General features: G+C 36.7%; 61 protein-coding genes and 2 riboswitches (2 of these 63 running past the window's edge). Of the genes, 6 read left to right on the top strand and 55 right to left on the bottom strand.

Annotated elements, in window-relative coordinates; all coding sequences use genetic code 11:
* The 4 genes from gatA to pcrA all read right to left on the bottom strand — a co-directional run.
* Positions 1-585, bottom strand: partial view of an Asp-tRNA(Asn)/Glu-tRNA(Gln) amidotransferase subunit GatA gene (gatA, locus tag BUB48_RS00895; protein WP_073024026.1) — the start only. Its footprint begins 873 nt before the window's first position; only the first 585 of its 1,458 coding nucleotides appear in the window; its start codon is at positions 583-585; its stop codon lies beyond the left edge, outside the window.
* Between the two features lie 15 nt (positions 586-600).
* Positions 601-885, bottom strand: coding sequence for an Asp-tRNA(Asn)/Glu-tRNA(Gln) amidotransferase subunit GatC (gene gatC / locus BUB48_RS00890; RefSeq protein WP_073023544.1), 285 nt, complete (start codon positions 883-885; stop codon positions 601-603).
* 1 nt (position 886) lies between these two features.
* Positions 887-2,890, bottom strand: coding sequence for an NAD-dependent DNA ligase LigA (ligA, locus tag BUB48_RS00885; protein WP_073023542.1), 2,004 nt, complete (start codon positions 2,888-2,890; stop codon positions 887-889).
* A gap of 210 nt (positions 2,891-3,100) precedes the next feature.
* On the bottom strand, positions 3,101-5,026 hold the full coding sequence (gene pcrA / locus BUB48_RS00880) for a DNA helicase PcrA (RefSeq protein ID WP_073023540.1): 1,926 nt from the start codon (positions 5,024-5,026) through the stop codon (positions 3,101-3,103).
* Positions 5,027-5,321: 295 nt separating this feature from the next.
* Here pcrA and BUB48_RS00875 point away from each other — a divergent pair, with 295 nt between their 5' ends.
* Positions 5,322-5,546, top strand: a complete 225-nt coding sequence (locus BUB48_RS00875) for a hypothetical protein (protein ID WP_073023538.1) — start codon at positions 5,322-5,324, stop codon at positions 5,544-5,546.
* A gap of 14 nt (positions 5,547-5,560) precedes the next feature.
* On the opposite strand, the gene BUB48_RS00870 is transcribed toward BUB48_RS00875, so the two are convergent.
* The 16 genes from BUB48_RS00870 to BUB48_RS00795 all read right to left on the bottom strand — a co-directional run bounded on the left by BUB48_RS00870 (position 5,561) and on the right by BUB48_RS00795 (position 26,702).
* Positions 5,561-6,439, bottom strand: a complete 879-nt coding sequence (locus tag BUB48_RS00870; RefSeq protein WP_073023536.1) for a DMT family transporter — start codon at positions 6,437-6,439, stop codon at positions 5,561-5,563.
* A gap of 58 nt (positions 6,440-6,497) precedes the next feature.
* Entirely contained in the window at positions 6,498-7,790 is a 1,293-nt protein-coding gene (locus tag BUB48_RS00865; RefSeq protein ID WP_073023534.1) for a homoserine dehydrogenase, read from the bottom strand.
* 133 nt (positions 7,791-7,923) lie between these two features.
* A complete protein-coding gene (locus tag BUB48_RS00860) occupies positions 7,924-9,069 on the bottom strand; it encodes a homoserine dehydrogenase (protein ID WP_333782531.1) in 1,146 nt (381 codons plus the stop codon).
* Positions 9,026-9,877, bottom strand: coding sequence for a 3-hydroxybutyryl-CoA dehydrogenase (locus BUB48_RS00855; RefSeq protein WP_175548318.1), 852 nt, complete (start codon positions 9,875-9,877; stop codon positions 9,026-9,028). Before BUB48_RS00855 ends, BUB48_RS00860 begins: the two co-directional genes overlap by 44 nt.
* Positions 9,877-10,653: a short-chain-enoyl-CoA hydratase gene (locus tag BUB48_RS00850; RefSeq protein WP_073023530.1), complete on the bottom strand. Its 777-nt coding sequence runs from the start codon at positions 10,651-10,653 to the stop codon at positions 9,877-9,879. The genes BUB48_RS00855 and BUB48_RS00850 overlap by 1 nt, the downstream gene beginning before the upstream one ends.
* A gap of 14 nt (positions 10,654-10,667) precedes the next feature.
* Positions 10,668-11,870, bottom strand: coding sequence for an electron transfer flavoprotein subunit alpha (locus tag BUB48_RS00845; RefSeq protein WP_073023528.1), 1,203 nt, complete (start codon positions 11,868-11,870; stop codon positions 10,668-10,670).
* A gap of 15 nt (positions 11,871-11,885) precedes the next feature.
* Positions 11,886-12,674 (bottom strand): electron transfer flavoprotein subunit beta/FixA family protein, encoded by a 789-nt coding sequence (locus BUB48_RS00840; protein WP_073023526.1) that lies wholly within the window; start codon positions 12,672-12,674, stop codon positions 11,886-11,888.
* Positions 12,675-12,690: 16 nt separating this feature from the next.
* Positions 12,691-13,830: an acyl-CoA dehydrogenase gene (locus BUB48_RS00835; protein ID WP_073023524.1), complete on the bottom strand. Its 1,140-nt coding sequence runs from the start codon at positions 13,828-13,830 to the stop codon at positions 12,691-12,693.
* 371 nt (positions 13,831-14,201) lie between these two features.
* Positions 14,202-15,080, bottom strand: a complete 879-nt coding sequence (locus tag BUB48_RS00830; protein ID WP_073023522.1) for a DMT family transporter — start codon at positions 15,078-15,080, stop codon at positions 14,202-14,204.
* A gap of 687 nt (positions 15,081-15,767) precedes the next feature.
* A complete protein-coding gene (purD, locus tag BUB48_RS00825) occupies positions 15,768-17,021 on the bottom strand; it encodes a phosphoribosylamine--glycine ligase (protein ID WP_073023520.1) in 1,254 nt (417 codons plus the stop codon).
* A 12-nt stretch (positions 17,022-17,033) separates the two neighbouring features.
* Positions 17,034-18,575 carry a bifunctional phosphoribosylaminoimidazolecarboxamide formyltransferase/IMP cyclohydrolase gene (gene purH, locus BUB48_RS00820; RefSeq protein WP_073023518.1) on the bottom strand — a complete coding sequence of 514 codons (1,542 nt, stop codon included), beginning with the start codon at positions 18,573-18,575 and terminating at the stop codon, positions 17,034-17,036.
* A 114-nt stretch (positions 18,576-18,689) separates the two neighbouring features.
* Positions 18,690-19,322, bottom strand: a complete 633-nt coding sequence (gene purN / locus BUB48_RS00815; RefSeq protein WP_073023516.1) for a phosphoribosylglycinamide formyltransferase — start codon at positions 19,320-19,322, stop codon at positions 18,690-18,692.
* Positions 19,310-20,350 carry a phosphoribosylformylglycinamidine cyclo-ligase gene (gene purM / locus BUB48_RS00810; RefSeq protein ID WP_073023514.1) on the bottom strand — a complete coding sequence of 347 codons (1,041 nt, stop codon included), beginning with the start codon at positions 20,348-20,350 and terminating at the stop codon, positions 19,310-19,312. The genes purN and purM overlap by 13 nt, the downstream gene beginning before the upstream one ends.
* Before the next feature lie 324 nt (positions 20,351-20,674).
* Positions 20,675-22,012: an amidophosphoribosyltransferase gene (gene purF / locus BUB48_RS00805; RefSeq protein WP_073023513.1), complete on the bottom strand. Its 1,338-nt coding sequence runs from the start codon at positions 22,010-22,012 to the stop codon at positions 20,675-20,677.
* A 23-nt stretch (positions 22,013-22,035) separates the two neighbouring features.
* Positions 22,036-22,536, bottom strand: a complete 501-nt coding sequence (purE, locus tag BUB48_RS00800) for a 5-(carboxyamino)imidazole ribonucleotide mutase (protein ID WP_073023511.1) — start codon at positions 22,534-22,536, stop codon at positions 22,036-22,038.
* A 162-nt stretch (positions 22,537-22,698) separates the two neighbouring features.
* Positions 22,699-22,800, bottom strand: a riboswitch (purine riboswitch).
* Positions 22,801-22,931: 131 nt separating this feature from the next.
* Complete coding sequence (locus tag BUB48_RS00795; RefSeq protein ID WP_278308932.1) at positions 22,932-26,702, bottom strand: phosphoribosylformylglycinamidine synthase; 3,771 nt, start codon at positions 26,700-26,702, stop codon at positions 22,932-22,934.
* 172 nt (positions 26,703-26,874) lie between these two features.
* Between BUB48_RS00795 and BUB48_RS00790 the strand changes: the two genes are divergently transcribed.
* Both BUB48_RS00790 and BUB48_RS00785 read left to right on the top strand, forming a co-directional pair.
* Entirely contained in the window at positions 26,875-27,780 is a 906-nt protein-coding gene (locus BUB48_RS00790; protein ID WP_073023507.1) for a LysR family transcriptional regulator, read from the top strand.
* A gap of 499 nt (positions 27,781-28,279) precedes the next feature.
* Positions 28,280-28,513: an IS3 family transposase gene (locus BUB48_RS00785; protein WP_073023505.1), complete on the top strand. Its 234-nt coding sequence runs from the start codon at positions 28,280-28,282 to the stop codon at positions 28,511-28,513.
* A gap of 189 nt (positions 28,514-28,702) precedes the next feature.
* Here BUB48_RS00785 and BUB48_RS00780 read toward each other — a convergent pair whose 3' ends face one another.
* The 24 genes from BUB48_RS00780 to BUB48_RS00670 all read right to left on the bottom strand — a co-directional run bounded on the left by BUB48_RS00780 (position 28,703) and on the right by BUB48_RS00670 (position 42,463).
* On the bottom strand, positions 28,703-29,194 hold the full coding sequence (locus BUB48_RS00780) for a MarR family transcriptional regulator (RefSeq protein WP_073023503.1): 492 nt from the start codon (positions 29,192-29,194) through the stop codon (positions 28,703-28,705).
* Between the two features lie 332 nt (positions 29,195-29,526).
* Positions 29,527-30,108 (bottom strand): cyclase family protein, encoded by a 582-nt coding sequence (locus BUB48_RS00775; protein ID WP_073023501.1) that lies wholly within the window; start codon positions 30,106-30,108, stop codon positions 29,527-29,529.
* A 673-nt stretch (positions 30,109-30,781) separates the two neighbouring features.
* Positions 30,782-31,090 (bottom strand): type II toxin-antitoxin system RelE/ParE family toxin, encoded by a 309-nt coding sequence (locus BUB48_RS00770; RefSeq protein ID WP_073023499.1) that lies wholly within the window; start codon positions 31,088-31,090, stop codon positions 30,782-30,784.
* On the bottom strand, positions 31,080-31,367 hold the full coding sequence (locus BUB48_RS00765) for a type II toxin-antitoxin system Phd/YefM family antitoxin (RefSeq protein ID WP_073023497.1): 288 nt from the start codon (positions 31,365-31,367) through the stop codon (positions 31,080-31,082). Before BUB48_RS00765 ends, BUB48_RS00770 begins: the two co-directional genes overlap by 11 nt.
* Positions 31,368-31,441: 74 nt before the next feature.
* Positions 31,442-31,777: a helix-turn-helix domain-containing protein gene (locus BUB48_RS00760; protein ID WP_084524286.1), complete on the bottom strand. Its 336-nt coding sequence runs from the start codon at positions 31,775-31,777 to the stop codon at positions 31,442-31,444.
* Positions 31,778-31,906: 129 nt separating this feature from the next.
* Positions 31,907-32,110, bottom strand: coding sequence for a hypothetical protein (locus BUB48_RS00755; protein WP_073023495.1), 204 nt, complete (start codon positions 32,108-32,110; stop codon positions 31,907-31,909).
* 13 nt (positions 32,111-32,123) lie between these two features.
* Positions 32,124-32,429 (bottom strand): hypothetical protein, encoded by a 306-nt coding sequence (locus tag BUB48_RS00750; protein WP_073023493.1) that lies wholly within the window; start codon positions 32,427-32,429, stop codon positions 32,124-32,126.
* Positions 32,417-32,602 carry a hypothetical protein gene (locus BUB48_RS00745; protein WP_073023492.1) on the bottom strand — a complete coding sequence of 62 codons (186 nt, stop codon included), beginning with the start codon at positions 32,600-32,602 and terminating at the stop codon, positions 32,417-32,419. Before BUB48_RS00745 ends, BUB48_RS00750 begins: the two co-directional genes overlap by 13 nt.
* 109 nt (positions 32,603-32,711) lie before the next feature.
* Positions 32,712-34,820 (bottom strand): tape measure protein, encoded by a 2,109-nt coding sequence (locus BUB48_RS00740; RefSeq protein WP_073023490.1) that lies wholly within the window; start codon positions 34,818-34,820, stop codon positions 32,712-32,714.
* On the bottom strand, positions 34,820-35,164 hold the full coding sequence (locus BUB48_RS00735) for a hypothetical protein (RefSeq protein ID WP_065820991.1): 345 nt from the start codon (positions 35,162-35,164) through the stop codon (positions 34,820-34,822). Before BUB48_RS00735 ends, BUB48_RS00740 begins: the two co-directional genes overlap by 1 nt.
* Positions 35,165-35,184: 20 nt before the next feature.
* On the bottom strand, positions 35,185-35,988 hold the full coding sequence (locus BUB48_RS00730; RefSeq protein WP_073023489.1) for a sigma-70 family RNA polymerase sigma factor: 804 nt from the start codon (positions 35,986-35,988) through the stop codon (positions 35,185-35,187).
* A 15-nt stretch (positions 35,989-36,003) separates the two neighbouring features.
* Positions 36,004-36,432, bottom strand: coding sequence for a hypothetical protein (locus tag BUB48_RS00725; protein ID WP_139249862.1), 429 nt, complete (start codon positions 36,430-36,432; stop codon positions 36,004-36,006).
* A 70-nt stretch (positions 36,433-36,502) separates the two neighbouring features.
* A complete protein-coding gene (locus BUB48_RS00720) occupies positions 36,503-37,249 on the bottom strand; it encodes a hypothetical protein (protein ID WP_073023485.1) in 747 nt (248 codons plus the stop codon).
* Positions 37,250-37,273: 24 nt separating this feature from the next.
* On the bottom strand, positions 37,274-37,477 hold the full coding sequence (locus BUB48_RS00715) for a hypothetical protein (RefSeq protein WP_073023483.1): 204 nt from the start codon (positions 37,475-37,477) through the stop codon (positions 37,274-37,276).
* Positions 37,478-37,507: 30 nt separating this feature from the next.
* Positions 37,508-37,831 (bottom strand): hypothetical protein, encoded by a 324-nt coding sequence (locus BUB48_RS00710; protein ID WP_073023481.1) that lies wholly within the window; start codon positions 37,829-37,831, stop codon positions 37,508-37,510.
* Positions 37,824-38,186, bottom strand: coding sequence for a helix-turn-helix transcriptional regulator (locus tag BUB48_RS00705; RefSeq protein ID WP_073023479.1), 363 nt, complete (start codon positions 38,184-38,186; stop codon positions 37,824-37,826). Before BUB48_RS00705 ends, BUB48_RS00710 begins: the two co-directional genes overlap by 8 nt.
* 80 nt (positions 38,187-38,266) lie before the next feature.
* Positions 38,267-38,437: a phosphatase gene (locus BUB48_RS17705; RefSeq protein ID WP_139249860.1), complete on the bottom strand. Its 171-nt coding sequence runs from the start codon at positions 38,435-38,437 to the stop codon at positions 38,267-38,269.
* Positions 38,438-38,558: 121 nt separating this feature from the next.
* Positions 38,559-38,810, bottom strand: coding sequence for a Mor transcription activator family protein (locus BUB48_RS00700; RefSeq protein WP_073023477.1), 252 nt, complete (start codon positions 38,808-38,810; stop codon positions 38,559-38,561).
* A gap of 103 nt (positions 38,811-38,913) precedes the next feature.
* On the bottom strand, positions 38,914-39,291 hold the full coding sequence (locus BUB48_RS00695; protein WP_073023475.1) for a hypothetical protein: 378 nt from the start codon (positions 39,289-39,291) through the stop codon (positions 38,914-38,916).
* Positions 39,292-39,310: 19 nt separating this feature from the next.
* Positions 39,311-39,529: a hypothetical protein gene (locus BUB48_RS00690; protein ID WP_073023473.1), complete on the bottom strand. Its 219-nt coding sequence runs from the start codon at positions 39,527-39,529 to the stop codon at positions 39,311-39,313.
* Positions 39,526-39,909 carry a hypothetical protein gene (locus tag BUB48_RS00685; protein WP_073023471.1) on the bottom strand — a complete coding sequence of 128 codons (384 nt, stop codon included), beginning with the start codon at positions 39,907-39,909 and terminating at the stop codon, positions 39,526-39,528. Before BUB48_RS00685 ends, BUB48_RS00690 begins: the two co-directional genes overlap by 4 nt.
* 213 nt (positions 39,910-40,122) lie before the next feature.
* Positions 40,123-42,027 carry a DNA primase family protein gene (locus BUB48_RS00680; RefSeq protein WP_242944133.1) on the bottom strand — a complete coding sequence of 635 codons (1,905 nt, stop codon included), beginning with the start codon at positions 42,025-42,027 and terminating at the stop codon, positions 40,123-40,125.
* A 32-nt stretch (positions 42,028-42,059) separates the two neighbouring features.
* A complete protein-coding gene (locus tag BUB48_RS00675) occupies positions 42,060-42,248 on the bottom strand; it encodes a helix-turn-helix domain-containing protein (protein ID WP_073023467.1) in 189 nt (62 codons plus the stop codon).
* A 17-nt stretch (positions 42,249-42,265) separates the two neighbouring features.
* On the bottom strand, positions 42,266-42,463 hold the full coding sequence (locus tag BUB48_RS00670) for a helix-turn-helix domain-containing protein (RefSeq protein ID WP_073023465.1): 198 nt from the start codon (positions 42,461-42,463) through the stop codon (positions 42,266-42,268).
* A gap of 151 nt (positions 42,464-42,614) precedes the next feature.
* On the opposite strand from BUB48_RS00670, the gene BUB48_RS00665 reads away from it, so the two are divergent.
* Both BUB48_RS00665 and BUB48_RS00660 read left to right on the top strand, forming a co-directional pair.
* Positions 42,615-43,145: a helix-turn-helix domain-containing protein gene (locus tag BUB48_RS00665; RefSeq protein WP_073023463.1), complete on the top strand. Its 531-nt coding sequence runs from the start codon at positions 42,615-42,617 to the stop codon at positions 43,143-43,145.
* Positions 43,146-43,311: 166 nt separating this feature from the next.
* Positions 43,312-44,394, top strand: coding sequence for a site-specific integrase (locus BUB48_RS00660; protein WP_073023461.1), 1,083 nt, complete (start codon positions 43,312-43,314; stop codon positions 44,392-44,394).
* 100 nt (positions 44,395-44,494) lie between these two features.
* Here BUB48_RS00660 and guaA read toward each other — a convergent pair whose 3' ends face one another.
* From guaA to BUB48_RS00640, 4 genes are all read right to left on the bottom strand, one after another.
* Positions 44,495-46,024 carry a glutamine-hydrolyzing GMP synthase gene (guaA, locus tag BUB48_RS00655; protein ID WP_073023459.1) on the bottom strand — a complete coding sequence of 510 codons (1,530 nt, stop codon included), beginning with the start codon at positions 46,022-46,024 and terminating at the stop codon, positions 44,495-44,497.
* 17 nt (positions 46,025-46,041) lie between these two features.
* Positions 46,042-47,496 carry an IMP dehydrogenase gene (gene guaB, locus BUB48_RS00650; protein WP_073023457.1) on the bottom strand — a complete coding sequence of 485 codons (1,455 nt, stop codon included), beginning with the start codon at positions 47,494-47,496 and terminating at the stop codon, positions 46,042-46,044.
* Positions 47,497-47,683: 187 nt separating this feature from the next.
* Positions 47,684-48,166, bottom strand: a complete 483-nt coding sequence (locus tag BUB48_RS00645) for a DUF456 domain-containing protein (RefSeq protein WP_073023455.1) — start codon at positions 48,164-48,166, stop codon at positions 47,684-47,686.
* A gap of 102 nt (positions 48,167-48,268) precedes the next feature.
* On the bottom strand, positions 48,269-49,309 hold the full coding sequence (locus BUB48_RS00640; protein WP_073023453.1) for a peptidoglycan-binding domain-containing protein: 1,041 nt from the start codon (positions 49,307-49,309) through the stop codon (positions 48,269-48,271).
* A 2-nt stretch (positions 49,310-49,311) separates the two neighbouring features.
* Positions 49,312-49,437: riboswitch (cyclic di-AMP (ydaO/yuaA leader) on the bottom strand.
* A gap of 722 nt (positions 49,438-50,159) precedes the next feature.
* On the opposite strand from BUB48_RS00640, the gene BUB48_RS00635 reads away from it, so the two are divergent.
* Positions 50,160-50,564, top strand: coding sequence for a cytidine/deoxycytidylate deaminase family protein (locus tag BUB48_RS00635; protein ID WP_073023451.1), 405 nt, complete (start codon positions 50,160-50,162; stop codon positions 50,562-50,564).
* 197 nt (positions 50,565-50,761) lie between these two features.
* Here BUB48_RS00635 and BUB48_RS00630 read toward each other — a convergent pair whose 3' ends face one another.
* From BUB48_RS00630 to groES, 7 genes are all read right to left on the bottom strand, one after another.
* A complete protein-coding gene (locus BUB48_RS00630; RefSeq protein WP_073023449.1) occupies positions 50,762-51,574 on the bottom strand; it encodes a formate/nitrite transporter family protein in 813 nt (270 codons plus the stop codon).
* A 103-nt stretch (positions 51,575-51,677) separates the two neighbouring features.
* Positions 51,678-52,211, bottom strand: coding sequence for a beta-class carbonic anhydrase (locus BUB48_RS00625; protein WP_073023447.1), 534 nt, complete (start codon positions 52,209-52,211; stop codon positions 51,678-51,680).
* A gap of 220 nt (positions 52,212-52,431) precedes the next feature.
* A complete protein-coding gene (locus tag BUB48_RS00620; protein WP_073023445.1) occupies positions 52,432-52,917 on the bottom strand; it encodes an ECF transporter S component in 486 nt (161 codons plus the stop codon).
* A gap of 6 nt (positions 52,918-52,923) precedes the next feature.
* Positions 52,924-54,660, bottom strand: coding sequence for an NADH-dependent [FeFe] hydrogenase, group A6 (locus BUB48_RS00615; protein ID WP_073023443.1), 1,737 nt, complete (start codon positions 54,658-54,660; stop codon positions 52,924-52,926).
* Positions 54,661-55,168: 508 nt separating this feature from the next.
* Complete coding sequence (moaC, locus tag BUB48_RS00610) at positions 55,169-55,672, bottom strand: cyclic pyranopterin monophosphate synthase MoaC (RefSeq protein ID WP_073023441.1); 504 nt, start codon at positions 55,670-55,672, stop codon at positions 55,169-55,171.
* A 111-nt stretch (positions 55,673-55,783) separates the two neighbouring features.
* Positions 55,784-57,412: a chaperonin GroEL gene (groL, locus tag BUB48_RS00605; protein ID WP_073023439.1), complete on the bottom strand. Its 1,629-nt coding sequence runs from the start codon at positions 57,410-57,412 to the stop codon at positions 55,784-55,786.
* 14 nt (positions 57,413-57,426) lie between these two features.
* Positions 57,427-57,671, bottom strand: the 3' portion of a protein-coding gene (gene groES, locus BUB48_RS00600) for a co-chaperone GroES (protein WP_073023437.1). The gene runs 43 nt beyond the window's last position; the window shows 245 of its 288 coding nt (coding positions 44-288); its start codon lies off the right edge, out of view — the gene reads right to left on this strand; the stop codon is at positions 57,427-57,429.

The raw sequence follows: 57,671 nt of genomic DNA, 5'->3' as shown, positions 1-57,671 counted from the left end.
ATAGGTAGGCTTGAATCCAACTACTCCGCATAAAGATGCAGGTTGTCTTATGGAACCTCCTGTATCAGAACCCAATGCAAAATAGGCTTCATCTGATGCAACAGCTGCTGCAGAACCTCCGCTGGAACCTCCGGGAACCCTCTCCAAATCCCAGGGATTCCTGGTGATTTTAAATGCGGAATTCTCAGTAGAACTTCCCATGGCAAACTCGTCAAGGTTTGTCTTACCTATTAGAATTGCTCCTGCTTCTTTTAACTTTTCATAGGCATGGGCATCAAAGGGAGGCACATAGTTTTCCAACATTTTTGAAGCACATGTGGTTTTTACTCCTTTTGTGGATATATTGTCTTTAATGGCCATAGGAATTCCGGCCAAATCTCCTAACTTTTCTCCCTCTGCTATTTTTTTGTCTATGATTGCTGCAGCTTCATATGCTTCCTCTTTGGTCAATGTCAAATAAGCACCTATCTTATCATCTAAAGCTTCGATACGACTATAGACACTGTCCAATATATCCTTTGAACAAATCTGGCCTGCTCTCAACATATCTCTTATTTCATGAATAGTGAGACTATGCAATTCCAACATTTTCACCTCTCCTTACTCTATTACCTTGCTTACCTTTATGCAACCATACATCTTCTCAGGCGCATTGGCAAGCAAAGTCTCTCTGTCCATAGATTCTTTGATTTCATCTTCCCTCATGACATTTGACATGCCGTTGACATTTATCAAAGGCTCCACATCTTCTATATCCAATTCATTGAGCATACCCACATAATCCAAAACCATGCTGAATTTTTCTCTTACCTTTTCTTCATCTTCTTCCTTGAGTTTAAGCCTGGCAAGAGATGCTACATAATGCAAATCTTTTTTATCTATCATATCATTCCCGCCTTTCTATCCATTTTTTAAAGGTTTCTTCATCTATCACTTTGACACCAAGTTCATTGGCTTTTTGGAGTTTGGAGCCGGCATCCTCTCCTGCCAGCACATAATCAGTCTTTTTGCTGACGCTTCCGGAAACCTTTCCTCCGAAACCTTCTATTATGGCCTTGGCCTTATCCCTTGTGAAATCGGTCAAGGCTCCTGTAAGAACAAAAGTTTTACCTTTGAAATACTCGTTTTCTATAATCTCTTTTTTCTCTGCCTCCATGTTGAGTCCAAGTTTCTTCAATTTATCTATCAAACTCAAATTCTCTTCTACCCTGAAAAATGCCAGAATACTCTCTGCCATCTTGTCACCGATTTCTTCAATGGATACAAGTTCCTCATAAGTGGCTTTCATTACTCTATCCATAGTACCAAAAGCTTCTGCAAGAATCTTAGAAGCTTTTTGACCAATCATCCTTATTCCAAGGGCAAATAAAAGTCTGTCAAGGTTGTTCTTTTTAGATTTTTCTATAGCGCTCAACATATTATCCACAGATTTTTCGCCCATTCTTTCAATCTGTATGAGTTCCTCTCTCCTGTCTTTCAAAAGATACAAATCACCAGCATCCTTTACAAAGCCTCTATCCATCAGCATAGAAATTATCTGAGGGCCTAAACCCTCAATATTCATGGCATCCCTGGAAACAAAATGAAATAAGGCTCGCCTCAATTGAGCAGGACATGATGCATTTGTACACCTTATGACGGCTTCCCCTTCTATTCTCACAGCTTCCGAACCGCATGCAGGGCATGTTCTTGGCATCTCAAAGGGCTTCTGGGTTCCATCTCTATCTTCTTTAACTACTTCAACTATTTCAGGTATTACATCTCCTGCCTTCTGGAGAATCACCATATCTCCAATCATAATGCCTCTTTCTTTTATAAAATCTTCATTATGTAATGTAGCCCTGCTTACGGTAGAACCGGCTATCCTTACAGGCTCCAGCACTGCTGTAGGTGTTATGGCTCCGGTACGCCCTACCTGAACTATTATATCCTTAAGCCTTGTTTTTTTCTTTTCTGGAGGGAACTTGTAGGCTGCTGCCCATCTGGGTGTTTTGGTAGTACTGCCTAATATGTCTCTATACTCCAGATTGTTTACCTTGATTACCAAACCATCTATTTCAAAGCTTAGATTTCCTCTCTTATCTGCCCATTCCATACATTGCTCATATATATCCTGCCAACCTTTACATATTATTAGGTAGGGACTTGTTTTGAATCCAAGATACTTGAGATATTCCAATGCTTCCACATGGGTTTTGAACTCCTTGCCTTTTATGGACTCGAGATTGAACACAAAAATATCTAAAGGTCTCTTTGCAGTTATTGAAGTATCAAGCTGCCTAAGGGAGCCGGCAGCAGCATTTCTTGGATTTGCAAACAGAGGTTCCTCCATTTCTTCCCTTAATGCATTCAACTTCTCAAAGTCCTTTTTGGATATGAATACCTCTCCCCTGACTTCCAGATCCACAGGCTCCTTAAGCTTCAGAGGTATGGACTTAATAGTCTTAAGATTGGCAGTTATATCTTCGCCTCTTATACCGTCACCTCTTGTGGCTCCTCTGACAAAAATACCATTCTCATAGTTCAGCACCACTGTAAGACCATCTATTTTCATTTCCAGCACATATTCTACATCGTCTGTTCCAAGGCTTCGCTTCACTCTGTTGTCAAAATCCCTTATATCACCTTCATTAAACACATTGCCCAAGCTAAGCTTCTGGGTGCTGTGAATGACCTCGTTAAATCCTTTTAATACCTCTCCTCCAACTCTTTGGGATGGCGAATCAGGCCTTAAATACTCAGGATGCTTTTTTTCCAAGTTCATAAGCTCTCTCATGAGAAGATCATATTCGTAGTCGCTTATCTCCGGACTATCAAGAACATAGTACCTGTAATTATGATGATTTATTATCTCAATGAGCTCTTCTATCCTCTTTTTGGCATCATCCATATTATTCCTCCCTTCTATTAGTCACTAGTCGCAAGCCTAAGGTATTCCTTTCGGGTCAGTCGCTGGTCGCTGGCTTCTAATCTCTGGAACCTGTATTAAAGTATTCTTGTGAGATTAACAGTCCTGCACTATTACTCACACTTTCAGAACTTACTCTAATGCTCCAAAGTGCTACCCTAATACCAGTGGCTAGCGACTAGGGACCAGCGACTAAACTTTCATTATCAAATCCTTCGGTATCTCTCGCAAAAATCTTGATTCCATGGTGTAGGATGTACTTCCATAGAGAGTCCTTTCAAAGGCTGATGTAAGATAGAGCTTCTCCTTAGCTCTGGTTACAGCCACATACATGAGCCTTCTCTCCTCTTCCAACTGATGCTCTTCGAAGAAAGCTCTTTGAGTCGGGAAAAGTCCTTCCTCCAGGCCACATATGAATACTACAGGGAATTCCAAGCCTTTGGCACTGTGGATTGTCATCATTGTTATACCTTCCCTGTCCTCCTTCAAGCCATCTATATCTGACATCAGTGCCATATTCTCCAAGAAACCCGTCAGAGAGTTGTCTTCATTTTTTTCCTCATACTCAAGAGCTGCAGAGATCAATTCCTTTATGTTTCTAGCTCTCTCTTGGGCTTCATCATCACCCTTTTCCAACTCTTCAAGATACCCGCTTTTTAAGATAACTTGGTTTATCACTTCAGAAGCGCTTTCATTTTCTGCTATATCCATCAGTTCAGCTATAAGCCTCACAAAATCCTTAATGCTGTTTCTGGCTTTTTTACTTATACCATCTATATTATCAGCAAAAAGTAGCGCCTCATAAAAAGAAACGCCGTTTTGCCTTGCATAGTCCTCCAACTGGTCAATGGTGGCCTTGCCTATGCCTCTTTTTGGAACATTTATTATTCTTTTTATGCTTAAATCTCCTTCCGGATCCTGTATCACCCTTAGATAAGCTATGATATCCTTGACTTCCATCCTATCGTAAAAGCGATGTCCTCCGACAATTTTATAGGGTACTCCTCTTGCCATGCACATTTCTTCAAGAGCACGAGATTGAGCATTGGTTCTATAAAGTATGGCGAAACTGTTAAGGCTTATTTGCTCTTGGAAAGCCAATCTGTCTATTTCTCCTATTATGAAGTCCGCTTCATCTCTTTCATCCATAGCTTTATAATAAATTATGGCCTTACCTTCTCCATTGTCTGTCCAGAGCCTTTTGCTCTTCCTGCCGAAGTTTTTGCTTATGACGCTATTTGCTGCATCCAGTATGGTTTGGGTAGAACGATAATTCTGCTCCAACTTGATTACCTTTGCATCAGGAAAATCCTTCTCAAAGTTCAGTATATTGCCTATATCTGCGCCTCTCCAGCTATAAATGCTCTGGTCATCGTCTCCAACAACACATAGGTTTCTGTGGCTTTTAGCCAACAAGTTTATCAGCATATACTGGCAGTAGTTAGTATCCTGATACTCATCTACCATTATATATTTAAACTTCTGTTGGTAGCGTTGAAGTGCATCCGGGTTATTCTGAAACAACTCTACAGTCTTAAACAATATATCATCAAAATCCAGAGCATTATTTTCCATTAGCTTTTTCTGGTAAAGAGAGTATATATCCGCTACTTTTTTCAATCTGAAATCTCTACCATACCTATCCATAAACTTTCCAGGAGTCATCAACTGATCCTTGGCTTTAGATATGGAAGATATCATTTCTTTGGGAGGAAAATTCTTTTCATTATAATTAAGTTCCTTCAGGCATTCCTTAATAATTTTTGCCTGATCATCTGTATCAAATATAATGAAGTTTTTCTTATATCCCTGAAGCTTTTCTATCTCCATTCGTAAAATTCTTACACAGGCAGAATGGAATGTAGAAATCCACATATCATATGAACCTTCCAAAAGATTTTCCACTCTCTCCTTCATCTCCCTTGCAGCCTTATTGGTAAAGGTAATGGCAAGGATATTGGAAGGATATACATTTTTCTCGTTTATAAGATATGCGATCCTATAAGTTAGAACCCTTGTCTTGCCTGAGCCAGCGCCGGCCAATACGAGCAAAGGTCCTTCAGTATGGACTACCGCTTCCCTCTGCTGCTTATTCAAACTATCCAAAAGATTATTCATCTTAACCTCCAGAAATGTTATCCTTTTTGTTTCATTCTTTTATTTTATAACAACTGAATTAATTGCACAAGCAATTACAGGCGATGGATACTTCCAAGCCTTAAACTCCCCATGAATTACAGTGATAGTTTTTCTTCCTTATTATACAAGAAAGCATACGCTAATAATATATAATTTCCATCAATATTGAAAATAATTCCAATTTCGTTTCAGCATAATGAAATTCTTTTGGATAAGAATATTAATATATCTTTCACGTTGCACAAATGGGCTACTTTTATGCAGGAGGTATACAATGGATAAGAATAAATTCGACAACATAACAAATGCCATAGAACACAACATAATTGACGAGACATACAATGGAATTAACTATCCTATTATTGAAAGAGAGTACAATGCTTACTATTTCCCAGAAAACTATAACCCTGACAATATGGAAGACCAAAGCAAATCAATTGAAAACTGCTTCAAGGAACATTGCAAAGTAAAGGTTTGGAAGAATATCAAAACAAAATAGGAGGGATATCCCTCCTATATCTTCTTCAATACCGCTATAACCAAAGATGATAGTATTAGAAGCGCTCCTATCAATCCACTAAATAGAATTGTCTCATTGAGAATAAAATATGACATTATCAGTGTAAAAAGTGGTTCTCCTAAAAATAGTATTCCTGCACTCTCAGGGCTTGCTATCTTTTGTGCTCTGGTTTGAAGCAAAGTAGTCATCCCTGTACAAAGTATACCTATAATAAGTATAGGAATGAGACCATTCTTTATATACTGCATGCTGAAACCTTCAAAAAATACAACTATAAATATACAACACACAGCTACTACTGCCAACTGAATCAATGTCAGCAATGTATCCTCCATATCCTTGCCATACTTATCCAGAGCCAAAATATACAAAGTATATACAACAGAGGAAGCTATTGCCAGCATATCCCCGAAGTTGAACTTCCCTCCATTGATTCCTGAAATCAGAACCATTCCTACCAATGACATGGCAACACTTATTACAATCCATTTGGAAGGTGGCGTTTTCTTTCTTATGCTTTCAACTAATGGTATAAACAAAACAGATAATGACACCAGAAATCCAGACTTAGAAGCACTTGTATATTTGAGACAAATAACTCCAAATGCATAAGCTCCGAATATCAAAATCCCCAAAGGTATTCCTACCTTAATATGTTGCTTCTTTATCCTGGCCACATTATGAGGTTGCAACGCGAAAATAAAAATGGTGCCTACCACAAACCTTCCCATCAATAAATGATAGGATGGAATTTCACCTATGTACTTTTTGATGATAATAGTTGCAAGGGCCCATGAAAAGGATGCAAAAAGCAACTCTGCATAGGCCCTAAATCTTTTTAACTCTAACTCATTAGAATTAATATCTGTCATATTATTTTATCTCCCGTTCATGTAATAATACCTTATTAATTATAACATAAAAATATAATTAACAATATCCATTAGCCTCAACCCTTATAATGCTTGAAACATCATTCACAACATCTAAAGACTTTATCAATTCAATAGCCTTTCTAAAGCTGCTCTCTTCAACCTTAGAAGTAATCCATACAACTTCAGCTCTTTCTGCTTCCGTCTTTTTTTGAAACACAGACTCTATACTTACTCCATAGTTTCCAAAAACAGAAGCTATCTGCGCCAAAACCCCGGGCCTGTTTACCACATTGATTCTTGTATAATAGCTCGACCTTGAATCTTCAACATAAGTCTTATCAGCAAAACAGCTGCAATTTGGCTTCATATTGTTTCCCAATGCAATCTGCCTTCCTATATCCATGATATCTGCCGCCACGGAATTTCCTGTTGCCATTTGTCCAGCTCCTGGGCCATAAAACATAAGCTCTCCTATGGCTTCAGAATTTATAAACACAGCGTTATTGACACCCTTTACCAGAGCCAGAGGGTGATCCTTTGGAAGCATAACAGGACCTACGCTAATTTCCAGCTTCCCTTCAATATCTTTGGCAATACCAAGAAGCTTTATTGTCCATCCCAGCTCATTAGCATATTCAATATCAATTTTAGTTATCTTAGATATACCTTCTCTTTTTACTTTATTTATATCCACCTTGGTATGAAATCCAATTGATGATAGGATTGCCATTTTGTATGCCGCATCGAAACCTTCCACATCTGACGTAGGATCAGCTTCTGCAAATCCCATGCTCTTGGCTTGTCCCAAAGCTTCTTCATATTCGCTGCCTTCTTGGGACATCTTCGTAAGAATATAATTGGTAGTCCCGTTTACAATACCCATAATCCTGTTAACCTTATCTGTTGACAAAGAAGTTTTTAAGGCTCTAATTATTGGTATACCTCCACAGACACTGGCCTCAAATCCCACACTGAGACCTCTTTCATCTGCTTTCGTGAGAATTTCTCTTCCTCTTTTAGCCATAAGTTCCTTATTGGCAGTTACTACATGCTTGTCCCTGTCAAGAGCCTCCATAATGTAGGAATAAGCTTGTTCCTGCCCTCCCATAAGCTCTACCACCACATCTATTTCAGCATCTCCCAGTATATCCTCAGCATCGGTGGTAATCAATTCTTGAGGAACTTCAACAAGTCTTTTCTTGTTTATGTCCCTTACCAGTATCTTCTTGACTACGATATCCATTCCCACTTGATCTCTGATTAATTCCCTGTTTTTCGTCAATATTTTGTATGTACCTGATCCTACTGTGCCAAAACCCATAATAGCTATTGTTATTTCCTTCTTCATATATACTGCCTCCAAACTTATCCTATATATAAGTGCATATATAAGGATTTGTATATGTGTAACAAACAAGTGTGTACTTATAACAAACATTTTATCAATTTTCAATGGTTTTGGCAATAGGAGAAGTTGCAGATTAAACAAATCTATAACCCTTATGTATATTTACAATATCCCTGAGCACAGAAGCAGCTGCTGCTTTTGTACCGGAAGCTCCTCCTGATATTGTAAGGTCTCCCAATGTGTCTGAAACATATCTTACACCTTTGTTTTTCCCATCTACACCATAAAGAGGATGATCAACTGAGATTTCTTCTAAATCAACGGACATAACAAGTTTTTCTTTCTCCTTCACTGCTTTGCCTACAAGCTTTAGCTTCTTGCCTTTGGCTTTTGCCCTCTCTATATCTTTCAAAGTTATCTCCTTTATGCCTGATACCTTGATATCATTCAAAGTTTTATCTTCTCCCATCAAAACATTTACCAGTATCAACATTTTCATAGCAGTATCCCAACCCTCTATATCCAGTGAGGGATCCGCTTCTGCTATACCTGATTCCTGAGCTTTTTTTAGAGCTTCCTCAAAGCTTATACTCTTTGCTTCCATTTCCTGAATGATATAATTGGTGGTACCGTTTAATACACCCTCAATGGAAAGAATACTGGAGCCCGCTAAATCAAAAACACCAGCATTGATGGAAGGCAATGCTCCTCCCGTGGTACAGCCTATTGCCAACTGGACACCATTGTCTTTTGCTAAAGACTTCAACTTCCCATAAGCAAGCATTATGGGACCTTTATTGCCTGTCACAACACTGATACCACTGCTCAAGGCTTTTGTAATATGAGTCATACCAGGTTCACCGGTGTCCCTACTGGTAGGAGTGAGTTCTATTAATATATCTACATCCTTATTTTCAATAATGTTATCAATGGATAATTTCCTGCTTCCGCCTTCAGGATATTTTGTGATGTCTTCTTCTGATGCTGCATACTTTATAAAATCTTCCTTATTAATGCCTTGAGGATCGTATATGCCACCTTTGCTTCCAATAATATATTTCAACGATATATCAATTCCCTGCGTTTCCAACTCCTTTTCTCTTTCCTGTAGCAGATTTATAAAAGCCTTGCCAACACCTCCGCAACCAATGAGAGCAATATTCATCATTGCACCTTCCTTCAAATAAAGCCACCAAGAACGGATAACCGCTCCCGGTGGCTTTAGTCTTTTGCTTCTATTTGCTATAATCGTAGAATCCTTTTCCGGTCTTTCTTCCAAGAAGATTTCCTCTAACCATCTTTCTGAGAAGAGGATGAGGTCTGTACTTTGAATCGCCAAATTCAGTATATAATACTTCCATTATAGCTAAGCAAACATCATTTCCTATTAAGTCTGCCAATGCCAATGGTCCCATTGGATGATTTGCGCCTAGCTTCATGGCCTCATCTATATCTTCAGCTTTAGCCACACCATCTGCCAGTATTCCCACTGCTTCATTTATCATAGGAATAAGTATTCTGTTTACAACAAAGCCAGGAGCTTCTTCTACTTCTATAGGCTTTTTGCCTACTTTTTCAGATATCTCGAATATCTTGTCTCTTGTTTCCTGAGAAGTGGCTATTCCTTTGATAACCTCTACAAGCTTCATCATTGGAACAGGATTGAAGAAGTGCATGCCTATGACTTTGTCAGGTCTGTTTGTTGCACTTGCTATCTCTGTTATGGATAATGATGATGTATTTGTGGCTAAGATAGCTTCGGGCTTGCAAATCTTATCCAATTCAGCAAAAAGTTCCTTTTTTAAATGAAGCTCTTCAACAGCTGCTTCTATTATCAAATCTGCATCCTTTGCTTCTTCTAGATTTTGAACTGCTTTAATATTGCCAAGTATACGATTTTTTTCCTCTTCTGCCATCTTGCCTTTTTGCACTAATTTATCCAATGATTTAGTAATAACATTCATGCCTTTCCCAGGAGTTCTTTCTCTCATTGTAACCTCAATGCCTGCCTGAGCAAAGGTCTGAACTATTCCTGTACCCATGGTACCGGATCCCACAACAAATACTTTCACCTGATACACCCCCATTAATTCTTAAAGTTAGGTTTACGTTTTTCTATGAATGCAGTCATGCCTTCTTTCTGATCAACACTTTCGAAGCATTTAGCAAACAACTGGTTTTCTACTTTGACACCTTCATCTATATCGGTTTCAATACCTTGGTCAATGGCTCTCTTAGAATTTCTTACCGCAACTTGTCCCTTGGAAGCTATTGTTTTTGCCATCTCTATTGCAGTTTGCAAAGAAGTATTAGGTGGTACAATCTTGTTTACTAAGCCTATCCTTTGAGCTTCTTGTGCTGTTATTGTTCCGCCAGTAAATATCATTTCCTTGGCTATCTTGGTGCCCACAATTCTAGGCAATCGCTGTGTTCCACCAAAACCTGGTGTTATGCCTAAACCTACTTCTGGTTGACCGAACTTTGCCTGCTCTCCTGCTATAATTATGTCACAAGCCATAGCAAGTTCACAGCCTCCACCTAAGGCATATCCGTTAACAGCGGCGATAACAGGTTTATCGATGGTCTCCAGTTTTCGGAAAACTCTAGAACCAGTCTCTGCAAATTCTTTTGCCTCTTCTGGAGTCATGTCCTTCATCTCTGCAATATCCGCACCTGCTACAAATGCTTTGCCTTCACCTGTCAAAACTATAACATATACATCTTTATCATTTGCTAGTTCATCCAGGGCAGCATCCAGCTCTTGCAATACGGATCTATTGAGAGCGTTTAAAGCTTCTGGTCTGTTAATAGTTAGGATTCCCACATTGCCGTCTTTTGACAATGTAAGATACTTAAACTCCATAGAGCGCCCTCCTTTTATTTTTGTTCTTTGAGCTTTTTCACCTCTTCAATGAGCATAGGAACTACTTTATATAGATCTCCAACTATACCATAATCAGCCACGGAGAAAATTGGAGCATCAGGATTTTTATTTATAGCAATTATGCAATCACTGTTCTGCATACCGGCCAAGTGCTGTATTGCTCCCGAAATACCACAAGCAATATAAACCCTTGGTCTTACAGTCTTTCCTGTTTGACCTACCTGATGGTCATGAGAAATCCAGCCTGCATCAACAGCTGCACGAGAAGAACCTACCACTCCGCCTAATGCGTCTGCCAATTCCTGCATCAACTTGAAGCCTTCAGGTCCTCCCAAACCTCTTCCTCCGGAAACAATGTACTGAGCTTCTACAAGATTTACTGTCTGTTTTGCAGACTTAACTATTTCTTCTACCTTAACCCTTAAATCTTCGTCATGAAGATTTACATCTACTTTTTCTACAACGCCTGTTCTGCTTTCATCCTTTTCCATCTTCTTCATAACGCCGGGTCTTACTGTAGACATCTGAGGTCTATGGTTTGGAGTAACAATGGTTGCCATAAGGTTTCCACCAAAGGCAGGTCTTGTTTGAAGAAGAATCCTCTGCTCTTCATCGATATCCAATTTTGTGCAGTCAGCAGTCAAACCTGTATTTAATCTTGCTGCAACTCTTGGAGCTAAATCTCTTCCTATGTTAGTAGCTCCTATAATAACTATTTCTGATTTTTTCTCATTGATAAGATCAGCTATAACCTTAGTATAACCATCCGTAGTATAGTTTTGCAATAGTTTATGGTTTGCATATATTACTTTGTCAGCGCCATAATGGATAAGTTCCTGACATATATCATCAACTTCATGTCCCAAAAGCACTGCTGAAAGTTCTACTCCCAGTTTGTCAGCAAGTTTTCTGCCTTCTCCCAACAATTCAAGAGAAGTAAACATTAATTTGCCCTGTCTTTGCTCTGCATAAACCCATACACCTTTATATGCAGACAAATCCTTTACTTCTTCTTTCTGTTCTCTTTCAACTAATATAGCACCAAATTTGCAGGAGGATTCACAAGCTCCGCAATTAGTACATTTTTCAGAATTTATAACGGCTTTGCCATTATCCATATATATAGCATCAAAGGGGCAAGCTTTTAAGCATAATTTGCAGCCTCTGCATTTTTCTTTTAATATTGTAACGCTCATCCTTTTACGCCTCCTCTATATTAAATGCTTTTCACCGAGTTTGAAAAGCAGTTCTTGAACAGTATCCCTGCCGCTACCTTCCAAAATCATTCCCTGTCCTTTTGGACTTGGGGTGAAGGTTCGTCTTACATTTGTAGGTGAGCTGTTAAGCCCTGTTTCGTTAAGATTTATGTCAATATCCTTTGCGCTCCATACTTCAACCTGTTTTTCCCTATAAGCTTCAAATATGCCTTTAACGCTTGGATATCTGGGTTCATTTAACTCCTTAATAGCTGTCAACAAACATGGCATCTTGGTGGTTAGAACTTCATAACCATCTTCCAAAGCTCTGTGTGCTTTTACTTCTTTGCCATTTACCTCTAAATGAGTAACATATGTTATCTGTGGGATTCCCAAATCTTCAGCCAACTGAGGTCCAACCTGAGCAGTATCTCCATCTATAGCTTGTCTTCCACAGAAGATAATATCATAATCTGCTATTTTCTTAACTGCTGCTGTAAGAGTCTTGGCAGTAGCCCATGTGTCAGAACCTGCAAAGGCTCTGTCGGACAACAATATGGCTCTGTCTGCTCCCATAGCCAAGGCTTCTCTCAATGCCACATCTGCCTGTGGTGGTCCCATGGTCAAAACTGTTACATGTACGTCTTTATATTTATCTTTAAGCTTTAATGCTTCTTCTAAAGCGTTTTTATCATCATGATTTATGATGCTTGGAACACCTTCTCTTATAAGGGTGCCGGTTTTTGGGTCTATCCTTACCTCATTGGTATCCGGAACTTGTTTTATGCAAACAATTATCTTCATTTCATCGCACCTCCATTTACTTAAGCAGATTTGCAGATATTACCATCTTCTGCACCTGTGAAGTACCTTCATATATTTCAGTTATCTTTGCATCTCTCATCATTCTTTCAACTGGATAATCTTTAATGTATCCATATCCGCCGTGGATTTGTACTGCCTTTGTAGTTACATCCATAGCTGTCTCTGCTGCGTAAAGCTTTGCCATTGCAGCGTCTACTGAGAAAGGTTTCTTCTCATCTTTCTTAATAGCCGCATTATATACCATAAATCTTGCAGCTTGTACTTTAGTAGCCATATCTGCATACATCCACTGCAATCCCTGGAAAGACGACAATGGCTTACCAAACTGCTTTCTTTCTTTCATATATTTTGTGCATTCATCCAAAGCACCTTGGGCTATACCAAGAGCTTGGGCTGCAATACCTATTCTGCCTCCATCCAATGTCTGCATTGCAATTGCAAAACCCTTTCCTTCTTCGCCTAAAAGGTTTTCTTTTGGAACTATGCAATCTTCAAAAATAAGTTCTGAAGTGCTGGAACCTCTAATACCCATTTTATCTTCTATTTTTCCAATGCTAAAACCAGGAAAATCCTTTTCTACTATGAAAGCGCTGATTCCTTTTGTTCCTTTGGACTTATCTGTCATTGCGAAAATCACATATACATCAGCTTCTCCACCGTTTGTGATGAAAACCTTGCTTCCATTTAACACATAGTGATCGCCTTTTAATACAGCTACTGTCTGCTGGCCGGCTGCATCTGTACCTGCATTGGGTTCAGTAAGACCAAAAGCACCTAAGTATTTTCCTTCTGCAAGAGGCTTCAAATATTTCTCTTTTTGCTCATCTGTTCCAAATTGATATATTGGATGTGCACCTAGAGAAGTATGAGCAGAAAGTATAACTCCTGTAGTTGCACAAACTCTGGACAATTCTTCAACGGCGATTATATAGGATAAGGTATCCCCGCCTGCTCCTCCAAGTTCTTTAGGAAATGGTATTCCCATCATAGAATATTTAGCCATTTTCTCAACAGTTTCTCTCGGGAATCTTCCCTGTTCGTCAATTTCTGCTGCAAGTGGCTTAACTTCTTTTTCTGCAAATTCCCGCATAAGCTTTCTGACCATTTCCTGCTCTTTAGTCAGATTAAAATTCATATTTATACCCTCCTAACAATTTGAGTATTGTTTATCATTTAATACAGATAAATAATATCCATTGTTAAAATTTTAGCAAATTTTATGCCAGATTGTAGTTTTTTTTGCAATAAAATTTGAAGGAATCAAAAAAATAGACTATTAATAAGGTTCTTTATTATTGTGTATTACTAATTATCAGCCATTTTTCCCTTAGAATTAGAATAACTTCATATGCAGATGCATAGCAGACAATAAAAAAAGGAAAAAATGCCGAATTTACGGCACTTACTCCTTTGATATATTTTCCATTTGTTAAAGTTTTTACATTACCATCTAGCACAATTAAGAAATAAATATCATCTTTTTTGATAATTTTATATCATCCCGACCTACTTACCTCTTGCAATGAATATATATAAGCCAATAAGAACAAGAAGCTGTCCAATTATTTGCATAAATCCTGGAATCTCTCTTAAAAATAAAAACGCCAAAAATGTGGCACCAACCGGTTCAAATAAACTGCATATGGATACAGCATAAGCAGGCAGATACTTTAAAGCCCAATTGAATATGGTATGGCCCAAAATGGTGCAAAAGAAAGCCAAAGCAAAAAATATAGCATAGTTTTTCATAGAATATGGATACAGAGGTATACCCATAAATATACATCCTATAATCAGAATCAATGTACAGCTTCCATAAACTATAAATGTATAAGGCAAAAGGTTTATCCTCTTTCTCAATTCTCTCCCTATAAGCAGATAACCAGCCATAAATAATGCTCCTGATAGGGCAAGAAAATCACCTGCCAGTGCTGTACCTCCTATCCTGAAATCAAGCATACCAACCAAAACGCTGCCAGCTACAGCTGTAATAACTCCAACTAGTGAAGTTTTATTTATGGTCTCTTTAAAAAATATGTAAGAACCAATTACAACGAATATGGGAGACATTTGCACCAAAACTGTAGATGCTGCAACAGTCGTAAGTTTTAAAGATGTAATCCATGTGGCAAAATGCAATGCCAGAAAAAAACCGCTTCCAATGGCATACAAGGCATCTAGTCTTGTAATTTTAGCTAACTCTTTCCTATGTTTCACCAGTACCACAGGTGTCATAAGTATTAATGTAAACAGCATCCTATAGGCAGATATCACCATAGCCGGCGCATCTGAAAACCTCACAAATATTGATGATGTAGATACGGATAGAACTGATAACATCAACGCAAAATATGGATTTATGGTACTTCTTTGCTGTTGACTCATAACCTATTCTCCATTCTTTTCTAGTAACTATAGCATCATTATACCATAAGAATTAGTCTCTAGTCACTAGCCTCTGGTGTTACAGGGTATTCCTTCCAGGTTCCGGCTCACGGCACGAGACACACGTGCTAGGGTAATCCACTAGGGCATTTTTGAGGAGCACGGATTTACACGACGGGTTTTTTAGAATCACTATAGGGCAAATAAATAGTTGCTGTAGCATAATAGCCAATCTAAGGGATATATAATATCGCATGGGTTATTAACTTTGGTTACTCTAATGCTCTCTTATATATCCCTTAGATTTTATTGTATGTAAGAAAGCTACAGTAACTAGAGAATAAGCATATGTGCAAGTGAACATATTTATTGATTTTGGTCGTAACTCTTAGCGAAATATCCTTAGAAAAATCGTATGGACAGCACGAATGCTGCCCAAGCCTTCCAGAGCATGGAGGCTCTTTGGGAGGCGTTAGATTTTTCTTAGGATATGAGCTTTAGAGTTACCAAAATCAATATCTTTGTGAACTGTACATATGCTTATTCTATTTTGCTACAGTATCGAAATTGCTCCAAAAAACCTGCTGTGTTAATCTACATAAATCCAAAAGACTTAGGAGGAATATCCTAATACCATAGACCAGCGACTTGAGACCAGACCTAAAAGGAATACCCAAGGCAACGCAGCTACTTAACTAATCCAATATCGCGCCTATAATGACAATCTGTAAAACTTACCTTTTCCATATCTCCATAAACAATGGCTCTTGCTTCTTCCAATGTTCTGCCTAATGCGCCGAAAACCAAAACCCTACCGCCATTGGTGACAGTTTTGCCGTCTATGTATTTAGTTCCTGCATGAAATATGATTCCTTGTTCTTCCTTTTCAAGCCCATTGATCTCATACCCTTTCCGGAAGCTTCCCGGATATCCTCCTGAAGCCATGACTACGCACATAGCTGCATTACTGCTCCATTTTATCTCTACCTCATGAAGTCTTTCTTCAATAACAGCTTCCATGATCTCTACCAGGTCACTTTCCAATCTAAGAAGCACCGCTTCCGTCTCCGGATCTCCAAAACGACAATTGTACTCAATAACCTTGGGGCCTTCATTGGTAATCATAAGACCAAAGTACAATACTCCTTTATAGGGCCTGTTTTCCTTATTCATGGCTTCAACTGTAGGCTTTATGATTCGCTGCATAACATCCGCTTCAACCTTTTCATCATAGTGAGGCACAGGAGAGATGGCCCCCATACCTCCTGTATTAAGTCCCTTGTCATCATCAAAAACCCTTTTATAATCCTGAGCACTAACCATAGGTACAGCTGTTTTACCATCTACGAAAGCTAGAATTGAAGCTTCTTTTCCTTGTATAAACTCTTCTATAACCACTTTATTGCCAGCTTCTCCAAAATGCTTATCCGTCATCATGGTATCTATGGCATTCAATGCTTCTTCTTTAGTGTTGGCGATTATTACTCCTTTGCCTGCTGCTAAACCATCTGCTTTTATGACCACCGGTAATCCAAAGCTGCCAATATCTTCTTTTGCCTTGTCCGGATCTTCATAAGTATTGTATTTCGCAGTAGGTATCCCATATTTCTGCATAAAATCTTTTGCAAAAGCCTTGCTGCTTTCCAATATGGCTGCATTCTTTCTAGGTCCGAATATCCTTAAGCCTTCTTTCTCAAAAGCATCTACAATGCCAAGACTCAATGGAAGCTCTGGCCCTACTACAGTAAGATCTATTCTCTGTTTCTTTGCAAACCGGCATAATCCTTCTATGTCATCGGCTTCTATATCTACACATTCTGCCATCTGTTTTATGCCGCCATTACCAGGAGCACAATAGATATAATTGACTTTTGGACTTTGAAGCAGCTTCCATACCAGAGCATGCTCCCTGCCGCCACTGCCTACTACCAATACCTTCACTTCGGCACCTCCTTAGTGTTTAAAATGCCTCATACCTGTAAAAATCATGGCTATGCCTGCCCTATTACAAGCTTCTATGGAATCATCATCTCTTATTGAGCCACCGGGCTGGATTATGGCAGATATACCTGCATTTGCAGCAGCTTCTGCAACATCTGCAAAGGGGAAGAATGCATCTGATGCCATAACTGCGCCTTTCACTTGCTCTCCAGCCCTGTCAATGCTCATCTGGGCAGACCATATTCTATTGGTCTGTCCTGGACCTATGCCTAAAGTCTTGCCGTTCTTAGCTATTACAATAGCATTGGATTTTACATGCTTAACTACCTTCCAAGCAAATAACATATCTTTAATCTGCTCTTGTGTAGGTTTTTTCTCAGTAACATACTTTATATCTTCCACGGAAAAATCAACATGGTCTGAATCCTGAATAAGCAAACCTCCGGATACCCGCTTAAGCTCATATGCCTTTTCCTGTCTAAATTTAATGTTGTCCAATTTCAAAATCCTCAAGTTCTTCTTTTGCTTTAATATGCCCAATGCCTCATCACTATATGAAGGCGCAATTATAATTTCAAGGAATATTTTTGTCATTTCTTCTGCAGTTTTTGCATCCACTTCTTCATTTAATGCCACTATACCACCAAATATAGAAACCGGGTCCCCTTCATAAGCTTTCATATATGCCTCAAAAATATCCTCTCCGATGCCTACAGCGCAAGGATTAGCATGCTTAACGGCAATACATGCAGGTTCATTAAACTCCTTCAACAACTCCAAAGCGGCATTTGCATCATTTATATTGTTATAGGACAGTTCCTTGCCATTTAACTGTTCAGCATTATGAAGCATACCCATAGATTTGAGAGGATCTTTATAGTAAGCAGCATCCTGGTGAGGGTTTTCTCCATATCTTAAATCTTGAGCCTTCTCAAAGGTGAGTGTTAATAATTGGGGATACTTTTCCATACCAGCTTTGTCCCATAAATAATTGGCTATCAATGCGTCATAGTGGGCTGTATGGTTGAAAACTTTAGCAGCCAGCTTAAATCTGGTTTTATCCGTTACTGTTCCGTATTCCTTCATTTCTGCCAAAACCATATCATAATCCATAGGATCAGTGATAACTGCTACGTCTTTATAGTTTTTGGCTGCAGCTCTAAGCATGGAAGGTCCACCTATGTCTATATTTTCTATAGCCTCTTCCAAAAGAATTCCTTCTTTTTCTATGGTTTTCTTGAAAGGATAAAGATTTACTACCACCATATCTATTGTATCTATTTTGAGTTCTTTGAGAGTTTCCATATGATCCTGTCTATCCTTCATAGCCAATAAACCGGCAAATATATTAGGATGCAATGTCTTTACTCTGCCGTCCAAGCACTCGGGAAATCCTGTAACATCTGTAATAGGTATTACTTTGATACCTGCATCAGATAAAGCCTTTGCAGTTCCTCCCGTTGATATTATCTCTACACCCATTTCATAGAGTTTTTTTGCAAAATCTATTATCCCTGTCTTATCCGAAACGCTTATGATTGCTCTTTTTATCAAATTTATCACCTCAATTAGTTTTTATGCGAGTTGATATTTTAATAAACCTTTTAGTATCTTTCAGTAATTCCAAAAAGACCCAAAAAGAATACCATAACTCTGAGTTCTGAACCCTTAGTTCATAGTTTTAATTACTACTTTTCTTCCTTCTACCATAAGTTTACCTTCACAGTATAGTTTCACTGCTTGTGGCAATAACTTATGTTCCACACTCAAAATCCTGGCTGCAAGAGTCTCTGGTGTATCATCATCTTCTACCTTTACCGCTTCTTGGAGTATGATAGGACCTGTATCCGTCCCTTCATCCACAAAATGCACCGTTGCTCCTGAAACCTTTGCTCCGTATTCCAATACAGCTTTATGAACTCTATATCCATAGTAACCTTTACCGCAAAAAGCAGGTATCAAAGACGGATGGGTATTCATTATCCTGTTTCTATACCTTTCTATAACATCTTGAGACAAAATACTTAAGAAGCCTGCCAATACAACCAGTTCCACCTTATGTCTTTCCAGTTCATTTATGATAGCTTTCATGAATGCGTTTCTATCTTCAAATTCCTTTTTATCTATTTCAACAGCATTGATGCCGTGTTTTCTTGCCCTTTCTATGCCATAGACACCTTTTTTATCAGATATGACCATAACAATTTCCCCGTTGATATATCCATTTTCAACATTGTCTATCAAAGCCTGCAAGTTTGATCCGCCACCAGATATGAGGACACCAATTCTTACTTTTTGCATAACTCTATTCCTCCCTCTCCATCTGCGATTTCTCCTATGATATATGCTTTCTCCCCCATATTCTTCAAATCTTCCATGATGCTATCTGCTTCTGTCTTATCTGCAATTATCACGAGACCTATTCCCATATTGAAGGTGTTGTATAATACTTCATCCTCTATTTTGCCTAAATCCTTCATAAGCCTAAAAATGGGCAGCACATCCCAGCTTCCTAGTTCTACTCTAGCCCTTAATCCCTTAGGTATGGTCCTAGGTATGTTTTCTATGAATCCACCACCCGTTATGTGGGCAATTCCTTTGATATTGTACTTTTCAACAAGATTCAGTATTGTCTTTACATATATTCTTGTAGGTTTTAACAATTCTTCTCCTAGAATGCAATCCAATTCAGGGAATTTATGATCCATTTTATAATCATTGATTCCAAAGAAAAGCTTTCTTACGAGAGAGTATCCATTGCTATGAACTCCGTTGGAACCAAGACCTATGATCACATCTCCCTCTTTTACCTTCTCGCCATTTATTACTCTTTCCTTATCCACTATGCCAACTGCAAAACCAGCCAAGTCGTACTCCTCATCCTTATAAAAACCCGGCATCTCGGCTGTTTCACCACCTATCAAAGCACAGCCAGCCTGTATACAACCATCACATATTCCCTTTACAACTGCTTCCGCCTTTTTGGGATTCAGCTTGCCTGTACCAATATAGTCCAGAAAAAATAAAGGCTTGGCTCCGTGGCAGGCAATATCATTTACACACATGGCAACACAATCTATACCTATAGTATCATGCCTATCCATCATAAAAGCTATCTGTAGCTTTGTACCTACACCATCAGTACCTGATACCAAAACCGGCTCTTTCATTCCGGAAAAACTTGGCATAAAAAAACCTCCAAAACTTCCTAACTCTCCCATTACGCCAGGTATATATGTCTTCCTCACATGTTCTTTCATCAACCTTACAGCTTCATATCCAGCTTCCACATCTACTCCAGCATTCTTGTATGTCAATCTATCATCCATCTTTTTTCACCTTCTTTATTTTATTAACCGCAAAATCCACGAAAACGCTAAATTCCAATTTTGTAATTTAACAGTATATAAGGTTTGCTGTTCGCTGATTTATTGCATCAACATTAAGTCTTTATGACTCTGCTAAATGGCTAACACAAGATTATCAATTATAAAAAATCCCACTGCAACTTCAGGACATAGGCAACATTATGTCCTTCCATAAATAGTGTAAAAGTTGTAAGACTGCAAGTCAATCTCTCCAATAATGTTGCCTATGTCCTGAATGAACACTAACTATTCCAAGTTTATAATTTAGCGACCAGAATTTAGCAATTAAATAGGATATTCGCCGTTAAGACAGGCCGTACAAAAACCTTCACCCTTGCTGCCTACAGCGGCAAGAATACCCTCAATACTCAAGTAACCTAGACTATCTGCTCCGATGTATTGCCTTACTTTTTCAATTGTATTTTTGGCACCTATCAGCTCTTCTATATTTGGAGTGTCTATTCCATAGTAACAGGAGCTTATAACCGGTGGTGAACTGACCCTTACATGAACTTCCGATGCTCCTGCATCTCTCAAAGCCTGTACAATTTTTTTGCTGGTAGTACCTCTAACTATGCTGTCATCCACCATTACAACCCTTTTGCCTTTTATATTATCCCTCAAAGGATTGAGCTTTAGTTTTACTCCCAGTTCTCTCATGGACTGAGTAGGTTGAATGAAGGTTCTTCCTACGTACCTGTTTTTGATTAAACCAATAGAAAAAGGTATTCCCGACTCGTTGGCATAACCTATGGCAGCTGGAGTACCGGAATCAGGCACCGATATTACTGTATCCGCAATAGCCGGCTGTTCTTTAGCCAATATCCTGCCTGCATTTTCTCTCGCCTTGTACATGCTGATGCCATCTATGATACTGTCCGGTCTGGCAAAATATATATGCTCAAATAAGCAAATTTTCTTGGGCAAGTTGTTAATATAATCTACGCTTTTCATACCAGTCTCATCTATGACTAATATTTCTCCAGGCCTTACATCTCTTATGAACTGAGCCCCCACAGTATCCAAAGCGCAACTTTCAGAAGCCAGAACATACCCATTTTCAAGTTTTCCCAACACCAATGGTCTTATACCATATCCATCTCTTACTCCAATCAACTTGTTGTCAGTCAATATGGTCAAAGCATATGAACCTTTTATTATTTCCATTGTGTTCTTTATTGCCTCTACTATATCTCCTTTATAGTTTCTGGCTATCAAAGCGGCAATGACTTCAGTGTCTGTAGTGGTGCTAAATATCATTCCGTCATCTTCCAATTGGCTTCTTAGCAAATCCGCATTTATTAAGCTACCATTATGTGAAAGAGCCAGATTACCATTCTTATACTTTACGACTATAGGCTGTGCATTGGCCGCAAAGCTCGCTCCCGCTGTTGAATACCTTACATGTCCTATAGCCATATCTCCTTTTAATAAGCCAAGTATCCTCTCGTCAAACACTTCGTTTACAAATCCCATATCCTTGTAGCAGGTTATTATGCCGTCGTTATTTATAGCAATTCCTGCGCTTTCCTGACCTCGGTGCTGCATTGCCACCAAGCTATAATATGCTGCATTGGCTGCATTTATATTACCCCTATCATATATTCCAACTATCCCGCACATATCTCTATCTCCTAATAATTAATTTAAAATTCTTCTACTTTCAAATTTTCATCTTTTTTTATAACTTCCTGAGCCATAACTTCTCTTCGAAGTTTTAAAGCCTGCCTGAGATTTTCATATTTGATTGATAGCATTTCCACTGCCAACAGCCCTGCATTTTCTGCTCCATCTATACCTACAGTGGCTACTGGAATCCCTGAAGGCATCTGTACTATGGAAAGCAAAGCATCCATGCCATCCAATGCAGAAGATTTGATAGGTATGCCTATTACCGGTAATGTGGTATAAGCTGCCAGAACTCCTGGCAAATGAGCTGCCTTGCCGGCTGCAGCTATTATCACATCAAAGCCCGCTTCTTCTGCTTCCTTTGCGAAATTAGAAGCTCTATCTGGTGTCCTATGAGCAGATATGACTCTCGCTTCAAAATCCACATTGAACTCTTTAAGTATCTTCATTGTTTTTGATACAATAGGCAAATCTGAATCGCTGCCCATAACGATGGCAACTTTTGGACCTTTATCCATGGAAATTCCTCCTTAAAATCCGTATTTGTAAAAAATCCGATTAAATTTTAAAACCTTAACCGGATTGTATATTTCATAATATTAACCTGCCATATCAACAAATCTTTTAAACATTTTAGTATGTAACAAAAAAGACGGGCAGTGAAACCCGTCCAAAAAATATGAACTGTGCATTTCACTCATAGTCAAACAATTTACGGTTGTTTGGTAGAGACTTTCAGGCCATATTCCTGATATTATATGAGCTAAAATAACATATAAGTGTTCTTTTGAAATTATATTATCATATGCTCAATTTTACCGTCAAGGATTTTTTCGAACTTTTTATTATAAAAATTATATTTAGTACGATTTATATCGAATCTTATATGATATGCTTCTATATATTATTCGTGTTATTTCGCAAAGTAATCTACTCCAGCTCTAAATATATTTTGTTCCTTTTCACCAGGCACATTTTTATATAAATGTCTTCCCACCCTCTCCGAATGTGCCATCTTGCCCAATATTCTCCCATCCGGACTTGTTATGGCTTCTATGGCACATATGGAACCATTTGGATTGTAGGGTACCTTTGCTGCTGCATTTCCATCCAAATCTACATATTGAGTAGCTATTTGTCCCTTGTTTGCCAGATGCCTTACCATATCTTCACTGGCTACAAATCTTCCTTCTCCGTGGGATACCGGTATGGTATGGATATCTCCTACTTCTGAATAGGCAAACCAAGGCGATAAGGTGGAAACTACCTTTGTCCTTACAAGTTGGGATACATGGCGGCCAATTTTATTATAGGTCAAAGTAGGACTGTTCTCATCTATATCCCGTATATGGCCATAGGGTAAAAGACCAAGCTTTATCAATGCCTGGAAACCGTTGCATATTCCTATGATCAATCCGTCTCTCTTGTATAACAGATTCATTACCGCTTCCTTTACATAGTCATTCCTAAATACAGCGGCTATAAACTTACCTGAACCATCCGGCTCATCTCCTCCACTGAAGCCACCGGGTAAAGCCAATATCTGAGAATTGTCTATTCTCCTTACCAGTTCTTTTATGGATTCTTCGATATCCTGAGGAGTAAGATTCCTTATGACCATTATATCTGCTTTTCCACCTGCATCTTCAAAAGCTCTAGCTGTATCATACTCGCAATTTGTTCCCGGAAATACAGGTATTAATACCCTTGGAGAAGTATGCTTAATGCTGGGTTTGTTAATGTTTCTGCCTCTATATTCAACTTCAAATATATTATTGGCTTTCTCTGCTTTTGTAGGAAATATTGTCTCCAGAGTTTTAGTCCAGACACCATAAGCCTCTTTCAGACTTATTTCAATTTCCCTAATATAAATGGACTGCCTACTCCAAGTTAACCCCAGCTTCCTATAGGCTATACCTTGCAAAAGCTCATCCACATCCGTATCTCTTTCCATTTCTATGATTATGGAGCCAAAATCCGGGGCGAAAAGCTCATCATGATCAAAGTCTCCAAATAATCTCACTCCTATTCTGTTTCCAAAACACATTTTTGTAATGGCAGCAGCCAAACCTCCTTCCTTTACTGTGGAAGAAGACAGAATAAATCCTGCATTAATCAGTTGACGAAGCCTTTCATAGGTTTTCTTCAGAGCCTCAAAATCTGGCAGGTGATTTTCATCTCTGATGACAGGCAAAAGTATAACCTGACTGCCAATAGCCTTAAATTCCTGGGACACTGCCTTTGTAACATCCATAGGAGCCAAAGCAAAGGCAACTAAAGTTGGAGGCACATTGAGATCCAGGAAGGTGCCTGACATGCTGTCCTTGCCTCCAATGGCGGATATGCCCAGTTGCTTTTGAGCAAAATATGCTCCTAACAGCGCAGCAAAAGGCTTGCCCCATTTCTTCTCGTCCTTGCCCAGTTTTTCGAAATACTCCTGGAGAGTGAGCCTGATTTTCCTGTAATCTCCTCCCAATGCTGCAACTTTTGATACTGCATGGACCACAGCATACAATGCTCCGTGGAATGGGCTCCAACTGGATAAATAAGGATTATATCCATAGGTCATCACCGTACCTGTAGTTGTATCACCGCCTAATACAGGCAACTTCATCACAAGTCCCTCACTGGGAGTTGCCTGATATATCCCTCCGAAGGGCATCAATACCGTGTTGGAACCAATTGTGGCATCAAATTTCTCCACAAGGCCTTTCTGACTACATACATTCAAATCCTCCAGATTTTTCATCCAGACTTTTTTTATATCAACTTTTCCATCTTTGGTCTCATAATTTTTATAAAAGTTATCCTTATCTTCAGGCATAGCAACCTTTATATTGGTCCTTTGCCTTATGCCGCTAGTATCTAGAAACTCTCTGCTTATATCTACTATTGTGTTTCCCTTCCAGACCATTGTCAGCCTTCTGTCATCAGTAACTTTAGCTACTGCGACAGCTTCAAGGTTTTCTTCACGGGCTGCCTTGATAAACTTCTCTTCATCCTCCGGAGCGATGAGCACCGCCATCCTCTCCTGGGATTCGGATATAGCCAACTCAGTGCCATCCAAGCCTTCATACTTTTTAGGTACTGCATCCAAATCTATATATAACCCTTCTGCTAACTCACCTATGGCGACAGATACTCCTCCTGCACCAAAGTCGTTGCATTTTTTTATCATCCTACTGATTTCTGGATTCCTAAAAAGCCTTTGAATCTTTCTCTCAGTGGGAGCATTTCCCTTCTGCACTTCTGGACCGCTGGTAGCCAGAGACTTCTCATCATGTTCCTTGGATGATCCTGTAGCACCGCCACAGCCGTCTCTCCCTGTTCTTCCACCCATCAAAATGACAATATCTCCTGGAACTGGAGCTTTCCTTACCACATTGGCTTTTGGAGCGGCACCTACCACAGCTCCTATCTCCATCCTCTTTGCCACAAAGCCTTCATGATAGACTTCCGCTACCTGTCCTGTTGCCAATCCTATTTGATTCCCATAGGAACTGTATCCGTTTGCTGCGCCAGTCGTTATCTTTCTCTGGGGTAATTTGCCCGACAGAGTCTGGGATACAGGCGTCCTGGGGTCTCCGCTTCCTGTAAGCCTCATAGCTCCATATACATAGGATCTTCCTGACAATGGGTCCCTTATGGCACCACCGAGACAAGTAGCCGCTCCGCCAAAGGGTTCAATCTCAGTAGGATGGTTATGGGTTTCGTTCTTGAACATGACCAGCCACTTTTCTTTTCTGCCATCCACATCTGCTTCCACTTCTATACTACAGGCATTTATTTCATCGGATATTTCCAAATCATCAAGCTCACCTTTTTTTCTCATCTCTTTCATGGCCATCTGTGCCAGATCCATGAGACACATAGGTTTTTCCTTGTCTCGGTAAACAAAACTTCTGCCATTTCTATACATATCAAAGGCTTTTTCAAGAATTTGTTTGTACTTGCCTTCTTCTATATGAACATTTTCTATTATGGTATTGAATGTGGTATGTCTGCAGTGATCAGACCAATAGGTATCTATAACCCTTATCTCCGTTATTGTAGGATTTCTTTTCTCCGTATCCCTGAAATAGCTTTGGCAGAAGGCCAGATCTTCAAAGCTCATTGCCAAACCCAATTCCTCTTTGAAAGCTTGAAGTTCCCTTTCACCCATATCTATAAAACCTTCCAGAACAGCTACACTATCTGGAGTATCTATCTCCATTGTCAAAGTATCATATTTCTTAAGCTCTGCTTCTCTCATCTCCACAGGATTGATGTAATAGGACTTAATCTTTGACAGTTCTTCTTCCGATACATTTCCCTTAAGTATAATCACATTGGCAGTTCTTACCTCTGGTTTGTGGCCCATACCTAAAATCTGAAGGCATTGAGCTGCTGAATCCGCCCTCTGGTCATACTGCCCTGGTAAATATTCTACTGCAAAAACCTTCTCCTTCTTATCCAATTCCAATTCTTCCTCATATATATAATCCACCGGAGGCTCGGAAAATATGGTGAATTTGGCCTTTTCGTAAACCTCATGGCTTATGCCTTCCACATCATATCTTTTGATGATCCTTAGACCTTCAAGGCCCTTAATGCCAAGGTTTTCTTTCAAATCCGCCATCAATGCTTTTGACTCCACTGCAAATTCCGGCTTCTTCTCAACAAATATCCTTCTCACCTTGCTCACTGGAAACACTCCCATCTACTAAAATATAACAAATGTGCAATTTAACATTTCTTTTCATTTAATTACTTATTTCAAATTAACAACCGATTCTTCTTTACAATGCAAGTTTAGCATAGTATTATTTATTATAACAATTAATATTTCTAATCATATTTATAAGGAGAAGTAATCAATGGATGTGAATTTTGAGTTATACAAGGTATTCTATTATGTGGCTAAACTCAACAGCTTTTCTGAGGCTGCCGACAAGCTATATATTTCCCAATCTGCCGTTAGCCAATCCATAAAAGCTTTAGAATCCAAACTCGGAATAAAGCTTTTTATTAGAAACACTAAAAACATAAGGCTTACCACTGAGGGTGAGAAACTATTCGCATATGTAGAACAAGCGGTAAATCTTTTCTCTAAAGGTGAAAGGCTCATTGATGAGATGAAGGAACTGGAAGAAGGAGAGGTACGGATAGGAGCCAGCGATACCATTTGCAGGCATTTTCTCCTGCCCTATATAGAAAGATACCATACTCAATATCCTAATATAAAGATTCACATAATCAGCAGAACCTCTCCTGTCTGCACACAGCTTTTGGAAAAAGGTGAAGTGGATTTGGCTGTGGTGAATATAAATGAAAACTATGATTACAAGAGCTTTAATATAAGTATATTAAAGGAAATCGAAGATATTTTTGTAGCAGGAAAAAGATTTAATGTTCTTAAAGGCAGGAAAGTAACCCTTGAAGAGCTTTCTCAATACCCATTACTTATATTGGAGAAGAACACCAATACCAGAGCATCCTTTGATAAACTTTTCCAAGAACAGGGTATGAAAGTAAAACCAGAAATAGAGCTGTCCAGCATTGATTTATTGATAGACATGGCAAAAATAGGTCTAGGAATATCCTATGTAGTAAAGGATGCTGCCGTTTCAGCTATTTCTGATGGCAGCCTATTTACCATAGATTTAAAGGAAAAGATAAAGCCCAGACAACTGGGATTGCTAATACACAAAGACATACCTCTACCCAGGGCAGCTCAGGAGCTTGTAAATCTAGTTATAGCTTCTGCCTTTGAGCAGAATTAAAGTTACTCCCATTACCATATATGCTGCTTTACTGACTATCTCTTTATCCTATCTTGCTTTGTAATGTATAGCGTCCAATAAATAAAAAGGATAGATGGATCCTTATAGTATGCTTTGCCTCTTGTACAAAAGGATTCTACCAACGTTTCATATTTATATTATGCTTTTGCAAATATACCTTTTTTAATTCCTCCAGTGAAATAGAATATCAAAGCATCACATCATTATAATACATTAATACATCACACAATTCCTCTATAAAATGATTTCTTGTGTTTTCATCATTCATATTAACCCCCTGCAATTACTATTCATTGGATTATTTAACATTTTTCATATGTACACCATTTTATATTCATGGACTAATTATAGCACTGTAAATAACATTTCATTATATCATATAAACTTGCTCTAAATCAACAAGTTTAAAAGTCATAAATTCATTTCCTATTTCTTAAACAGCAAATGGAGCAATGGATATCTCGTTTCGGTAACTGCATTGAAAACGGTCCGTTCCGGACTTTTTGGCATTATAAAGGCTGAAATGTTCAATTTGCATAAATCTACTGACGAGGCTTCTCTCCAAAGCGCAATTGACAAGTACATATACTTATATAACTATGAACGGTTTCAGGAACTCTTCGATAACCGCCACTTTATGGAAGTTCTGGCTGCTGCGCTTGGAACAGACTACCCTGAAAATATGCCATTGCCGAGAATAGACCTATTCTGAGGTTAAGACAGAATTTGTCACATAAAAAGCTACCACTAATTTAGCAGTAGCCATTCTATAATAATTATTGAATTCTTTTCCTGGTATACATTTACAGATTGGAAGCATTTATTTTGTATATAAACAGTAGATTTTAATATTTCTACGCTATTTATTACTTTTATTACATGCTCCGAATCTGCTGGTTCTTCAGCGTAATTGAGCCAACTTCTCCATAAAATCGATGATTTGCTCTTGGCATTTTTTATCATAGTCTTGAAGCAGTTCAAATACAATTCTATCTTTTTCCTTATGCATTTGTCGGTGTAAATCCGCCAGTTCAGCGCCTAAAGAAGTAACGTAATAATAAATCTCTTTCAAGTTAGTGGGACGCCGAACTTTCCTAATTAATCCATGATCAAGCAATTTTCGTGTGACTTTAGATACCGCACCCTTAGTAACTTTTAATTCTCCAGCAATATCGATCCCTTTAATGCCTTCCTTTTCAAAGATAACTTCCAAAACATGAAGACCTAGTATTGATAAATGTGGCGCAATCTGCTTTATTTCAGGATTGGATGTATGCTCAATCAACCATTTTTTTTCAGCATCATCATCGGACTCACGAACTAGAATTTGAATTAAAGATTTTTGAATCCGATCCACGGCCTTTTGCAAGTCATTGATTGTAACATCAGTCATAAAGAACCTTCCTCTCTTCAACTTAATTAAGTATTCCACAGTTCTCCAGGAACCATTTAACTTCAGCAAAACTCAACCAATATAAACGGCAAACCTGCAATTCCACCATTTATCGGAGCTTCGTAGGCGGCGTGTCCAAGCGGTATTCAGGAAATACCGGCTCGAGTATGATTTCTATAGCTAGTGCGCCTTTTTCTGTCAACCTAATGCATTCCGTTACCTGCTTATCAGCGACAACCAGAAACCTTATGGCTGGCTTCTTTGAAGGTTACTTTGAAAGTACTACTCGCTTAATCTACAAAATAGACGTAATAAAATAGACTTCTTTTGATTTATATTTCAGGTACCTCAGCAATTACTCGAGAAGTAAGACCACTTGCGCCTTTGAGAGCCAGTGGATAGGTATGCACAACAAAACTTTGATTTTTATATGGCAGCAATTTTGAAAGACCAGACAAATTCTCCACAATAAAGGCATTATGATCGGCAAAAAGCTGGTCTGCTACAGAGTGTTCTTTGCCTTTTCGTACACCTGCCATATCAATACCAAGGATAGAAATCTTTTTTTCAATTAGGGATTGAATCAGTTTATGTGATAGTTGGGGTGCCTTATCGAAGTATTCCTTTGAAGCATACCCGTATTTTTCTAAAACTCCACTATAGAGAATAACAAAATCTCCTTCTTCAATTCTCTCCATGCGAACATCTTCTACAGTAATCTCATCTTTTGCAACTTGAGAAATATCCATCAGTTTCCCCCTTCTATTGCAGTATTCAAGAGGAAACTCCTTGTTCATAATATCAAAATGTGTTCCCAAATGACCGAACTTTTGGACCAAAATGTCATCATTAGCGTTTTCAAGCAATTTCTTAAAGGTTTCTTTTTCGATGGGAATAGTTAAATCAAGATACATAATAGATCCTCCTTTATATGCAATTTGGTTTACTTGGAAACAATAATAGTCTATACCTAAATCAGTTGAGAGTCAATAGATTTTAAAAAAATTATTTCCATGGAAACAATATTCATAATGTGAAACTAAAAGATAAGCTTTATTAGATTTGCCGCGATGATATGCTACTGGCTTTTTGGGAAGGAAGGTGGCTGGTTGCCGGTTTACAAATATGTAGAGAGAAAAGCGTGGTATGTCTGGTTCTGCTACAAAAACTCCAAAGAGCCACAGGGTAATTACTTTACTGGATTTTTTCTTGGATATATTGAAGTATTACGCTGGCCCACTGATGGGCTATGAGCCTTCGGACCGCCAAACTAAACGAACTGTTTGCTCCTAAAATTCACCAAATAAATCAAAAATCCTGATACTTTTAATAATGCATCCAAAGTGCTACCACGAGCAAAAATAAAACCTCTGAACCCATTAATTCACTGAGTTCAGAGGCATTTTAACGTCTACTCCCACTCTATGTTTAAGTCTTTTTCTGTATTTTCTACCCTTGATTTTACTGCATTTCATGCCATTATTATTTTTATTTTCATTAAAAAAATTATGGCTTCAAAAAATTTTAGTACGTTTTTAGTACGCTTATTTTTTCTCTTTGCTTATATTTTTTATAGTGTCTATTATGTCATTTTATAAGCTTGGTTAAATCCATTTTAGCATATATAACTCTGTGAATCTCAACAACCTGTTCTTTAACCACATAAAACACTAAATAGTTTTTTACAGGTAATACTCTATATTCATTTTCAAGGGATTTTTCAGGATGATATACCCTGCATGAATACGGAAACTGTGCAAGCCTTGATATGGAAGTATCCAATGCGTCAATTAAATCCATTGCTGCCTTTGGTGCTTTTAACTCATCTGCAATATAAGATACAATATTAGATAAATCTTTACTTGCCAAAGGCAGATATCTAATTTCATACTTCATCAGATTCCACCTTATCCGCAAGCCTTGCCCTTAATTCATTAAATACTTCTTCATGGGAAAAACGTTTATCAGTTGATTTTGCTTCCAGTTCCGCTTCCTTCAGCTTAAAGTAAATTTCACTTTCAAACAGTTTGCGTTCATAAGCTTCCATACTCATAACAACCATATCACCATAACCATTCTTGGTCAAAAATACTGGTTCTGCTGTTTCGTGAACAATCCTTGATATATCAGCAAAATTATTTCTCAAATCCGATACTGGTCTAATATGTGGCATACAATTATCACCCCTTTATTAGTTTAGCATAATTTTATCATAATTATGCTAAAACATCAATAAAGCTGTAAATGTTATTTTTCCTCATTAAGTTGTTCTAATGGCTTTATAATAAATGGGTCAGTTAAATCCTTGCCTTCAAACTTTTCCAAGAATTTCAATAATGCAGTTCTTCTTACCTTCATGCTTCCAAGTTTTATAGCTGGTAGTAAACCTGCCTTAATTAAACTGTAAATGTAAGCTGAATTACATTTAACCAGTTCAGCAACTTCACTTACAGTATAAAGAATATCCTGTGATTCAGCATTGTAAATTATAGTAACATCTTGAGTATTACCTAAAAGGTTATGCCTTTTCAAATCATTAATAATTGATTCAGCAATTTGCTTTTCATCAATTTCTATTTTCATTGGCTTCAGATTCCTTTCTATTTTCCCTTATCCTGCCTTCAGGATTGCCTTGCATTCGTTTTAAATCATCAAGGTAATATAATTAATATCCTTTTATATTAAATGCCTTAAAAACGATTTTAGAAGGTTTTAGCAATTTTTTAATGTTCCATCTTTTATTTTCTCAATGATAATTGCTTCTCCAATAGCTTCTAATTCATTAAAAGCTAATTCAACATCATTTTCAAAGCCTTCAGCTATTAAATCCGAATTTCCTAAATGCTTTTCCAATATATCACGAACAACTTGTTCATTATTTCTATCTTTTAACCAGTCTTTTGGAATATAGAACATTATACACCATCCCTTAATACACTATATCATCAACATCATAAGTTGGAATTTTACCAATATCACCTTCAGTTTTAATTTCTATTGGTGAATCATCAAAGAATGTATTTTCAAGTACACTATAAGCTGCTAATAAACTATTTTCAGGTGGATAATATGTTCCACCTAATGCAGGGCATTTTTTCAGCTTTATAATAAAATCATTTTGTGCTTCTTGGTTAAATTCTCCATCAATTTCAACAATCAATAAACCATCTTTCAGGAAACATTCAACCTGTCTTTCAACCCCTAAGTATTTCCCCTTTGCAATTATTTTGGACATGGTATCACACCGATTTCTTCATAATCACTTTTCATGTATTCTTCAAATTCCTTTTTTAATTCTTCAGGTGCATCTTCCTTCAGATGCCAATTAAAAGGTTCTTCCACAAAATATGGGCTATCAATAAAGCTTGGTATTGGTTGGCAAGATTGATTTATTTTATTTATCTTCATGGTGGTTCACCCCTAACACTCTTATTATAGTATTATAACATAAAAAAAAAAGCCCCCACCTGGTAAAGTGGGGGGTGATTAATGACTTTTTAGGGTGTTAGAATATATCTTACTCATGCACTCCTTCTGCTGCAACCTGCATTGTTTCGTAAAGTTTTTCTTCAAGGTAATTCACCACTCCATCTAAATCCATATTGGAAGCAATATTTGCATTTATTGGTGCATCAATTCTGATTTCAGCAGTGGTGAACCTATTAATTACTTCTTGTTCGGCTATATCCCTTAAATATTTCAATTCTTCTTCAGTTGCATCCATTGAATCTTTCATGGCCGCTGTATTAAGTGCTGTGCTATCAACACCACTATAAATTCCATCAAGTTGATTTCCAAGTTCATAAGCATCCAATGTTCTTGAAGCATCACCCAAGATATTTTTCAGATTTATGCTTTCTTCAAACTTTTCACCAGCAGCATATCCATATTCCCAGGCATCTTTATAAGCAATTCTTTGTAATTCAAACGGGGCTTCCCTTGATAATGTGGTGGCTTGTTCGTTTTTACCCCATTGCAAAACTTTGCCTTGTAAATCTTCAAGTCCAGCGGTCCAGTTAGTACCAAAAATCGCATCTATGATTTTTGTTACAACTTTGCCTAGTGATAAAAACCAGCTGATAATATTACCTAACAAGTTTTTAACCGCATCACCAAAACTATCAAAACCGCCATTGAAAACATTTAAAACCCATTCGATAATGCCAATCCAGGGTTCGACAAAATAAGTCCATAAGAATTGAATAATTGCATTGATTACGCCCGCAACAGTATTCCAAATAAATGCACCCAGTACCGCAAAAGCACCCATAATTATGCCCGTAGCACTTACTGATGTTCCCGCAAAATGATTTACTGCTGCAACCGCTGCATAAAACAAGGTTATTAAAACAATGATTAAAAGTATAAACCAAGTCAATGGGCAAGCATATAAAGCTGCATTAAGTCCATGCTGGGCTGCTGTATAAGTAAATGTTGCACCAGTTGCAAGTGCTTTAGATGCTGCACTTACTTTATCTGCAAATGCTTGTGCCATAATAATTCCATTGGTAATAAGGGCAACTGCATTATAAGCTATGAAAGCACCCACAATTCCCCAAACGATAGGTTCAAGCCATGACCAATTATCAGAAATTACACCAGCAATTGAAGTTATGATGTCAAATAGTTCCGCTGCTACTGTTGCAAGAATGACCATTCCATTGATAAGATTATTTATCAAAATATTAAACCGTTCACTATTTCCGATTTCATTCATTCTTTGCAATACTGGTTGAAAAGCCATTAAAGCTTCATTCTTTATCATTGTCCAAATTTGGGCAAAGGTCATTGGCATACTTTCAAATTGCTGATTAATTTCTTCTGTTGCACTTAATACTGCATTTTTTACAATATCAGCAGTAATTTGACCTTCCGCTGCCATATCACGAATTTGACCAATGGGAACATCCAAGTAATCAGCAATAGTTTGAATAATATTAGGTGCTGCTTCAAACACTGCATTAAGTTCTTCCCCACGAAGAACACCTGAACCTAAAGCCTGTGTCAATTGTAAGCTTGCAGAAGCCATTTCCTGTTGTGAAGCACCAGCAACTACAAACATTTTATTCAAGTTTTCAGCAAATGCAATTGTTTCAGCATTAGAAGCAAAAGCATCCCCAGCCCTCAATCCAAGCTTTGCAACAATATCAGCAGTATCAGCATAAGAAGCCCTTGACCTTTGGGCAGATTGGAATATCATATTTTGAAGTTGTTCAGTGGTTTGAAGTCCATCATTTATCATATTAAGTCTTGCTGTTGTTTGGGTTATTTCATCCGATAAGCCAATAATTTGCTTTACACCTAAAACAGCACCAACAGTTGCAGCAATCTTCATAAATTTACTATGAAGTCCACTTGCAGCAGCTTGACCATTCCTAATATCATTATTGAACTGTTGCTGTGCCTGGTTTGCTTGTCTAATTTCTTGTTCAATTTCATCAAAGGCAATTTCAGCCTTATTTAATTGTTCTCTTGCAGCTTGGATGCTACTTGTATCTATTGCATTACTGGAAGCCCTTTGCATTGCTTCAAAACTTGAAATAGTAATGTTTAGTGCATTAGTTATACTTCTTAAAGGAACTGTCATTCTATCTTGAACTTGAATTGCAGTTCTGATTGTTGCCATTATTTCACCGCCCTTTCTTTTTCTCTCCGTTCAACTTCCACTAAAAGCATAGAAGCATATAAGTTATGCCAATGTGTTTTATTTTTAATTAACTTTGTATTATTTAATTCTTTTTTAAGCTGCTTATCTTTCTTTTTCATCAGTTTAGGGAATAGATTTTTCATAATATGGAACCCAGGATGGTCTTTATTCAAAATTAAAATTCCACCTTCAGCAATTCTTCCTGGTTCTTCTTCAATAGGTATTGATTCAACTGGTCTGTATTCAATTTCTTTTATGAAAGGTAATAAACTAAACCTTACAGCCCATAAATGTTTATTAATGACTTCAATATTTTTATTCATAGCTTTTTTTCACCTTCCTTTCAACAAATTTGTTTAAGTACTCCATATAACAATTCATCTAATGTTTCCATCCTTTCCAAAACAACATCAGGTGAAGCAAATTGGTTTATTTTATCCCTGTTATGTTCAAATGAATTTAATACTTGCCACTGATATTTTTTCATTAACTCTTTACCTTCTTGACTATTTCTAATTTTTTTAATTGCAGCAAATTCCGCTTGCTGTACGCTTTGCCATGTAACTTTAAATATCTTTCCAATTTGTTCAAATGTTCTTTCTTTTCCTTTCAAACCATAGTGCATAATCAAAACATTCCTTACAAGTCCAGCACCTTTTCCAAGAACTGTTTCAATCACATGAAATAGGTCTTGCCTTAATATTTTATTATCAATTTCATCTTCAACCATCATAAATACTTCTTCTGATTGTTCATCTGAAAGGGTTTCTTCAATTGTCATATCATCAGTACCATGCATAACTTCAGATATACTACAAATATTTATTTCTTCACTAGTTACATCTCTTTTCTTTTTCCTGCAAATTGAACTATTCAAAGTATTCAGTATTCTATATCTTATCCTCATACCAGCATAAGTTGAAAATAAAACTGGTTCATCATCATTATATTGATATTTTTCAACTGCATCTAAAAAAGCAATCCAACCTTCTTGTACCAAGTCATTAAATTCCAGTGAAGCCTTTTTAGCAACCCCACTATATTTGTTGGCAAAATACTTGACTAAGTTCTCATTTTTTTTAATGAGTACTTCTAACATTGAAAGATTGCCATTTTGATATTCTTTAACAAGTTCTTCATTAGTCAAGTATTTCACCCCCCTTCAAATAATCATATCCAACATATTAAGGTCAGGATATAGAATAATAGACAATACCCTTAAAGCTTTATATTTAGTCCTGCTAATAGTTGTTACATCAATATTCAATGCATCTGAAATAATATTTCTGTTTTTATCAAGTACATAATAGTTATAGAAAATACTAAAATCTCTTTCGTCAATCATGTTTGATAATAATTTCAAGGAATTATTAAAAGTTTTAACATAAATAGCTGCTGAATATTTTTCTTCTGATGATATTGCATTATCTTGAATTAAAGTTATAAATTTTTTAAACCGTTCAATATCATGTAATGTATGTGTAATAGCTTCTTTACCATAATTCCATAAACCATTTCTTTTTAATTCTTTTATAAGTTGTCTTTCAATTGTTTTAATTTCTATAAAACTTTCACCCCCTGAATAAAGCAACTGCTGCACCAATGGAAAAGAATATATTTCAACAAAGGTGCAGCTTCCAAGATATTATCCAACCATCAGTTTAATCTTCTTTAATATCAAATACAGGTCTGTAAGGAATTCCTGGTGTTCCTTCAGGTATTGGATACTTGTCCAAATCATCATCAATATCTCTAAATGATATTCCTTTAAATCCATTTTTAAGGTTTACAGGGAAATGTTCTATCTGATTGATGTTATCTAACCCAATTTCAATCTGTTTTAGTCTATCAAATACCTTATCTCCTGGTGGGTTTTCAATTTCAAGTTTTAACTTTTGCAAATCAGCACTATCTTCACGCTTCCGCAATTCAGCCTTAAAAAGTATCATGAAATCAGGATTGCTTTGATGTTCCTGGTATAGACTTCTTAATTCCATAACAGTAGCAGTTTCCAATTGTGCTTTCCATAAAGTAATGTTGTTATTCCTTTCCAACTGATAACGCATCTGCTCATCTGGTGAAGATGGAACTTCTGGGGGTTCTGGTAACTTAACACCGTATTTTTCTTTTATGCTGTTTATGACTTCTTTAGCTTTATCAATATAAACCTTTTTCAATTGCTTAACAGCTTCTTTTGTTTGTGCCCTATGTTGACTTATGTATTCATCAGAATACATGCCAACTGCTGTTTTACGACCTGGTAAAGAAGATTCAACCCCTGCTGTTACTACTTTATGGTGTTCCCTTATCAATTTCACATAATCTTGGGTCATTCCATCAAAGACTTCAAATATTTTGCCAATAGATTCTAATACTTTCTGTTCTCTTTCTTCAAATGTTAATTCCATAATATTCACCCTTTCTTCTTTGAATTAAATACCGTCAGGAAATGGTGCATTATCCCCAGGATAAGTAAGCATTTCATCCGTAATAGTAGGGTCAAGCTTTTGCATCTGTCGTAACACCCAAAGTAAACTGATTTCACGAAGGTTCATTTTACCGTAGGTTTCTCTTACATCTGTCTTCTTTTCCAACAAAGCTTCTTTTAGGTCATTCCACATTTCTTCATAATTCATGATTTAATACCTTCCTTTCATTTTTTTAATTTATAATTCTTTAGCAATTTTCCAAGGGTCATTGTGCAACATATCCCTTAAAACCTCTACCAATGGTGCTTCACCATAGAAAACTTTCCAATCAGGTTGTTGTGAAAAGTATTCTTCTATGCTATCAATGACTTTTTCAACATATTTAAGAGTGACTTCAATGCCCCTTGAATTTTTACCGTTATAATGTTCTACAACTTCATATCTGCCATCAGGAAGCTTACCAATAAAAGCGATAGAAGGCTTATTATTTGGAATCAAGACATCTATTTCATCAAGTCTTTTATTTATTTTTTTCCTCAATGTAATTTTTCTCTTAAACATGTCCAAGCCTTCTTTCCAGTTCTTTTAATCTTTGAATAATGTTTTCATCTTCATACATGGTCAAACCTAATTCAAGGATACATCTTGCAGCACTTACTCTGGAAGAATCGGTTGCTTCTTCATCAATCATAATGTTCTTCAATGTTTCCAATGAATCCAAACAATACCCCTGTGCTTTATTCATAGCTTCATGGAAGATGTCATTCTTAACCCTGTTTAAGATTTTCTGAAAAGATGGCTGCTTTCTTAACCTGTAAACTGTGCTTATTGAAACCCCTGACTTTTCAGCAGCTTCTTTAATAGTTGGAGAAGTTAAAAGATTTAATGCTATGTTTTCCTTGTTAAGTTTTCCCATTTAATCACCGCCTTTTTTCTAAAAACCGTTCATTTTCGTTCAATAATTGCCATCACCTTGCTTTCTCTTAATTTGATTTATCAAACACAAGCAAGCTGTGCTTTCTTTTCCCAATACCGCTGATTGTATTCCCTAACTTTATCAGGGTTTTTTGCTCGCCATTCCCGCTGGTATTTATTCAGCCTTTCCCTGTTTTCTTGCTGGTATTTTTGATAATATTCCCTTTTAACTCTTGCTGCTTCATCTGTCATAAAATCACCCCCTAACAAGCATAGAACCCCTAATTTAATTATACTCTTTACATTGTTTATTTTCTTGCAAAAACACTATATTTAGTATGTTCCCAAAAAATAAGACACTATATATAGTGTCTTATCTCTTTTCTATGATTTTATATACTGTTGCTTTTGAAAGATTATATTTAACCATTAAATCAGAAATGTCCATTTTATCTACAAAGTAATCTTCCCTTAATTGTTTATTCCGCTGCTTCCTGTCATAAAATCTTTTATCATAATTCTTTGGTATATAAACATTCATTCCTGGGCATTGCTTTATCAATTTATTAAAAGCTTCATCACCAATTATTGAAATTAACTTTTCAAGCTTTACTATATTTGACATCAATCACCACCACCACCAATTGAAATTATTGGCTTCACATGATATAATTAGTATATAGGGGTTCAGAATTCACCATGTGAAGCCATTGTGTAATTCTTAGATATTATGCAGTGGCTTCAGTCTTTTCAATAAAGAAGTTTGCAACCATAAAAGCTGCTTCAGGTGAACCTATTTCTTTAACGCTTATAACAAGTTCTGCGACTTCTTCAGGTGTAATTTTTATAATGGTATCATCATCAGATACATTAGTAATAGCTTTTAAAGCTGCAACCATTCCTGCTCTGAATCCAGCTTCAAAACCTGCTTCTTGGTTAAGTGCTTCTAATTCGGCAGTTTTCATATAAATTTCATTAAAGACTTCATCAGGTAACCAATCTTCCAATTGCTTGTCCACTTCAGAGTTAAGTTTCTTAATTTCTGGAAGTTCAGCATCTTCAAACCAGTTTGCATAAGCTTCTTTCCAATTTAATTTTTTTAACATTTTACATTCCCCTTTCATCTTATAAGTAAAATTTAACTTCTTCTTTAAGATTGATAGTTTCCCAACCAAGATATTTTCTTAATATGTTCATAGCATCAATTATCGTTTTAATTTCATCATAATAAGGATTATCAGTTAGTTTTTTATAATTACCCATCCTATGTTCTTCAATGAATAAATCTCTATAAACTTCATAATGTGAACTGACTGCTTCTAATACATGGTCTATTTTAATCACATCCTTTCAAACTCTTGCATGAAGTTATATTCTCTTTCCAACTCTGAATCCAACGGTTCCTTTTTTGCGATTGGCTCAAAATTACTATCAATTAAAATATATTGAAGTATTCGATGCCTATATTTACAATTTGTCCATAGTATTTTGTTATTTATATTTAAACATCTTTTACTTTCAATATGTATTTCTTGACAATATGGACATACATACCAAAAGTATTTTTCATTGTCTGCAATAGGTTTAACAACTGCAATACCTTTTTCATTCTTTGTAGTTCTTAAATCAATGTAATATTCATTTTCAGTACCTTTGTTATAAACCATGATACTTTCAACTTTAGGATTTACAGCCATTTGAATCAGTTTATCAAGCTTTTTCATTTTAAAATCACCCTTCCCTTCCTTGTGTTACACTTGTTACAAAAGTTACACTATTTAAGTGTAAATATATATATATATTTTTTTTATTCATTTATTTTTTTTTCTATGATGTTATTTACATAAAGAAGTTATATTTTAATGTAACAAAGTGTAACTTTTTAATAAAACCTTTTATTTATAAGTATTAAATGCTGTTACACTTTTGTTACAAAATTAAGTTACAGTTACATTATCAGTCTTTATATATACCCTGCTTAATTCCCCTTTAAGTCTTGTAACTGCTGTTGTATAACCAGCAATTTGATTCATTTGTCTTGAAAATGAAGTTTTTGACATTTCTTGAAATCCATTTTTTCTACAATATACACAATAATGTTCATAAATCTTGCTTGTAGGTTCATTTTCAATTTGAAAATCTTCTTCTTCACTTTCTTTTAAAAATGCAAGAACCGGATTGTTTTCAATTTCAAATTCATCCACTTCTTTTTTAATTTTTTCTGAAATTGAAAATTTCTTGTTTTTAATAACCCTTTTTAAACCTTCTATACCAAGCCTTATTAAATATTCAATTGATTCTTGGCTTTGCAATTTATATTTGATTTCAGGGTCATAATCCTTATCTGTATCACTAAATTTTGCTTCAAATGGTATTATAACTAACCTCCTAATTACTGCATTGCTTCTGTCATTCATCCTTGGAATATTATTTGCGGAAAATATCAATTTGCAATATGGGTTAAATTCAAATTTCGGCTGCCCCTTTTGCTCTGCTGTAATCTTATCTCCTGTTGTAATCTTCTTAAAAAGTGAAGGGTCTGGTATAAAGTTACTTCCAATATCATCACCTAAATTTGCAAGTTTTCCATATAAAGTTACTGTTGAAAACCTGTCACCAAGTTCTTTAAGGTCAAGTGCTGCAACGTTCTTATCACCAAGTATACGGTTTAAAATAGCAATGAATGTACTCTTACCATTTGCACCAGTACCAGTGAGAATAAAAGCTTTGCCTAATTCATTTCTTCTATAAAAACAATAACCAATTAATTCTTCCAATAGAATTCTTACTTCCTTATCATTGCAAGCAATTTTATTTAAAGTTTTATCCGCCAGTTCTGAATAAGCAGCAGGATTATAATTCCAATCGATTTTATTTGTTATTACATGTTGTGGTGAAAAATCCATTAAAGAATCATCTTCAATATTGTATATTCCATTTTTGAAAGCAATAAGTTTTGCATCAGCCTTTTCTTTTTCATCACAAACAATATTTAGATATTTCAGAACTTCTTTTCTTTTTGCATCTGTTAAAAAAGGTATATGTTTCAACATCTCTCTTTCAATTTTATCTATATCTTGAATATAAGTTCCTTCATAATACATGTGAAGTTTATTATCAATTTTGATGATGTTATTGTTGTTTTTTAAATAATCCCCAAACTTATCATGTAAGAAGGTTCTTCCCTTGAAAAAAGATTGTTTTAAAAATGCTTCATCTCTTAAAATTGTTTCAATTTCCTTTTCTGATAAAGATTCCTTCAAAATATATTGGTTGATGATTCTTATACATTCCCTTGCTTCTTCAATTGTAAAATCAGCAGATTGAAGTGTAAGGATGTAATTGAATAATGCTTGGTTTCTTCCATCACCTGCTTCCATATTGATAAATTCAATATTAGCTGAAATAGGTATAAGCCATTTTGGAATTTCATCAAGTTCATCTGGATTTAACAATACTTCTCTTAAATTCCCATCCGCTTTTAGCACTTCATAAGAAGCTTTAATCCCAAGCTTTATATCCGCTTCAAGACTAATAGCCAGCTTACACTTGGTTTTATTAGCAGTAATACTATTATTTTTAAACAAGAAATGCTTGCCACGTCCTGTTTTTATAACAACACAATTAATTTTTTTGTCCTGAACTATCTTAAAAAGTAAATCACTCATTTCAGTATTATCAATGTCAATTAAAGCGATATTTTCTTTTAAAACACCAGCAAATTCAGGTTCATCTTTAATTTGGTTAAAGGTTTTAAAATCGTTTCTGCCTTTGATTTTTTCTATGGACTTTTTATTCTTTGTTATAATAAATCCTTGGAATAGTTCTTCATATATGTTCACTTCACCACCGCCTTTCCATAGCTGATTCATTGTTATAAGGCTACTTTTTGTTCAAAGTATCGCTTTGAGATTTTTCCGGCAACAGTAATAAAACCTTGTGCTTTAAGTTCATCATTTAATCTCTTGATAATTCGATAAGCTGTTGATAAAGATACACCAAGAAGTTCTGCAACATCTTCTGCTGTCAAGAAGTTTGCAGCTTTCTTATAAGTTACTTTCATACTGTTACACCACCTTTCTAATCTTCAATAAGTTCTTCAGGCTTAACCCCTAATGCCTTTGCAAGTTTACCAAGGGTTGCAGGTTTTGGATTGCTTTTCCCTGTTGTAAATTTAGTTAAAGCTGGTCTTGAAACGCCAGATTTTTCTGCTAACTCACCTATGGTTATACAAGCATTTGCCATTGCCAGCAGTAACTTATTTTGATTCAGTTTCATGTTTTCACCTTCCTTCAAAAGTTTGCATTATCGAATACTTTTTAAGTGTAATTTTATTATAATATTCATTAATGAATATTTCAAGATATTTTTTAAAAAATATTTGCATAATTGAATATTTTTTGTTATATTATATTCAGGAGGTGCAAAGATGGGAATAAATGATTTTATTAAAATAGGTACTAAAATAAAAGAAGTTAGAAAGAAAAAGGGTATTAAACAAAAAGAAATGGCAAAGAAATTAGATATTCCAGTTTCAACATATGCAAATTATGAAAACAACCATAGAGAACCTTCAACTGAAATGCTTGATGCAATTGCTGATGTTCTTGGTGTATCAGTTTTTGAACTTATTGGAAAAGGCAAATATTTTGATATGAAATTTAATCCTGATGGTAAACTTACAAAAGAACTAAATGAATGGCAATGCTTTATAAAATATTTAGAAGCCATTGGTTATACTGTTGAAATTCAACCTGAAGTTCTCGAATGGCATTATGAAGATGTTATTGAGGATGGAAAGGTTATTGGTAAAACACAAATTGCAGATAAAGAAACATATACAGTGACAATAAAAAGTGATAAAATTGCTGCAACTTATACTGAAGCAGAATTTAAAGAATTACAAAACACTATAAAGGATTCGGTTGATTATCAGGTTTGGTTAAAAAACAACAAATAAAAAAAAATCGCCTAGTGACTGCAACACCAAACGATTTTTCGTTGATACTCTATAAACCCAAAGGTTTGATATAGTACCTAATATAGTCAATTGTATTATATCATAGACCTTTGGAGATATAAAGGGTTTATTTTTTATATCCTTTTTCAAAGAAAGGAATGATATAATGCCTGTTTACAAAGATGAAAAACGTGGTACTTGGTATGCATCCTTTTATTACACTGACTGGATGGGTAACAAGAAGAAAAAGAAGAAGGAAGGATTTAAAACTCAAAAGGAAGCTAAAGCTTTTGAAAGGGAATTTCTTAATAAAGCACATGCTTCCTGTGATATGACTTTTGGAAGCCTGGTTGAACTGTATATGGAAGATTGCCAAAGCAGATTGAAGCCAACCACATTAGAAAATAAGAAATATGTAATTGATTTGAAAATATTGCCATATTTCAAGGATATGCCAATTAATACTATAACCCCAACAACGGTTAGGAAATGGCAAAATGAATTGATTTCCAGTGAAAAGAATTACAGTCAAACGTATTTGAAAACAGTAAATAATCAGCTTTCAGCTATCTTCAATTTTGCAATGAAATATTATAAGCTTCCTTCCAATCCTGCAAGGATATGTGGAAGCATGGGAAAGAAAAATGCTGATTCAATGCAGTTTTGGACTGTTGAAGAATTTAAGAAATTCATTGCTGCTGTGGAAGATAAATCAACTTCAAAAGTTGCATTTGAATTGCTTTTTTGGACTGGAATGAGGTCAGGGGAATTACTTGCTTTAACATTGAATGATTTTGACTTTGAAGCCCAAACAGTAAGCATCAATAAGAACTATGCCAGGATGAAGGATGAAGATTTAATTCTTGAACCAAAGACACCTAAAAGCAAAAGAGTTATAACATTACCACCTTTTTTATGTGAACTTGTTCAAGATTATGCTTCCAAGCTTTATGATTATAAACCTGATGAAAGGTTGTTCCAAGTAACAAAATATTACCTTCACCATGAAATGGACAGAGGATGTAAAAAATCAGGAATTAAAAAAATCAGAATTCATGACTTGCGACATTCCCACGCATCATTATTGATTGAAATGGGTTTTTCACCGCTGCTTATAAGTGAACGTCTTGGACATGAAAATATTGAAACAACCCTTCAAACATATTCCCATTTATACCCTAATAAGCATAGTGAAGTTGCTGAAAGATTAGAAAAACTTAATGAAAAAAATCTTAATTCAGAACCATAAAATAACACATAAAAAATAAAATAGTACGTTTTTAGTACGTTTTTTAAAGCATGAACCCTATAAACCTTTTAATATCAAGGCTTATAGGGTATTTTCTTTACTATTCCCACTCGATAGTTGCCGGCGGTTTGCTTGTTATATCGTATACTACACGATTTACATGCTCTACTTCATTTACGATTCTTGAAGATATCCTTTCTAATACTTCATAGGGTATTCTTGCCCAGTCGGCAGTCATAGCATCATTGCTTGTAACTGCTCTTATTGCCACAGTGTGGCTATAGGTTCTCTCATCTCCCATAACACCAACACTTCTTATATCCGGCAAACAGGTGAAGTACTGCCATATGCTTCTATGGAGATTAGCATTTTTAATCTCTTCTCTCAAAATTGCATCAGACTCTCTGACTATGTGGAGCTTTTCTTCTGTTACCTCACCTAGAACTCTTATGCCAAGGCCAGGACCCGGGAACGGTTGTCTCCATATTAAATCTTCAGGTATTCCAAGTTCCAAACCTACAAGCCTTACTTCATCCTTAAAGAGTTGTCGCAATGGCTCGATTAGCTCAAACTCCATATCCTCAGGAAGGCCACCAACATTATGATGAGATTTAATAACTGCTGCTGTTTTTGTCCCGCTCTCTATGACATCTGGATAAATAGTACCTTGAACAAGGAAATCTATTTTACCAAGCTTTTTGGCTTCTTCCTCGAATACTCGTATAAATTCTTCCCCTATGATTTTTCTTTTTCTTTCAGGCTCCGTAACTCCGGCCAATTTACCTAAGAATCTGCTCTGGGCATTGACTCTTATTAAATTCATATCAAATTTTTCCTTAAAAACTTGTTCTACCTGATCACCTTCATCTTTTCTCAAAAGACCGTGATCAACGAATATGCATGTAAGATTGTTCCCAATAGCTTTATGTACCAGTACGGCTGCCACTGAGGAATCAACTCCTCCGCTTAGAGCACATATAGCCTTTTTATTTCCCACTTTCTCTTTTATATGAGCTACTGCCTCATCTATAAAGCTGCCTGTGGTCCAGGTACCTCTCAATTTGCATATATCAAACAGGAAGTTTTTCAACATTTCCTTTCCATGCTGGGTATGCTCAACTTCCGGATGAAACTGAACACCATATAACTTTCTGTCCTCATCAAACATGGCAGCTACAGGACATGAATCAGTATCAGCGGCTACCTTAAAACCCGGAGGCAGTACATCTACAAAGCAGGTATGGCTCATCCAGCATATATCTTCATGACTTATTCCCTTAAAAAGCCTGCTTTCTCTGAGACTTACCAAGGTCTTGCCATATTCTCTCTTATCCGCTCTACCTACTTTGCCTCCCAGCAAATGAGCCATAAGCTGCATACCATAGCATATGCCCAATACAGGCACTCCAAGTTTCAATATTTCCGGGTCGCATTTAGGCGAACCCTCTTCATATACGCTGGCAGGACCTCCAGTAAATATTATACCCTGTGGATTTTTCCTTTTTACCTCTTCAACGGATATATCATAGGGCACAACTTCACAATAGACATTATGCTCTCTAACTCTTCTGGCAATAAGCTGATTATACTGTCCACCAAAATCCAGAATCAAAACCAATTCTTTTTCCATATTCTGCCTTCCACCGCCTATAAGCTATAATTGGGCGCTTCCTTAGTTATTTGCACATCGTGGGGATGACTTTCTCTTAAGCCTGCCGCCGTTACTCTTATAAACTGTCCATTTTTTCTCAAATCCTCTATGGTAGGTGTTCCACAATAACCCATACCAGAACGCAAACCACCAACCAATTGGAATATGGTATCAGCCAAAGGTCCTTTATATGGTACTCTTCCTTCTACACCTTCAGGTACCAACTTCTTTGAATCTTCCTGGAAGTACCTGTCCTTGCTGCCGCTTGACATGGCTCCCAATGAACCCATACCTCTATATACTTTAAAGCTTCTGCCCTGATATATTTCCTTTTCTCCTGGACTTTCTTCCGTCCCTGCAAACAGACTTCCAATCATGACCACTCTGGCTCCTGCAGCAATGGCTTTTGTAATATCCCCACTGTATTTTATTCCTCCATCTGCTATTACAGGTATTCCATGTTTGTCAGCCTCTCTTGCACAGTCATATATTGCAGTAATTTGAGGAACACCTACTCCAGTAACTACTCTTGTAGTACATATGGATCCTGGACCTATTCCAACTTTTATAGCATCTGCACCGGCTTCTATGAGTTCCCTTGTTGCATCTGCCGTAGCCACATTTCCTGCAATAACTTGTATATCCGGATAGTTAATCTTTATCTTCTTTACTGCATCCAATACGCCTTTTGAGTGTCCATGGGCTGTGTCTACAACTATAACATCTACCTTTGCATCAACTAAAGCTTTTACTCTTTCCATCATATCATGGGTAACTCCAACTGCTGCTCCAACTAAAAGCCTGCCGCTCTTATCCTTTGCGGAGTTAGGAAACTGAATTGCTTTTTCTATATCCTTTATGGTAATAAGTCCTTTCAAGTAACCATTTTCATCTACCAACGGCAGTTTTTCGATTTTGTGCCTTTTAAGAATGTTTTCAGCCTCTTCCAAATCAGTTCCAACCGGTGCAGTTATAAGATTCTCTTTGGTCATTACTTCATGTATAGGCCTTGACATGTCTGTTTCAAATCTTAAATCCCTGTTTGTAAGAATTCCCACCAGCTTACCTTTCTCATCCACTATGGGCACACCGGAAATCCTGTATCTTTCCATCAGTTCCATAGCATCAGATATAACATGATCCGGTGAGAGATGGAATGGATCTACAATAACTCCATGTTCTGATCTTTTTACTTTATCCACTTCCATGGCTTGAGCTTCAATAGACATATTTTTATGGATTATGCCTATGCCGCCTTCTCTCGCTATAGCAATAGCAAGCCTTGCCTCAGTAACTGTGTCCATGCCTGCAGACATTATAGGAATATTCAGCTTAATTTTCTTAGTCAGCATGGTTGATACATCTGTTTCTTTTGGTAGAACCTCTGACTTTGCAGGTATCAGAAGCACATCATCAAAAGTTAACCCTTCCTTTAAAAACTTTTCCATCATTTTACACCTCACTATTTAAAAATGCCGTTTATTATTGTTTCATTAATTATATTTAAACTATGTATATTTGTCAAAGGAATGAAAAAAATACAGAATATTCACTTCAATTCAATGATTCGACTATAAAAAAAGCTTAATACTCTGTATATTATTGCTCTCTTTTATTCAATTATGATATCAATAGGGATTAAAATATGATTTTTACATAAAAAATAATTATAATCAAAGTAGTTAGGGTTACTTTCACCATACTGCCCAGCAAATATCCAATAAACACTCCTATACCGGATCTCATGGATTCATTCATTTTTCTGCCAAACATAAGCTCTCCTATTATTACTCCTGCCAACTGGCCCAGTATAAGTCCTGGTATATTAAAAATCGTCAACCCTGCTATACCTCCGATAATACTGCCCACTATGCCTTGTTTGGAGGCTCCAAACTTCTGTGCTGTCAAGATTCCCGCCAGATAATCAACTGCCATGGCCATCAACGTAAGAATCAGAAAAATAACAAGAGTACCCCATCCAATGGCTTGAAAGCCTGTTCCCCAAGCGTATATCAATGTACCAATAAACACCAGTCCTGTTCCCGGCAATCCGGGTATGAATATTCCCAATACCCCAATTACTATCAATAAAGTACTCACTATGAAATATACCCCACTCACAAACTCTTCCCCCTTATAAATTATTTATTACATTATACGAAACTCCACAAAAAAAGTTTAAGCTCAGGCATAGGCCTGAGCTTACCGTACTGCGTTTTTTTATTATAACAAACCTGCTGCTTGCTTTACTGCTTTCTGATGTGCTTCATTCACTTTGTTGGTGCCGTGGGTGCGGCTATTGAGAAAATGAATGTCAAAATGACCATCCATATTGTTTCCTTTAATAGTATCTAAGTTAGTACCTTTTCCATATCCACCGCTTCTACCGCTGACTGTAACATTCTTGGGTTTTGAATCCAACCCTGCATGAGGCATGCCCGCCATAGATCCAGCTATTCTTCTTCCACCTGTCACTACAATTACAGGTCTTCTATTCCAACTCCAACTGCCCCCGTATATCTCCTTCATTATTTTGGTATCTTCTGCCGTCAGAGTTTCACAGTCAGCATGTCTGCTTCCATAGGTCCTCATAACGTTAAAACTTTTACCTGTCCATAAATCTATGACCTGAGCTTCTGCTCCTCTATAGAATATTTCTGAAACCTCAGTCCACCAATCTAACAATTCTCCATATTTCGTATCGCTTGCAGAATTGTATGTAACTTCTTTACGATCTGCGTCCCCTCTGTTTGCCACTGTTGCAGCTGACTGTTGAGTTGCGAAAAGCTTCTGCGCTGTTTTGGTACCTAATATGCCATCTGCCACCAAACCATTGTTCTTTTGAAACTTTTTCAATGCTTCTTTTGTCTTTGACCCAGCGATGCCATCAATTTTTCCTGTGTACAAACCTAAGCTTTTAAGTACAGTCTGGACATCCTTGATCGTATAAGAGCTGGAACTTCCGCGGCTCACACTTGTTGTACTGCTTGTCCCAACTTTTGCTAAAGCATTTAAGGTCTGATTTCCTGCAATACCGTCTTGCTTTAGCCCATTTTTTGCCTGGAACTTCATTACTGCACTCTTCGTCTGATTACCAAAATAACCTGTTGCACTCGAATTAAGGTAACCCAAGGATATTAACTTTGTTTGAAGCTGCTTAACGGCTACTCCTGTACTTCCTACTTTTAATACATCCCCAAATACGGGAGTCGCTATAAACAAAGCCAATACCGTAAAAAATAGTAATATTTTGCTCTTCCTCATACTACTCTCCTCTCTTACGCTTACGAAGTTAGTTGTCGGGTTCGGACAGAGAGTGCCCTATGGGTTTATCCCAATTCACCCCATTTTTATCCTCCGCTCTCATAAATGAGATTCAGCAAAACAGTACGGCTTCTTTTAGTTTACATAATTATGCAACCTGTGACAATGGTAATTTAAGCCATAAAAAGCAGCCCCTGAGATTAAATATAGTATAATGATTTTTTGAGAGTAATAAGGTTCTTGGATTAAATCCGACCAAGTCAAAACGAACAGAAAACAATTAATTTAAACGTAACAGTAGTCACTAACTTTTATGACTATCTTTTAGGACAGAAGAAATCAACAACCATATGCTTGAAAAGTTAATGAAACAAATCTTTACAAGAGGTCATAAAGTATATAAAGATTTTTTATTTCATGTAAATAAAGACAGGCCTATCAATAAAAATATTTTAAAGATTAAAGAGCCATGAAGAAAAATGAATACTCTTCAAAAAGATGAAGTTGAAAGTCTCTATAAATCAACCACTAATATTAGTGATAAATTATTGATAAAATTACTCTTTGAAGCTAGATTAAGGATTGACATGGCTCTATCTCTATTTGCAGAGATTTCATTTGTGATTATAATAATGGACATAAAATCAAATTAGTAGATAGACGCGAACTTTCTAATGGTGCTAAATTAAATACAGCAGAAAGAGAACTTCATATATCACAAGAATTAATGGATTTGTTTGATAACTATATGTATGATGTATTAGATGAAGGTATATACTGACATAATTTATATATTAGTTGCTTCCCAATAGTAAAATACCACAAACTAAGGATATATAGGAGGTATATAATGTTTGAAGAGTTAAAAGAAGAAGATTTTTCTCTTATTCAAAAGGCTAAAGATATAATAAAGGCAAACTATGATAGTCAAAATTACAGACATACTGTTGGTTGTGCTTTAAGATGTGCAGATGGTGAAATATATTTAGGTGTTAACGTTTATTTAGCCCATGGTGCATGCGCTGAAATGATTGCTATGGGTACAGCCATAACTGCTGGAAAACGAGAGTTTGAATGTATTGTAGCAATCGGTGGGAATAATAGTGATATTATATATTCTCCATGTGGAAATTGTAGGCAAATGCTAATGGATTATTGTCCAGAATGTTATGTTATAATAAACACCCATGAAGGAGTTAAAAAAACCAAAGCAAAAAACTTAATACCATTTGCCTATGAAACACCATTCAATTAAGAACTCAATAGTTAAATTAATAAATAATCTTCTAAATATAAAAAAATAAAAGTTGCTAACATATTTATTAACAAGTTATCCAAAATAAAAATAATACAAAGAATTTATTATACATAACATATATCCCTTGTATTATTTTTTCATTTTTTAAATTTAATATTGATAAATAAAAGGCTGCCTACAGTTATTTATATACCCTATACCATCTTTGCATTATTCTCCACTTTTGTGGATGTTTTTGGTGTTTTTACATATACGGTATAATATGCAAAGGGCACTATAACGGCACCGCCTATTATGTTCCCTATTGTCACAGGGATCAGATTGTTAACCCAGATTTGACCCCAAGTTACAGGAGCACCCAAGAACTTTCCTAAAGGAATAAAATACATGTTTGCTATGCTGTGTTCAAATCCTATAAGAACAAATAGCATGATAGGAAACCAGCAAGCAAATATCTTGCTTATAATGTCCCTGCTACCTGTAGCCATCCAGACAGCCAGCACTACAAGAATATTGCATAATATTCCCCTTATTATTGCTGCTCCAAAGGGTATGGCAACCTTTGCATTTGCTATCCCAATTGCTTTTTCTGCGGCTGCTCCTGCCATGACGCTGGATTTTGCAACCAGAAATGCTAATAATACAGAACCAACAAAATTGGCAATATATACTACTGCCCAGTTTTTCAGTACATCTTTCAACTTATAATTACCATTTAAGCATCCGAGAATCATTAAATTATTACCCGTAAAAAGTTCTGCACCGCAGATAACAACAAGCATAAGACCTACAGGGAAAACTGCGGCAAACAGAAACTTAGATAACCCCACATCAATATTTGCGTAAGTCTGTCCTATGGTGATGGCACCTGTAGCACCAAATCCTATAAACATTCCTGCAAATATACCAAGTATGGCCATTTGCATTATAGAAAGTTTTGTCTTTGCTACGCCTGCATCAATGGTAGCCTGAGCAATCTCCTTTGGTGTAAGTAATCTCTTTTCCATCACTTTACTCCTTCCAAAACATTTATAATAATTGCCTAGCTATATAATTTTAGCATCTGTATACCATTGTGTCTATTAAATTACTAATTGTTTGATTATATTACTAGCATATAACCTCTAACTCACCTGAATTGGGGTCCATAACCAAACCATGTATCTCTATATCTTTGGGCACAAAAGGTGATTCCTTTATCTTTTTTACAGCTTCAATAACATTTTGTTTCTCATCTTTTAAAATACCTATCCATTCTTTAATATTTATGGATTCAATATCCTCTTCTCGAATACCTCTAGCAATCATTTTATCTTTTACCGCCTGAGGCGTTAGCTTAGCCATTCCACAGTCCTTATGGCCTACCACATATACCTGAGATAAGCCCATAAGCACCGTTCCGACGGCTATACATCTTATGATTTCATCGCAACCGTCTCTGATTATGTTTCCAGCATTTTTCAATATTTTTATATCTCCTCTTTCAAATCCCATGGCAGGTTCCAATAGCTCCACAAGTCTGGTATCCATACATGTAAACACCATCACGCCCTTTTGTGCATGTCCGCTGATAGGCTCATCTAATCTTTCAGCCTTCCTTTGTTCAACAAATCTTTTGTTGTGTTCTAAAATATTATTTAGCATAAAAACCTCCTAATATACTTTTTCATGATTGATTTGCTGCAATCATATATGAAATAAAGGATTTCTATACTATTAAACAAAGTTTAAGCAAAAAACAAAGATTAATTCAGCATATAATGCAGAATTAATCTTTATTTTTAATCTAATGTCACCAATATCTCATTCTTGAAAAAGTGATGAAAATGTTTCATGAATTTTAGCACATACATTCTTATATGAACTATTTCTCTATCTTCCCAGTCCTATTTAAAACCTCAATTATTATTAAAGCAATGGCCCCTCCTATCAAAGCCGTAATCAGTTGAGGGAAACTCAAAGCTGCCTGAATAGGCGGTTTTACAGATATAAAATAGTTTACTGCCGCATAAAGCAATCCGAACTTTATTATCGCTGCAAAACCAACAGCTATGATCCTATTGCGATTCTTAAATATAAAATATACTATGCCGTATAGAATATTACCTACCATAATAAAAGGAATTGCAGGAATAATAGCAGGTGGCTGAACTCCTAATGCTAATGCCATAAAAGGAGTTATTGCTCCTATAGCTGCAGACCACGGCCATCCGCAGATTTCAGCTGCTATTATCAAAACACAATTTATGCCTGAGCCTGTTACTATCTGACCCATTTTTACAAACTGAAACACTAATGCTATAGCCAGTAGTATGGCTGCTCTTGTCAATGTCCTTGTCTTTTTATCCATCCTATCTTATACCCTTTCTCTCTTTACATAGTGAGTATGAAGAAGATGATGAGCCTTATGTCCGTTAGCTTCTCCAAGATAATCATCATACAAAGCTTTTATTTCAGGATTCTTATGGGACTTTCTCAGTACCATGCCCTTATCGATATCATATAAGCCCTGGGCTCTCAGTCTGCATACTTCTTCTGTTTTTTCCTTGTCAATTATTATTGGTTGTCCTCCTCCGTTTATGCAACCTCCAGGACATCCCATTACTTCTATGAAATGATAATCTGCTTCTCCATTTCTTACTCTTTCCAAAAGTTTTCCTGCATTGCCGGTTCCATGGGCAACAGCGACCTTAACATCTAAGTCTCCAATCTTTACAGTTGCTTCTTTTATTCCTTCCAAACCTCTTACAGGAGTATAATCTATATTATCCAGGTCCTTTCCTTCCAATAAATCTGCTACAGTCCTTAAAGCAGCTTCCATAACTCCGCCTGTTGTACCGAATATCACTGCTGCACCTGTAGATTCTCCCATAACCCTATCGAATTTATCATCCTCTAAGGATTTGAAATCTATTCCTGCTTCTTTTATCATCTTGGCCAATTCTCTTGTAGTCAATACTGCATCTACATCTCTCAATCCATCTACAGTCAATTCATCTCTTCCTGATTCAAACTTCTTAGCTGTACAAGGCATTACTGATACTACGAATATCTTTTTGGGATCTATGTTCATCTTTTCAGCATAATAAGATTTAGCTAATGCTCCCAGCATCTGATGTGGTGATTTGCATGTAGATAAATTATCAAGGAAATCACTATAATAATGTTCACAATATTTAATCCAACCAGGTGAGCATGATGTAATCATCGGAAGCTTGCCACCATTTTTAATTCTGTTAATGAGTTCCGTTCCCTCTTCTATAATAGTCAAATCTGCAGCAAAATCCGTGTCAAAAACTTTATCAAAGCCTAACCTTCTTAGAGCTGCAACCATCTTACCTTCTACATTAGTGCCCACAGGCAATCCGAACTCTTCACCCAAAGCCACTCTGACAGCAGGAGCTGTTTGAGCAATTACGTACAGCTCATCATTATCCAAAGCTTCCCATACCCTATCTCTGTCATCTTTTTCCCTCAAGGCACCTACAGGACATACTTTAATGCATTGTCCGCAAGTAATGCAAGCAACATCAGAAAGGCTTCTATCATAAGAAGTTGTAACTGTAGTTTTAATACCCCTTCGTGCAAAATTTATGACCCCTGCCCCTTGAACATTCTTGCAAACGCTTATGCATCTTCCACAGAGTATGCATTTATTCTGATCTCTGACTATTGAAGGAGATGCCATATCAACTTTATAATGAATCTTCTCACCTTCATAGTCTACAGTATCTATCCCCATATCTTCGGCCAGCTTCTGAAGCTCGCATTTAAGGTTTCTAGAACATGTAAGACATTCCCTTTCATGCCTTGCTAATATAAGTTTCAATACTGTTGTTCTAGCTTCTCTCACAGCCTTTGAATTGGTTTTGACCTCCATGCCTTCTGAAACAGGAAGAACACATGCTGCCTGCAAAGCTCTTGCACCCTTAACTTCAACAAGGCACATTCTACAAGCTCCAACTTCATTTATATCCTTCAGATAGCAAAGAGTTGGAATGTTGATGTTCAAGCTTCTGGCTGCTTCCAAAACCGTTGTGCCTTTAGGAGCCTGAGTCTTGATGCCATCAATTGTCAGGTTTACCATGTCCATTATTTTATCCCCCTTACAATAGAGTTGATAATGAAAAAAACCCCTATAAAAAGGAGTCTAGTTCAGTAAAACACAACTATATATTTTCATATATAGCGTATATACTACTCCTTTCAATACACGAGACATGGATATTTCATCCATACCCATCCACCTGTACCCCACAAATAACCCTTAGAGTTACAGATCAGGAACTATTTAGTTATCATTAGCTTATAGCTGGCCTATGAATAATCGTTATTTATTTAACATTTCTCCATACTTATTCTACTACTTTACTCATATATTGTCAAACTATTTCGATAACATTAACTGCATGTACTGGTTTTATTTGATTGTTTATACCAAAAGTCCCCGGCAAATTACCATATATCTATTTTATATATAATCATATGCCTATCAATATGTTTATCACAACAAGTCAATCCATAATCTTTATTATATCTCCAGGTTTCACTGCGCCCTCGTTCAATGCCATCATCTCCCACTTTACACCATATATACTCTTCTAACTACAAGTTGTATTCCTGAGTATATTTGTGAAATGGAAATCTCCTGATTTTCCCCCTGTCTTTTTTACCAAATGTATATCCGAAATGATCATCTCTTTATCTATATCTTTGCACATATCATAGATAGTGAGAGCTGCTACTGATACTGCTGTCAATGCCTCCATCTCTACCCCAGTTACTCCATATGTCTTTACTGCAGCTGTTATATCAATCTTACAATTTGCTTTGTCTATTTTAAAGTCCATATCCGCTCCATATATGTTGATATTGTGGCACATGGGTATTATGTCAGAAGTGCTCTTTGCTCCCATTATCCCTCCCACTTGAGCCACAGACAACACATCTCCTTTTTTGATTTTCCCTTCAATAATGGCTCTTATGGTTTCTTTGCTCATGTAGACTGAACCCTTTGCCACTGCTTCCCTTATGCTTTCATCTTTTTCTGTTACATCAACCATTTTAGCATATCCTCTCTCATTTAAATGATTTAATCTTTCCAAATCATTTACCTCCGAATTTATACTTTTAACTAATATTATACCTGTAATATGCAATAATACCAGCAAAAAGCAAAATGGGCTGCATAAATCATGCAGCCCACTAAGTGGATTTTAGTACATTCCCATGTCTCCGCCCATTCCGGCTCCTGGCATACCTTTTTCTTTTTCAGGTATGTCTGCTACAACGCTTTCAGTTGTGAGTAGCATTGAAGAAACGGATGCAGCATTTTCTAATGCCGATCTTGTAACCTTTGTTGGGTCAACAATACCTGCTTCAATCATGTTGACATATCTTTCATTTAATGCATCGAAACCTACTCCAGGCTCGCTGTTTAAAACTTTTTCAACTATTACTGAACCTTCGAGTCCAGCATTCTCTGCAATTTGTCTTACTGGTTCTTCCAAAGCTCTTCTTATGATCTGGATACCTGTTCTTTCGTCTCCATGAGCATCCTTTAGTAATTCCTCAACGGCTTTTACAGCATTTAACAGAGCAACTCCTCCACCAGGTACTATACCTTCTTCTACTGCAGCCTTTGTTGCAGCAAGAGCGTCTTCGATTCTCAGTTTTCTTTCCTTAAGCTCTGTTTCAGTTGCAGCACCAACTTTGATAACTGCTACGCCGCCTGCCAACTTAGCAAGTCTTTCCTGAAGCTTTTCTCTATCAAAATCAGAAGTAGTTTCTTCTATCTGAGCCTTAATCTGTTTTACTCTGTCTTTTATTGCCTTTGGATCTCCAGCACCGTCAACAATTATTGTGTTCTCTTTCTGAACTTTAACCTGTTTTGCTCTTCCTAATTGATCAATTCTAGTCTCTTTAAGGTCTAAACCTAATTCCTCAGATATTACCTGTCCGCCTGTGAGTATAGCTATATCATCAAGCATAGCCTTTCTTCTGTCACCAAAGCCAGGTGCCTTAACAGCAACGCAAGTAAATGTTCCTCTTAATTTGTTTACTATCAATGTAGCAAGAGCTTCGCCTTCAATATCTTCAGCAATTATCAAAAGCTTCTTGCCCTGTTGAACTATCTGCTCTAATATTGGAAGAAGATCCTGAATATTGGATATCTTCTTGTCAGTTATAAGTATATATGGATCATCAAGAACAGCTTCCATCTTCTCTGTATCTGTGATCATGTAAGGAGATACATAACCTCTGTCAAACTGCATACCTTCTACTACATCCAAAGTTGTTCCGAAGGTATTTGATTCTTCTACAGTTATAACTCCGTCCTTGCCTACCTTTTCCATAGCCTCGGAAATGATTTCTCCGATGGACTCTTCTGCTGCTGATATGGAAGCAACCTGTGCTATAGCTGATTTATTTTCTACTGGTTTGGAAATCTTTTTGATTTCTTCAACTGCAGTAGCTACAGCCTTGTTGATACCTTTCTTTAAAATCATTGGGTTTGCTCCTGCAGCAACATTTTTCAAACCCTCTCTAATAATAGCCTGAGCAAGTAATGTAGCTGTTGTTGTACCATCGCCTGCTACATCATTTGTCTTTGTGGCAACTTCTTTAACTAATTGAGCTCCCATATTCTCAAAGGGATCTTCAAGCTCAATTTCTTTTGCAATTGTTACACCGTCATTTGTGATAAGTGGGGAACCGAATTTCTTATCTAATACAACATTTCTTCCCTTAGGTCCTAATGTTATTTTAACTGTATCTGCCAGTTGATTTACGCCTCTTTCAAGAGCTCTTCTTGCATCTTCACCAAATCTGATTTGTTTTGCCATTTATTTACCCTCCTTTATTTTTCTACTATTGCCAATACATCATTTTGTCTAAGGATCAAATATTCTTCGCCATCAACTTTAACTTCTGTGCCAGCATATTTAGAATATATTACTCTGTCGCCAACCTTTAATTCGAGGGGTACTCTTTTACCGTCAACTAATTCTCCTGAACCAACAGCCAACACTTCACCCTGCATTGGTTTTTCCTTTGCAGTGCCGGGTAATACTATACCGCTTTTGGTTGTTTCTTCATTTTCTA

Source organism: Lutispora thermophila DSM 19022 (assembly GCF_900142105.1).
Taxonomy (GTDB): Bacteria; Bacillota; Clostridia; order Lutisporales; family Lutisporaceae; genus Lutispora; species Lutispora thermophila.
This window is presented reverse-complemented; position numbering and strand designations above follow the sequence as displayed.

Coding starts and splice junctions, on each gene's coding strand:
- gatC (WP_073023544.1), bottom strand. CDS start 885: ATGATAGATAAAAAAGATTTGCATTATGTAGCATCTCTTGCCAGGCTT.
- ligA (WP_073023542.1), bottom strand. CDS start 2,890: ATGGATGATGCCAAAAAGAGGATAGAAGAGCTCATTGAGATAATAAAT.
- pcrA (WP_073023540.1), bottom strand. CDS start 5,026: ATGAATAATCTTTTGGATAGTTTGAATAAGCAGCAGAGGGAAGCGGTA.
- BUB48_RS00875 (WP_073023538.1), top strand. CDS start 5,322: ATGGATAAGAATAAATTCGACAACATAACAAATGCCATAGAACACAAC.
- BUB48_RS00870 (WP_073023536.1), bottom strand. CDS start 6,439: ATGACAGATATTAATTCTAATGAGTTAGAGTTAAAAAGATTTAGGGCC.
- BUB48_RS00865 (WP_073023534.1), bottom strand. CDS start 7,790: ATGAAGAAGGAAATAACAATAGCTATTATGGGTTTTGGCACAGTAGGA.
- BUB48_RS00855 (WP_175548318.1), bottom strand. CDS start 9,877: ATGGGGGTGTATCAGGTGAAAGTATTTGTTGTGGGATCCGGTACCATG.
- BUB48_RS00850 (WP_073023530.1), bottom strand. CDS start 10,653: ATGGAGTTTAAGTATCTTACATTGTCAAAAGACGGCAATGTGGGAATC.
- BUB48_RS00845 (WP_073023528.1), bottom strand. CDS start 11,870: ATGAGCGTTACAATATTAAAAGAAAAATGCAGAGGCTGCAAATTATGC.
- BUB48_RS00840 (WP_073023526.1), bottom strand. CDS start 12,674: ATGAAGATAATTGTTTGCATAAAACAAGTTCCGGATACCAATGAGGTA.
- BUB48_RS00835 (WP_073023524.1), bottom strand. CDS start 13,830: ATGAATTTTAATCTGACTAAAGAGCAGGAAATGGTCAGAAAGCTTATG.
- BUB48_RS00830 (WP_073023522.1), bottom strand. CDS start 15,080: ATGAGTCAACAGCAAAGAAGTACCATAAATCCATATTTTGCGTTGATG.
- purN (WP_073023516.1), bottom strand. CDS start 19,322: ATGCAAAAAGTAAGAATTGGTGTCCTCATATCTGGTGGCGGATCAAAC.
- purM (WP_073023514.1), bottom strand. CDS start 20,350: ATGGATGATAGATTGACATACAAGAATGCTGGAGTAGATGTGGAAGCT.
- purF (WP_073023513.1), bottom strand. CDS start 22,012: ATGTGCGGGATAGTTGGAATATATGATAGGGGTAATATAAATGCAGCC.
- purE (WP_073023511.1), bottom strand. CDS start 22,536: ATGGATAAAGGTCCAAAAGTTGCCATCGTTATGGGCAGCGATTCAGAT.
- BUB48_RS00790 (WP_073023507.1), top strand. CDS start 26,875: ATGGATGTGAATTTTGAGTTATACAAGGTATTCTATTATGTGGCTAAA.
- BUB48_RS00780 (WP_073023503.1), bottom strand. CDS start 29,194: ATGACTGATGTTACAATCAATGACTTGCAAAAGGCCGTGGATCGGATT.
- BUB48_RS00775 (WP_073023501.1), bottom strand. CDS start 30,108: ATGTATCTTGATTTAACTATTCCCATCGAAAAAGAAACCTTTAAGAAA.
- BUB48_RS00770 (WP_073023499.1), bottom strand. CDS start 31,090: ATGAAGTATGAAATTAGATATCTGCCTTTGGCAAGTAAAGATTTATCT.
- BUB48_RS00765 (WP_073023497.1), bottom strand. CDS start 31,367: ATGCCACATATTAGACCAGTATCGGATTTGAGAAATAATTTTGCTGAT.
- BUB48_RS00760 (WP_084524286.1), bottom strand. CDS start 31,777: ATGAAAATAGAAATTGATGAAAAGCAAATTGCTGAATCAATTATTAAT.
- BUB48_RS00755 (WP_073023495.1), bottom strand. CDS start 32,110: ATGTTCTATATTCCAAAAGACTGGTTAAAAGATAGAAATAATGAACAA.
- BUB48_RS00750 (WP_073023493.1), bottom strand. CDS start 32,429: ATGTCCAAAATAATTGCAAAGGGGAAATACTTAGGGGTTGAAAGACAG.
- BUB48_RS00745 (WP_073023492.1), bottom strand. CDS start 32,602: ATGAAGATAAATAAAATAAATCAATCTTGCCAACCAATACCAAGCTTT.
- BUB48_RS00740 (WP_073023490.1), bottom strand. CDS start 34,820: ATGGCAACAATCAGAACTGCAATTCAAGTTCAAGATAGAATGACAGTT.
- BUB48_RS00735 (WP_065820991.1), bottom strand. CDS start 35,164: ATGAATAAAAATATTGAAGTCATTAATAAACATTTATGGGCTGTAAGG.
- BUB48_RS00720 (WP_073023485.1), bottom strand. CDS start 37,249: ATGGAATTAACATTTGAAGAAAGAGAACAGAAAGTATTAGAATCTATT.
- BUB48_RS00715 (WP_073023483.1), bottom strand. CDS start 37,477: ATGAATTATGAAGAAATGTGGAATGACCTAAAAGAAGCTTTGTTGGAA.
- BUB48_RS00710 (WP_073023481.1), bottom strand. CDS start 37,831: ATGTTTAAGAGAAAAATTACATTGAGGAAAAAAATAAATAAAAGACTT.
- BUB48_RS00705 (WP_073023479.1), bottom strand. CDS start 38,186: ATGGGAAAACTTAACAAGGAAAACATAGCATTAAATCTTTTAACTTCT.
- BUB48_RS17705 (WP_139249860.1), bottom strand. CDS start 38,437: ATGACAGATGAAGCAGCAAGAGTTAAAAGGGAATATTATCAAAAATAC.
- BUB48_RS00700 (WP_073023477.1), bottom strand. CDS start 38,810: ATGTCAAATATAGTAAAGCTTGAAAAGTTAATTTCAATAATTGGTGAT.
- BUB48_RS00695 (WP_073023475.1), bottom strand. CDS start 39,291: ATGTTAAAAAAATTAAATTGGAAAGAAGCTTATGCAAACTGGTTTGAA.
- BUB48_RS00685 (WP_073023471.1), bottom strand. CDS start 39,909: ATGAAAAAGCTTGATAAACTGATTCAAATGGCTGTAAATCCTAAAGTT.
- BUB48_RS00675 (WP_073023467.1), bottom strand. CDS start 42,248: ATGAAAGTAACTTATAAGAAAGCTGCAAACTTCTTGACAGCAGAAGAT.
- BUB48_RS00670 (WP_073023465.1), bottom strand. CDS start 42,463: ATGAAACTGAATCAAAATAAGTTACTGCTGGCAATGGCAAATGCTTGT.
- BUB48_RS00665 (WP_073023463.1), top strand. CDS start 42,615: ATGGGAATAAATGATTTTATTAAAATAGGTACTAAAATAAAAGAAGTT.
- BUB48_RS00660 (WP_073023461.1), top strand. CDS start 43,312: ATGCCTGTTTACAAAGATGAAAAACGTGGTACTTGGTATGCATCCTTT.
- guaA (WP_073023459.1), bottom strand. CDS start 46,024: ATGGAAAAAGAATTGGTTTTGATTCTGGATTTTGGTGGACAGTATAAT.
- guaB (WP_073023457.1), bottom strand. CDS start 47,496: ATGATGGAAAAGTTTTTAAAGGAAGGGTTAACTTTTGATGATGTGCTT.
- BUB48_RS00640 (WP_073023453.1), bottom strand. CDS start 49,309: ATGAGGAAGAGCAAAATATTACTATTTTTTACGGTATTGGCTTTGTTT.
- BUB48_RS00635 (WP_073023451.1), top strand. CDS start 50,160: ATGTTTGAAGAGTTAAAAGAAGAAGATTTTTCTCTTATTCAAAAGGCT.
- BUB48_RS00630 (WP_073023449.1), bottom strand. CDS start 51,574: ATGGAAAAGAGATTACTTACACCAAAGGAGATTGCTCAGGCTACCATT.
- BUB48_RS00625 (WP_073023447.1), bottom strand. CDS start 52,211: ATGCTAAATAATATTTTAGAACACAACAAAAGATTTGTTGAACAAAGG.
- BUB48_RS00620 (WP_073023445.1), bottom strand. CDS start 52,917: ATGGATAAAAAGACAAGGACATTGACAAGAGCAGCCATACTACTGGCT.
- BUB48_RS00615 (WP_073023443.1), bottom strand. CDS start 54,660: ATGGACATGGTAAACCTGACAATTGATGGCATCAAGACTCAGGCTCCT.
- groL (WP_073023439.1), bottom strand. CDS start 57,412: ATGGCAAAACAAATCAGATTTGGTGAAGATGCAAGAAGAGCTCTTGAA.